The 57380-nt window shown below is 63.0% G+C and carries 55 protein-coding genes and 2 pseudogenes (1 of these 57 running past the window's edge); 18 read left to right on the top strand and 39 right to left on the bottom strand.

Annotated features, from left to right (window positions below; genetic code table 11):
* A protein-coding gene (locus DK926_RS22820; protein WP_048320469.1) for an Lsr2 family protein crosses the window boundary here: on the top strand, window positions 1-364 show its 3' portion. It extends 5 nt beyond the left edge of the window; only the last 364 of its 369 coding nucleotides appear in the window; its start codon lies beyond the left edge, outside the window; the stop codon is at window positions 362-364.
* A gap of 187 nt (window positions 365-551) precedes the next feature.
* Here the strand turns inward: DK926_RS22820 and DK926_RS22815 are convergent, their stop codons facing one another.
* Both DK926_RS22815 and DK926_RS22810 read right to left on the bottom strand, forming a co-directional pair.
* Window positions 552-2276 (bottom strand): ParB N-terminal domain-containing protein, encoded by a 1725-nt coding sequence (locus tag DK926_RS22815; RefSeq protein WP_053068872.1) that lies wholly within the window; start codon window positions 2274-2276, stop codon window positions 552-554.
* A gap of 117 nt (window positions 2277-2393) precedes the next feature.
* On the bottom strand, window positions 2394-2663 hold the full coding sequence (locus DK926_RS22810) for a hypothetical protein (protein WP_048320470.1): 270 nt from the start codon (window positions 2661-2663) through the stop codon (window positions 2394-2396).
* Window positions 2664-3195: 532 nt separating this feature from the next.
* On the opposite strand from DK926_RS22810, the gene DK926_RS22805 reads away from it, so the two are divergent.
* Window positions 3196-3975, top strand: a complete 780-nt coding sequence (locus DK926_RS22805) for a hypothetical protein (RefSeq protein WP_125833447.1) — start codon at window positions 3196-3198, stop codon at window positions 3973-3975.
* Window positions 3976-4364: 389 nt separating this feature from the next.
* Here DK926_RS22805 and DK926_RS26790 read toward each other — a convergent pair whose 3' ends face one another.
* The 7 genes and pseudogenes from DK926_RS26790 to DK926_RS26500 all read right to left on the bottom strand — a co-directional run bounded on the left by DK926_RS26790 (window position 4365) and on the right by DK926_RS26500 (window position 7728).
* Window positions 4365-4529 carry a hypothetical protein gene (locus tag DK926_RS26790; RefSeq protein WP_155288773.1) on the bottom strand — a complete coding sequence of 55 codons (165 nt, stop codon included), beginning with the start codon at window positions 4527-4529 and terminating at the stop codon, window positions 4365-4367.
* Window positions 4526-4855: a hypothetical protein gene (locus tag DK926_RS22800; protein WP_094739366.1), complete on the bottom strand. Its 330-nt coding sequence runs from the start codon at window positions 4853-4855 to the stop codon at window positions 4526-4528. Before DK926_RS22800 ends, DK926_RS26790 begins: the two co-directional genes overlap by 4 nt.
* 67 nt (window positions 4856-4922) lie before the next feature.
* Window positions 4923-5222, bottom strand: coding sequence for a hypothetical protein (locus DK926_RS22795; protein ID WP_048320401.1), 300 nt, complete (start codon window positions 5220-5222; stop codon window positions 4923-4925).
* Window positions 5223-5274: 52 nt separating this feature from the next.
* A complete protein-coding gene (locus tag DK926_RS22790; protein WP_053068851.1) occupies window positions 5275-5511 on the bottom strand; it encodes a hypothetical protein in 237 nt (78 codons plus the stop codon).
* A 369-nt stretch (window positions 5512-5880) separates the two neighbouring features.
* Window positions 5881-6324 carry an ImmA/IrrE family metallo-endopeptidase gene (locus tag DK926_RS27270; protein WP_347812652.1) on the bottom strand — a complete coding sequence of 148 codons (444 nt, stop codon included), beginning with the start codon at window positions 6322-6324 and terminating at the stop codon, window positions 5881-5883.
* A gap of 166 nt (window positions 6325-6490) precedes the next feature.
* Window positions 6491-6805: pseudogene (locus DK926_RS27265) on the bottom strand (ArdC family protein); the annotation flags it as partial.
* Window positions 6806-7389: 584 nt separating this feature from the next.
* Window positions 7390-7728, bottom strand: coding sequence for a hypothetical protein (locus DK926_RS26500; RefSeq protein WP_037154356.1), 339 nt, complete (start codon window positions 7726-7728; stop codon window positions 7390-7392).
* A gap of 248 nt (window positions 7729-7976) precedes the next feature.
* Between DK926_RS26500 and DK926_RS22775 the strand changes: the two genes are divergently transcribed.
* Together DK926_RS22775 and DK926_RS22770 are read left to right on the top strand one after the other, a co-directional pair.
* Window positions 7977-8315, top strand: coding sequence for a hypothetical protein (locus tag DK926_RS22775; RefSeq protein WP_037154359.1), 339 nt, complete (start codon window positions 7977-7979; stop codon window positions 8313-8315).
* 206 nt (window positions 8316-8521) lie between these two features.
* Window positions 8522-9742, top strand: a complete 1221-nt coding sequence (locus tag DK926_RS22770; RefSeq protein WP_114332301.1) for a cold shock domain-containing protein — start codon at window positions 8522-8524, stop codon at window positions 9740-9742.
* 305 nt (window positions 9743-10047) lie between these two features.
* Here DK926_RS22770 and DK926_RS22765 read toward each other — a convergent pair whose 3' ends face one another.
* The 6 genes from DK926_RS22765 to DK926_RS22745 all read right to left on the bottom strand — a co-directional run bounded on the left by DK926_RS22765 (window position 10048) and on the right by DK926_RS22745 (window position 12697).
* Window positions 10048-10353, bottom strand: a complete 306-nt coding sequence (locus DK926_RS22765; RefSeq protein WP_037154365.1) for a hypothetical protein — start codon at window positions 10351-10353, stop codon at window positions 10048-10050.
* Between the two features lie 198 nt (window positions 10354-10551).
* Window positions 10552-11160 carry a hypothetical protein gene (locus tag DK926_RS22760; protein WP_052058739.1) on the bottom strand — a complete coding sequence of 203 codons (609 nt, stop codon included), beginning with the start codon at window positions 11158-11160 and terminating at the stop codon, window positions 10552-10554.
* A gap of 396 nt (window positions 11161-11556) precedes the next feature.
* Window positions 11557-11727: a hypothetical protein gene (locus tag DK926_RS26785; protein WP_165839653.1), complete on the bottom strand. Its 171-nt coding sequence runs from the start codon at window positions 11725-11727 to the stop codon at window positions 11557-11559.
* Window positions 11727-12056: a hypothetical protein gene (locus tag DK926_RS22755; RefSeq protein WP_037146804.1), complete on the bottom strand. Its 330-nt coding sequence runs from the start codon at window positions 12054-12056 to the stop codon at window positions 11727-11729. Before DK926_RS22755 ends, DK926_RS26785 begins: the two co-directional genes overlap by 1 nt.
* Before the next feature lie 56 nt (window positions 12057-12112).
* Complete coding sequence (locus DK926_RS22750) at window positions 12113-12412, bottom strand: hypothetical protein (RefSeq protein ID WP_037146805.1); 300 nt, start codon at window positions 12410-12412, stop codon at window positions 12113-12115.
* A 48-nt stretch (window positions 12413-12460) separates the two neighbouring features.
* Window positions 12461-12697: a hypothetical protein gene (locus tag DK926_RS22745; RefSeq protein WP_037146810.1), complete on the bottom strand. Its 237-nt coding sequence runs from the start codon at window positions 12695-12697 to the stop codon at window positions 12461-12463.
* Window positions 12698-13251: 554 nt separating this feature from the next.
* Between DK926_RS22745 and DK926_RS22740 the strand changes: the two genes are divergently transcribed.
* From DK926_RS22740 to DK926_RS22720, 5 genes are all read left to right on the top strand, one after another.
* Window positions 13252-13761, top strand: a complete 510-nt coding sequence (locus tag DK926_RS22740; protein WP_052057729.1) for a hypothetical protein — start codon at window positions 13252-13254, stop codon at window positions 13759-13761.
* A 163-nt stretch (window positions 13762-13924) separates the two neighbouring features.
* Window positions 13925-14566, top strand: a complete 642-nt coding sequence (locus tag DK926_RS22735) for a hypothetical protein (protein WP_052057730.1) — start codon at window positions 13925-13927, stop codon at window positions 14564-14566.
* A gap of 81 nt (window positions 14567-14647) precedes the next feature.
* On the top strand, window positions 14648-15316 hold the full coding sequence (locus DK926_RS22730) for a hypothetical protein (RefSeq protein WP_080734182.1): 669 nt from the start codon (window positions 14648-14650) through the stop codon (window positions 15314-15316).
* Between the two features lie 216 nt (window positions 15317-15532).
* Complete coding sequence (locus tag DK926_RS22725; RefSeq protein WP_094634730.1) at window positions 15533-20458, top strand: DEAD/DEAH box helicase; 4926 nt, start codon at window positions 15533-15535, stop codon at window positions 20456-20458.
* Entirely contained in the window at window positions 20458-21390 is a 933-nt protein-coding gene (locus tag DK926_RS22720) for a GIY-YIG nuclease family protein (RefSeq protein ID WP_037146812.1), read from the top strand. Before DK926_RS22725 ends, DK926_RS22720 begins: the two co-directional genes overlap by 1 nt.
* Before the next feature lie 14 nt (window positions 21391-21404).
* On the opposite strand, the gene DK926_RS22715 is transcribed toward DK926_RS22720, so the two are convergent.
* Both DK926_RS22715 and DK926_RS22710 read right to left on the bottom strand, forming a co-directional pair.
* A complete protein-coding gene (locus DK926_RS22715; RefSeq protein WP_037190569.1) occupies window positions 21405-21959 on the bottom strand; it encodes a recombinase family protein in 555 nt (184 codons plus the stop codon).
* Window positions 21960-22206: 247 nt separating this feature from the next.
* Window positions 22207-22911 (bottom strand): TetR/AcrR family transcriptional regulator, encoded by a 705-nt coding sequence (locus DK926_RS22710; protein WP_037147412.1) that lies wholly within the window; start codon window positions 22909-22911, stop codon window positions 22207-22209.
* A 186-nt stretch (window positions 22912-23097) separates the two neighbouring features.
* Here DK926_RS22710 and DK926_RS22705 point away from each other — a divergent pair, with 186 nt between their 5' ends.
* Window positions 23098-24591: an MFS transporter gene (locus DK926_RS22705; protein WP_080734183.1), complete on the top strand. Its 1494-nt coding sequence runs from the start codon at window positions 23098-23100 to the stop codon at window positions 24589-24591.
* 16 nt (window positions 24592-24607) lie between these two features.
* On the opposite strand, the gene DK926_RS22700 is transcribed toward DK926_RS22705, so the two are convergent.
* The 7 genes from DK926_RS22700 to DK926_RS22665 form a co-directional block, all read right to left on the bottom strand.
* Window positions 24608-25162 (bottom strand): PaaI family thioesterase, encoded by a 555-nt coding sequence (locus DK926_RS22700; RefSeq protein WP_008720413.1) that lies wholly within the window; start codon window positions 25160-25162, stop codon window positions 24608-24610.
* Window positions 25163-25607: 445 nt separating this feature from the next.
* Window positions 25608-26672 carry a BtrH N-terminal domain-containing protein gene (locus tag DK926_RS22690; RefSeq protein WP_037146824.1) on the bottom strand — a complete coding sequence of 355 codons (1065 nt, stop codon included), beginning with the start codon at window positions 26670-26672 and terminating at the stop codon, window positions 25608-25610.
* A 46-nt stretch (window positions 26673-26718) separates the two neighbouring features.
* On the bottom strand, window positions 26719-27555 hold the full coding sequence (locus DK926_RS22685; RefSeq protein ID WP_037146825.1) for an SDR family oxidoreductase: 837 nt from the start codon (window positions 27553-27555) through the stop codon (window positions 26719-26721).
* Between the two features lie 394 nt (window positions 27556-27949).
* Entirely contained in the window at window positions 27950-28690 is a 741-nt protein-coding gene (locus DK926_RS22680) for a transglutaminase domain-containing protein (protein WP_037147416.1), read from the bottom strand.
* 69 nt (window positions 28691-28759) lie between these two features.
* Window positions 28760-29968 carry an FAD-dependent oxidoreductase gene (locus DK926_RS22675; protein WP_037146826.1) on the bottom strand — a complete coding sequence of 403 codons (1209 nt, stop codon included), beginning with the start codon at window positions 29966-29968 and terminating at the stop codon, window positions 28760-28762.
* Complete coding sequence (locus tag DK926_RS22670; protein ID WP_037146827.1) at window positions 29965-31353, bottom strand: cytochrome P450; 1389 nt, start codon at window positions 31351-31353, stop codon at window positions 29965-29967. The genes DK926_RS22675 and DK926_RS22670 overlap by 4 nt, the downstream gene beginning before the upstream one ends.
* Window positions 31354-31377: 24 nt before the next feature.
* Window positions 31378-31698 carry a 2Fe-2S iron-sulfur cluster-binding protein gene (locus DK926_RS22665; protein ID WP_037146828.1) on the bottom strand — a complete coding sequence of 107 codons (321 nt, stop codon included), beginning with the start codon at window positions 31696-31698 and terminating at the stop codon, window positions 31378-31380.
* Between the two features lie 109 nt (window positions 31699-31807).
* Here DK926_RS22665 and DK926_RS22660 point away from each other — a divergent pair, with 109 nt between their 5' ends.
* Entirely contained in the window at window positions 31808-32833 is a 1026-nt protein-coding gene (locus DK926_RS22660; RefSeq protein WP_037146831.1) for an AraC family transcriptional regulator, read from the top strand.
* Between the two features lie 135 nt (window positions 32834-32968).
* Here the strand turns inward: DK926_RS22660 and DK926_RS22655 are convergent, their stop codons facing one another.
* From DK926_RS22655 to DK926_RS22630, 6 genes are all read right to left on the bottom strand, one after another.
* Window positions 32969-33823 (bottom strand): recombinase, encoded by an 855-nt coding sequence (locus DK926_RS22655; RefSeq protein WP_243636976.1) that lies wholly within the window; start codon window positions 33821-33823, stop codon window positions 32969-32971.
* A 257-nt stretch (window positions 33824-34080) separates the two neighbouring features.
* The gene (locus DK926_RS22650; protein WP_037146834.1) at window positions 34081-35247 is read right to left on the bottom strand and encodes a site-specific integrase; all 1167 of its coding nucleotides are present in this window, start codon (window positions 35245-35247) and stop codon (window positions 34081-34083) included.
* A 535-nt stretch (window positions 35248-35782) separates the two neighbouring features.
* Window positions 35783-36994 carry a TniQ family protein gene (locus DK926_RS22645; protein ID WP_114332315.1) on the bottom strand — a complete coding sequence of 404 codons (1212 nt, stop codon included), beginning with the start codon at window positions 36992-36994 and terminating at the stop codon, window positions 35783-35785.
* Between the two features lie 17 nt (window positions 36995-37011).
* Window positions 37012-37950, bottom strand: a complete 939-nt coding sequence (locus DK926_RS22640; protein WP_114332300.1) for a TniB family NTP-binding protein — start codon at window positions 37948-37950, stop codon at window positions 37012-37014.
* Between the two features lie 4 nt (window positions 37951-37954).
* The gene (locus tag DK926_RS22635; protein WP_114332299.1) at window positions 37955-39637 is read right to left on the bottom strand and encodes a Mu transposase C-terminal domain-containing protein; all 1683 of its coding nucleotides are present in this window, start codon (window positions 39635-39637) and stop codon (window positions 37955-37957) included.
* Window positions 39638-40045: 408 nt separating this feature from the next.
* Window positions 40046-41071 (bottom strand): Ldh family oxidoreductase, encoded by a 1026-nt coding sequence (locus DK926_RS22630; protein WP_207890895.1) that lies wholly within the window; start codon window positions 41069-41071, stop codon window positions 40046-40048.
* Between the two features lie 697 nt (window positions 41072-41768).
* Here DK926_RS22630 and DK926_RS22620 point away from each other — a divergent pair.
* Entirely contained in the window at window positions 41769-42125 is a 357-nt protein-coding gene (locus DK926_RS22620; RefSeq protein WP_165839651.1) for a YciI family protein, read from the top strand.
* Window positions 42126-42773: 648 nt separating this feature from the next.
* Here the strand turns inward: DK926_RS22620 and DK926_RS22610 are convergent.
* Window positions 42774-44099: an ISL3-like element ISPfr2 family transposase gene (locus DK926_RS22610; protein ID WP_114332295.1), complete on the bottom strand. Its 1326-nt coding sequence runs from the start codon at window positions 44097-44099 to the stop codon at window positions 42774-42776.
* 633 nt (window positions 44100-44732) lie between these two features.
* On the bottom strand, window positions 44733-45044 hold the full coding sequence (locus DK926_RS22605) for an antibiotic biosynthesis monooxygenase (protein WP_114332294.1): 312 nt from the start codon (window positions 45042-45044) through the stop codon (window positions 44733-44735).
* A gap of 108 nt (window positions 45045-45152) precedes the next feature.
* Here DK926_RS22605 and DK926_RS22600 point away from each other — a divergent pair, with 108 nt between their 5' ends.
* Entirely contained in the window at window positions 45153-46094 is a 942-nt protein-coding gene (locus tag DK926_RS22600; RefSeq protein WP_003941078.1) for a helix-turn-helix domain-containing protein, read from the top strand.
* A 901-nt stretch (window positions 46095-46995) separates the two neighbouring features.
* Here the strand turns inward: DK926_RS22600 and DK926_RS22585 are convergent.
* The 4 genes from DK926_RS22585 to DK926_RS22575 form a co-directional block, all read right to left on the bottom strand.
* Window positions 46996-48024, bottom strand: coding sequence for a D-glycerate dehydrogenase (locus tag DK926_RS22585; protein ID WP_114332292.1), 1029 nt, complete (start codon window positions 48022-48024; stop codon window positions 46996-46998).
* Window positions 48025-48178: 154 nt separating this feature from the next.
* A complete protein-coding gene (locus DK926_RS26775) occupies window positions 48179-48319 on the bottom strand; it encodes a hypothetical protein (RefSeq protein WP_165839650.1) in 141 nt (46 codons plus the stop codon).
* Window positions 48316-49659, bottom strand: a complete 1344-nt coding sequence (locus DK926_RS22580) for an MFS transporter (protein WP_114332291.1) — start codon at window positions 49657-49659, stop codon at window positions 48316-48318. The genes DK926_RS26775 and DK926_RS22580 overlap by 4 nt, the downstream gene beginning before the upstream one ends.
* A 364-nt stretch (window positions 49660-50023) precedes the next feature.
* Window positions 50024-50542, bottom strand: a complete 519-nt coding sequence (locus DK926_RS22575; protein WP_243636975.1) for a MarR family transcriptional regulator — start codon at window positions 50540-50542, stop codon at window positions 50024-50026.
* A 393-nt stretch (window positions 50543-50935) separates the two neighbouring features.
* Between DK926_RS22575 and DK926_RS22570 the strand changes: the two genes are divergently transcribed.
* From DK926_RS22570 to DK926_RS22550, 5 genes are all read left to right on the top strand, one after another.
* A complete protein-coding gene (locus tag DK926_RS22570) occupies window positions 50936-51433 on the top strand; it encodes a flavin reductase family protein (RefSeq protein WP_114332289.1) in 498 nt (165 codons plus the stop codon).
* A gap of 58 nt (window positions 51434-51491) precedes the next feature.
* Window positions 51492-52517: an LLM class flavin-dependent oxidoreductase gene (locus tag DK926_RS22565; protein ID WP_114332288.1), complete on the top strand. Its 1026-nt coding sequence runs from the start codon at window positions 51492-51494 to the stop codon at window positions 52515-52517.
* Window positions 52518-52625: 108 nt separating this feature from the next.
* Complete coding sequence (locus DK926_RS22560) at window positions 52626-54239, top strand: AMP-binding protein (RefSeq protein WP_114332287.1); 1614 nt, start codon at window positions 52626-52628, stop codon at window positions 54237-54239.
* A gap of 29 nt (window positions 54240-54268) precedes the next feature.
* Complete coding sequence (locus DK926_RS22555; protein WP_114332286.1) at window positions 54269-55210, top strand: pyruvate carboxyltransferase; 942 nt, start codon at window positions 54269-54271, stop codon at window positions 55208-55210.
* Window positions 55207-55842, top strand: a complete 636-nt coding sequence (locus DK926_RS22550; protein ID WP_114332285.1) for a 3,4-dihydroxy-2-butanone-4-phosphate synthase — start codon at window positions 55207-55209, stop codon at window positions 55840-55842. The genes DK926_RS22555 and DK926_RS22550 overlap by 4 nt, the downstream gene beginning before the upstream one ends.
* A gap of 135 nt (window positions 55843-55977) precedes the next feature.
* Here the strand turns inward: DK926_RS22550 and DK926_RS22545 are convergent, their stop codons facing one another.
* The 3 genes and pseudogenes from DK926_RS22545 to DK926_RS22535 all read right to left on the bottom strand — a co-directional run.
* Complete coding sequence (locus DK926_RS22545) at window positions 55978-56703, bottom strand: hypothetical protein (protein ID WP_243636974.1); 726 nt, start codon at window positions 56701-56703, stop codon at window positions 55978-55980.
* Between the two features lie 296 nt (window positions 56704-56999).
* Window positions 57000-57155 (bottom strand): annotated as a pseudogene (locus DK926_RS22540) (integrase); the annotation flags it as partial.
* A 17-nt stretch (window positions 57156-57172) separates the two neighbouring features.
* Window positions 57173-57380, bottom strand: a 208-nt coding sequence (locus tag DK926_RS22535) for an IS3 family transposase (protein ID WP_243636906.1), incomplete at its 5' end; no start/stop codon positions are given.

Genomic DNA, 57380 nt, shown 5'->3' with positions numbered 1-57380 from the left:
CAAACGAGTGACAACCCAATTGGTGGACGATATCGACGGGTCAGTCATCGACGACGAATCCGGCGAGACCATCGAATTCGCGGTCAACGGCGTCGAGTACGTGATCGACCTGAAAGCAAAGAACGCCAACGATTTTCACAGAAAGCTCGACTACTACATCGAGCATTCCACTCGGGTCGGTGGCCGCAAGCGTAAGCCCTCCCCCGCCGGCGCGACGACGCCCGCTAAAACCGGGACACCGGCCACCCGTGACCCGGCGCAGACACGCGCGATCCGGCAGTGGGCCGCCGACGAAGGCTACGAGATCAACGATCGCGGCCGCATCCCCGCCGCCATCGAAGAGGCCTACAACGCCGCGCACTGACCTCTCGTGAGCCGCCTGCCCGTCGTGAGCAGTCCGGTGGTGGGGCGTCGAGCGGGGGAGCTCGAGGGCGGCGGCAGCCCCCTCGACCCGGGCCGGGGACGCTTCCCCACCTGCGCTGTGGGGCCGATACTGTCCGGCGATGGATGAGGGGTGGCGGGCACCGAATGTGCCCGCCACCCCTACTCCGTTACTGGTCGGCGGCGTTGTCCTCACTGGGCGCGGTGAGGGCGTCGTACGCCTGCTCGGGGGTGAGCATTCCGGCTGCGGCCTGCTCGACCACGGTCAGCACGTGGCCGTGCTGGTCGAGGAAGCCCAGGTAATTGTCCTGGTTACCCCAGGACGTACGACGCCACGAGTCGTTGCCCTTGCCGCTCACTCGTGCTTCGTAAGCGGCGAGGATCTGCGCGAGCAGGATCACCTGCGCGCGGGTCTCGCTGGGCGTCTTGTCGATCGTGGCGGCGAGCGCTCGACGCGCGGCCTTGTCCGCGACACCGGGGTACCCGGCGCTGGGGCTGGTGTCGACAGGCACGGTGACACCGAGCAGCTCCGTGAGGTACTGCGGCGCTTTGTTCTCGGTCAACAGTCCCGGCTCGTCGACGAGGGATTCGGTGATCCACTTCCCTGCCCCCTTCGGCAGGGTCTTGCGGGTGAGGAACTTCGTCAGCCATTCCTTGCGGACGATCGTCGCGGCGGCGCTGGCCTTGTTCAGTGCGACGGTGCGCCGCCGAGTGGCCTTCTCGGCTTCCTTGGCCGCGAGCGCTGCCTGCGCTGCCTTCTTCTCGCGTGCCTTCCTCTCGACTACGGCCTGGTCGTCGGACGCGTCGGGTTCACTCGACGCTGCGGCGAGGATCGGCCCCAGTTTCACACCGGCCGCGTCGGGGTCGGCGGTGAAGTACTCCGGAATCCACACCTGGGCGACGGTGACGTCCTTGTGGTGGTGGTAGCCCTCTGCGGCGGCGGCTTTCGGGGCTCCTTCGGTCGCCCAGTCGATCGACTCGGACTCGATCACCTCGCCGCTGGCGGTGAGGGTGATCTGCTCATCGGCAGTCAGCCACACCGCCCAGTGCTCGGCTGCGCCGTCGATGACGGCGTCGGTGATCGGGTCTCCGCCTGCGGTCACCAAGTCCTCAGCAGCGACGTAGGGGCTGTCGTAGAACGGCTCGTCTGCCAGGACGGTCAGGCCCTTGTCCGCGTACGGGGTACCGGCTTCGGCGCGGGCCTTGCGCTCGGCGCGGTCCGCGATCAACTCCTGCGCGACGGAGCGGAACCGTGATCCGGCGTCGAGCAGTTCCTCGACCGCCTCGGTGTCGCCGTCGGCGTCGAACACCGCGACCACTGCCGCCTGCTCGAGGTCGAGCTGCCCGGTGTCGAGCGCCTCGCGAGCTGTCTGCGAGCGACCCGCTGTCCCTGCGGCTTTGGCGGTCTCCCGATTGTCGTACTGCATCGTCTTGGCGATCTTGGTAGCCGACAGACCCAGCTCGAACATCGCGGTCACGGCCTTCGCGCGTTGACCGTCGGTGAGCGCGATGCGGCGATCGTTGGTGCTCACCTGCTGCGTGAGGCGTTCGATTTCGCGGTCCTTGGCCTTGCTAGCAGTCGGCCGGATAACCACCGGCACACTGTCGACCCCGGCTTCGATCGCAGCCAGGGTGCGGACCTGGCCGTCGATGACCACGATGCGGTCCTCGTCGCGGCGCGCCAGGATCGGCAGCAGCACACCGTGTTCGGTGATGGAAGCGACGACGGCGCGGAACTCGTCCGAATCGGTGTCGACCTCGTCGCGGACGTTGGGGCCGACCTCGAGGGCGGTGGGGTGCAGGCGGGCGAACTCCTCGCCCGCCCCCACGACCGGCATGGTGCCGGTCGTGGGGGCTTCGGTTGCGGCGGTGGCGATTTCGATGCTTGCGGTCATGGTGGTGTCTCTCCCTGGTAGATTCTTCGGTTGGAGACACCGGGCAGGTAGGCACTGTCCGGTGTTTTCTTGTTTTCCGGGCCCTGTACGGGCCTGGGGGTTACTGCTGAGCGGTGGCTACCTGGTGGTGGCCTGCGAGCCGTGCGGCGTGGATTTCGGCCTCACTGGCTCCGTTTTCGCGGGCGGTGCATGCCCAGAACGCGGCCCGCTCGAGGTGCGCATCGGGGTGGTCGAGTTCGCGTCCGCTGCGGCTCGGTTGACCTGCTCGGTGTAGGCGGTGACCTGCGCGAGTGCGTGGGCCTTGACCTGCGCCGGTACCTGACCGATCGCGGCCATGATCGCCGTGTGCAGTCCCACCGTCCTCGGTCCTGTGATGGTGTCGTGCATGTCGCTACGTCCCTTCTCAACTGGTGGCCGGACCCTGTTGCCCTGCCACGTTTTTTCGCCGTTTCTGGCGTGAGGAGAGAAACCAGCGCACGGGAACGACGGGGCAACCCCTCGGCCGGACAGTTTTCGTGGGAGCGCAGCGACTACGGGACGAAAAGTGTTCGGAGCCTTGGCCGTAGCGCAGCGGAGCGAGGGGTTGAGCCGGTGGGCACGGGTGATGGATGCTCGCCGGTAGCCAGAACCGGAGTGAAAAAACGTCTTCGCTCTTCCACGGTGCGGAGCGAAGCGGAGCTCGATTCAGGGGACGCCCGCAGGGTGGCCGGCACCGCCGACAGGCGGAATGCACGACTACCGGTCGACGCCGGCGGCGTGGCCACCTCCACCTGTGGAAATCGCGGCGTGATTGTGCGGGAGCGACGGAGGCCGGCCCCGCTCGGTGTCGCGGCAGCACTGGGCTGAATTCGGTGGTCAGCGGCGCGGAATGTTGACAGACCAACATGGGCGATGTCGGGGCAAGGCATGATGCCGAGTCATGAAGTGGGTTCGTGGTGTGGCGCTGATGTTCGGTGGCCCTGTTGTGTTGATCGTGGGAGGAACTGTGTGGGGTCCGTTGATGGAGTGGGATTTGACTCAGCCGCAGGCGACGTTGATCGCGGGGTTGGTCGCTGGGCCGTTTCTGATCACTGCGGCCTATATCGCGTTTCATGGTCAGCGGGAGAACATGAGGACCGAGCGGGCGAAGTTCAACGAGCAGATTAAGGTTCAGAAGGAGCAGGCGCGGGATGAGTTGCAGCTCAAGCGTGATCAGTGGGTGGCGGAGCAGCGTCTGGTAAATGCACGGAACGTGCGCGATCGGGACAGTGCATTGTTTGCCCGGATGCTGGCGTTCTATGCGGAGTTCGCCCGTGCTGTGGGGCGGACCAAGAGAGCAATACCGCGACCCGCGGTTGTCGATCCGGAGGGTAGTTGGGCTTTGGTCGACTCGTATCTGGTCGATGTCATAGCGGCGAGCAACAGCGAGAACAACTTCTTGTCTGAGTTGCGTCTTGCTGGCTACGACCCGACTCGAATGCCGCTGAGCCCAGTCCACGGGGCGATGAGACTGGCTCGGGAAAAGCTTGAGCAGGCAGTTCGAATGCGGCTGCAGGGCGCGGCACTACGTAATTTTGCGGATTCTGCGATCAGCGAATTCGATACCGCATTCAACGATCTGACGGCGAGGGCTGTCGCGGCTCTCGACGATCGCGATAGGGCCGTCGAGGTTCTCGCGGACGCATTGGAGTCAGTGGACCGGCCTACAGGTGGTGCTTGATCGACCCCGATCGGCTGGCTCATTGCGTGCTTGGTCGATTGTTTGCAGGGCGGTGAGGACGATTGCTCGGGCCGCCTGTTCGGCGATTTCGGCGGGTAGTGGTGGTCCGTCGATGGTTCGGATTCGCATGGCTTCGAGTGTGGCATCGGGTACCGACAGATTGTGTTGCGCTGCAACGGGTTGAAGTCCGAACCGCACGTGCACGGGCGGCCTGTCTGCGCTGCGGGTCGGGGTGTAGCAGTGCGGAGCGCAGCGGAGTTCGATTCGGTTGGACGCCCGCAGGGTGGCCCGATCCTGCTCCCTCACGTTTTCCTGATCCCAGGCAATGGAGAAGGCCCGCACCCGGTGTCGGGGTGCGGGCCTTTCGGTCTGCAGGCTGTGGGCCTGTGTCAGGGCTGTTCGGCTGGTGGGGTGGTCGGGCGCCCTTCGGCGGCGTCGCGGATCCACTGGGGTACCTCGAGGCCGTCGCGTTCGTACAGTGCGACCGATGCCCGTGCTGCGGCCCGTGCGACCTGTGGTCGGGCTGCGGTGGTGCGCTTCTCGGTGGTGGTCATCGTGGGTCCTCCTGCTCGTTCTGGTTGTCAGTGTCCTCGGTTTGTGCCGGTGACGCCAGTGCTCGCCACAATGCCCGGGTCGCGACGGCGCGCAGGACGTCTCGTTCGGTTCGGGTGATGAGCGGCGAGTCGGTCACCGGTGTGTAGATGTCCCAGCCCAGTGCGGCTTCGGCTTCGTTGTCGCTGGTGGTGCGTTCGAGGCACCAGGTGATCCGTTGCCAGGCTTGGGCGCGTTTGTCGGCGACGGTGCGTTGGCGGACGGTCAGGGCGACGCCGACGACGGCGAGGACGCCGACGAACAGGGTGACCCAGGCTTGAGCGGGCATCAGGGGCGTTCCTTCCAGGTGGTGCGAGGTTGGTTGCCCCGGTGCCGTCAGACACCGGGGCGGGTGGTCACAATCGTGAGGTTCCGCGGACGATGTCGCCTTCGATGTAGGTGAACCCGTCTCCGCGGCCGTCACGGAGCGCGAAGTGGTAGTCCGCGTGGACCCAGACGGTATCGAAGTGTCCGGCGTCGGTGAGTGTGCCGAGTAGGTCTCGGTCGGCTCCGTTGGGGAAGAACGCGACTCCGGACGAGGGCGGGTAGTAGCGGTTCAGGGTGTCGATCAGCGTTTCGACGCTTCGGCATTCTGCGGCCGCGTCGAGGGCCTTGTCGTAGGTGGTCCAGTAGTCGTCGTGGTTGCTGGCGGTCATGGCTTGTGCTCCTCGGTTGGTCGATCGGTTGGGGTGTGGTGAGCGGGCCTGGTCAGTAGTCCTCGTCCCAGTGCTCGCCTGCGTAGGTGGGGTCGAAGTCGGCGGGTGCGTGGGCCGGGTAGCGGCGTCGGAGGTCGTCCTCGAGGCCGAGCCGGTCTTGCCAGTGCTTGTCGCATCTCGGGTGCGCTACTCCGGTTCCGGACAGTGCGTCCCGGTATTCGACGTCGCCGGTGCAGTCGGGTCCGTCCGCGATGCAGGTAACGGTCTCGGTGTTCGTGGTCTCGGTCATAACTGTTGCTGCCCTTCGGAACGGTGCCGGGTCGGTCTTGCGTCCTCCCCCACGTTTTTTCGCCGTTTCTGGCGTGAGGAGAGAAGGCAGCGCACGGGAACGACGGGGCAACCCCTCGGCCGGACAGTTTTCGTGGGAGCGCAGCGAGCACGGGACGAAAAGTGTTCGGAACCTTCGGTCGTAGCGCAGCGGAGCGAGGGGTTGAGGCGGCGGGCACGGGTGATGAATGCTCGCCGGGAGCCAGAACCGCTGTGAAAAAACGTCTGTGCTCTTTCGAGTGCGGAGCGCAGCGGAGCTCGATTCGGTGGACACCGCAGGTGGCCTGATCCGCCGGCCGGAACATTTCGGCCGGCGAACCTCCCTGTGCACCTATGCGGCTTGCCCGGTCCCGGTGTCCTCGCCGTCGTCCGACTCGGCGGCGGCCGGGTCGAGGGCGTCGGCCAGCTCGTGGACGGCGGTCAGTACTGCTTTCGCGGTGGCGGTGACCTGCTCGAGGTCTCCTGCGGCCCATCCGGCGATGTAGCCGACGCTGTAGGCGCTGGTGTCGAGTCCGAGCATCCCGGCCAGGACGTAGGCGACGGATTCGGCTTCGACTTCCATCCGGCCCCGGTGCAGGTCCTTTCGGGCTTCGGGGCCGATGAGGTCGGGTGCGTGCATGATCGCGTGCGCGGCCTCGTGGATCATCGTTTTTGCGGCTGCTGCGGGTTCGAGGGCGGCGTCGACGACGATCCGGTGGGAGCCGTCGGTGGTGGTGTAGCCGTTCGCGCTGCTGGTGATCGCTTCGCGGGTGACGGTCCATCCTCGGCCGGTCATGACCGCCGCTACGCGGTCGTAGATCGCGTCCGGATCGGCGCCGGTGAGGAGCCGGGTGATTTCCTCGGGCTGGGTGTCCCTCGATCGGGTCGGTTTGGGAGTGGTCGAACACCGACAGAATCGGGAAGGTGGGCACCTTGCGGGTTTCTTCGTCGCCGGTGTCGGGGTCGGTCTCGGTGATGGTGCGGGAGCTGTAGCCGTAGATCCGGATCGCCTTCTCGCCCTTGCGAACCTGCCGCCCGCGCTGCTGCCAGGCACGGAATCCGGCGACCTGTGTCGCCTCCGGCTTCTGGGCGAGGATCAGCAGGACGTTATTGAAGCTGTAGGAGTGGAACGAGGCCACGTGATCGAGGTACGCGCGCCACGTGTCGGAGCTGGTCAGCTCGGCTACCTTGTCGGTGATCGAGGCGTGCAGTGATGCCGCCAGCTCGCGGCGTGCTTCGGCCTTGTCCGCTGCGCTGGTCTTGGTCCGTGATGCCATGACTGGCCCCTCTCCCTCGTGACCGGTCCCCCGGCCTGCTGTGCCAATTTCTTGTCGCCGTCATCTGGCGTGAGGAGAGACAGCAGCGCACGGGAACGACGGGGCAACCCCGCGGCCGGACAGTTTTCGTGGGAGCGCAGCGAGTACGGGACGAAAAGTGTTCGGAGCCTTCGGCCGTAGCGCAGCGGAGCGAGGGGTTGAGGCGGCGGGCACGGGTGATGCAGTATCGCCGGGAGCCAGATGTGCGACAAGAAATCGATGTCTTTCGACGGTGCGGAGCGCAGCGGAGTTCGGTTCGGGGGACGCCCGCAGGGCGGCCGGCACCGCCGGGCAGGCGAGAACGCTCGCTCGTCGGTGTCGGCGGGGTGGCCACCTCCCACCTGTGGAGCTGGCGCGGTGACTGTGCGGGAGCGACGGAGGCCGGCCACACTCGGTGCCGCGGTAGCACCTGCCTTCTCAGGGGCTTCGGCACGGGGCGGCCACTCGTGGGGATGCAAAACAAGCGGCCCCCGGTATGTACCGGGGGCCGTAGACGGAAGCTGCTGCTATGAGTCAATAAGTGCTGTTCAGTGGGAGGACGTTGGCTACGGAACTGGGTCTCTGCCGATCAGAGGGTCATCGTCGTCGTCTCGGAATTGAAGGAGAATGTCGAGACTCTCGCGTTGATCAGGCATCACATCCACCACTTCGAGTTTCCGGTCTGCGCCATCGGCGAACTGGGACATTTTGTCGATGGTGTCGACGGTGTCGATGGTGTCGGCGGTGGCACGGACCGCCCCGAGGAACATCTCGTTGACTATCTCGAACAGTGCTATCTCTTTGATCAGTTTCCTGCTGCAGAGGACCTTTCCATCGATCCGGGGCGCGTTGGCACCGTAGAGCTCTACTACATGACGTGATCGGGGCTCTTGCTCATCGCTCATAGCGAGTACCTTTCAGAATCAGTTCCTCAACAATACCACCGAGAATCTTTAGTATTCCTAAGAACGTGAGCAGTCGAGATGCTGATAGCATCTAGGCATCTACACGCGAGCGGCTGGTGCGATTGCACCTGCCATCATCGAATCAATAGGAGAGAACCGTGGACACTGCATTCTCGACATCGCCGCCGTCGATCGCCTACCACTCAGGAGCGGTTCGGCTTCGCGACGAGAGATTCTAGGGAGAGGGGATGGCAACTACAACGACTGCATTCTCGGTCCGGTTAGAACCTGCCGACCACGAGGTTCTGGCGGGAATGGCGAAGTTGCACAACACGACCGCCGCAGAGATGGCGAGGAAGCTCATCATCGACGGCCTTGAGCTGATGCTCGACCCGGCCGAAATCACCGCCGCGATCGAGAAAGAGAAGGAGCGGTTGCTCAACGCTGCAAAGCAGATGAGTAGCAAACGCATGGCATCGCCGCCGAAAAGTGACGCGGTCGAAACCGTGGACACCACGGAAGCATCCGCAACCAGCTCCGTCACCGAGAAGACACCGGGCCAAACAGCAAAGAAGACCAAGACCTAACCCCACCGATTCGACTACAGCAAGAAGGGGAACGGCCGACGTCGGCCGTTCCCCTTCTTGCTGTCCAGCACATAGTTGGCCTTCTCAGCCAAAACGCAGATACTCAGCATCTCAGCATTGCCAACTCCGTGGTTCTGCGATACTTTCGTCTCACGCCAGTGAACCCCGCATCCAGCGAGGTAGGGGCGCGACACAGGGAGACGGCTATGAATTCCAATTACGTCGCTATCGACGGCCCCGACATCCCGGGGCCGCGAGATGCCGCTAGTACCGGGACCAACTGCTCCATCACCACGTTGTCGATGGACATGATCGATTCGACTTCGCAGCGATACTCGAAATCGATCATGTCCTCGAACACCGAGTTCATGAAGATGTACGACGTCTGGTCGAAGCACCTCGACGCAGCGCCGTTCAAGTTCGTCGAGAAGTTCTCCGGCGATGGTCTTCACATCACGGCCGACAGCATGCATGCCGGCGAGGTCATCAACCTGGCAATGGCAATGCTTCACGAATTCGAGAAGCTGGGGGCCACTGCCGGTGGCCAACCGATGGGCGAGATCGATTTTCAGGTCCGAGCCGGCATCGCGACCGGACCTGCATTCCGGTTTCGGCCGAAGCATGGCGGGAACGTCGACCATCTATCGTCGGTGTGCGACCGTTCGGCACGACTGTGCTCCGCCGCCTCCGCGCAAGCACTGTTCGTGGATCCTCACACCGTCAACGCTGCCAACATGACTCTGGTGACCTCACCGCTCGGAGACATGCTGAGCCGCACTCCTGACGACTACCTGGGCGACAAGCAGAGTGTGCAGCTCAAGGGGATCCCCGAACCAGTGCCCTACTTCGAGCTGCTCTGGTCGAAGGGCCGTTTCGGCGTCCGCTCGTCCGTCGTCACCGAGATCTCGTCCGCGCCGACGCCGCCGCCTCCAGGATCACCGAGCCCGGCGGCGGCCCGATCCTCTACAGGGAGCGATCAGTTGATCGGGACGACGAAGGTGTGGATGTCGGACCGTGGGTACGGATTCGTCACCGGCCACGACGGGGAGGACTTCCACGTCTCGAGTCGAGCACTTCTCTACGGCGAGGATGCCGAGCATCTGAGAACCGGAACTCGAGTTGTGTTCCTTCCCGCCGATGCCGCCGAGGCGGGGAAGTCCCGGCGAGCCTTCAGCGTGGTCTTGGTCGGGCAAGAGGCCGAAGGCCGAGTGTCGTTCGTTCATGCCGAGAAGCCGTTCGGCTTCATCGCGGTCGCGGACGACCACGGGCGAGAGCTTCGGTTTCACATGGTGGTCGACGCGGCACTCCGTACGGCCCTCAAGGCCGGCGACGAAGTAGGGTTCCAGGTCGCTCTCGACGCCAGCGGCACTCGTGCGCGGGCCATCAACGTCGGCAAGCTCGGCGAAGGTGACCTTGCCGTTGCATAGATTGCTTCACATGGAGATGCGGTCCGTTTCGCCCACCGGCGAAGCGGACCGCATCTCTGTGTCGGTCTTGAGATAGCCACGAACCATGTTCGCCGTCCCGTGGTCCTGCTTCCGGTGTCTGTCTTGAACATTGACGGTTGTACACAGGTCCACAAGGGCAAGGATTCGCGCAGTATGTGCTGCGACTTCCGCTGGAAGCGGAGGGCCGTCGACGGTTCTGATTCGCATGCCACAAGCATGGCAGCGGGTACCGACAGAAATGGTTCTCTTGCAACGACTTTAGCGGGGTCCGCGGCCGCACGGTTCTAGAGGTAGAGCAGGTGGGTGGCGGTGCCGTCGAAGTGTTCGAGGTTGTCGAGGACGCCGGTGTAGTTGGCGGGTCGGCAGGCTCCGAGGCTGACGATGAGGGCGCAGGCTCCGTCGATGGTGACGAGGTAGGTCGGTGGGGTGTTGGTGGGGCTGGCATCGGCGTGGGCCTGGGCGTCGAGGAGGGCGTAGCGGACGGCGTCGGCGGCAGCTCGTTTCGCCGCGTCGAGGCTGGGTTCTGCTCCTGCGGCGGTGATGGTTTCGGGTCGTCGGTCGGGGCGGGTGGTGACGGTCCAGGTGATCATCGGTGTCGTGTTCCTTCGGTGGGTGAGCCGGGCGACCTGCGGGTGCGGGGGTTCTTCCAGCATCGCGTACCGAGCGCCAGCGAGGTCCGCGATGCGCAGGCATTTTCCGGAATCTGGGGATAGAGAGTTTCCCTGTGGATGGATACGACTCGGCCCCGGAGCCCGTGTCGGGTCCGGGGCCGCGTCCGTGCGCCGGGGTCAGAGGCGTCGTCGCCAGGGTGCGGCCATGTCTTCCTGGTGTTCGCGTTCGGCGTCGTCGAATGCGTCGGTGAGGGTGGTGGGGTCGCTGAGGTACTGGTCGCCGTCGGTGAAGATCGCGACGGCCATGCGGTGGACGTTTCGGAGCTCGTCGAGCATGGTGACGTAGCCGAGGCGGTCGATGATGCGCCAGGTGACCGGTCCCATGTGGACCTCGACCCAGTGCATGGTGCGTCGACGTGCGGGTACGTACTGCTCGCGTGGGGTGACGGCGGTTTCCGGTGGCGCGATCCAGACGACGGACATGGCGGCGCGGGCGTAGTCGTCGCCCGGTCCCCCGGGCTGGGGTGCCTGGTTGTCGATGCGGCCGATGAGGGTGCGGGCGTCGGCCAGTCCGGCGATGAACGCGTGGACGGCGGCGGCGGAGCGGAAGGTCATCATCAGGCGGCCCATGGTGACGATCATCTGGGCGTCGTCGGTGGCGGCGGCGTGGACGTTGACCACGGCGTTCTGGCGTCCGACGATGGTGGCGGTCGTGTGGGTGACCACTGCGCCGTAGTTGTCGGTGTCGGTGCTGCTGTGGGCTTTCTGGGCGGTAGTCTTCGGCATCTCGCGCTCCCCTACTCAACGTGGCGACCTCGCGGCCCGCCAATTTTTTTGCCGTTCTGGCAGAGGAGAGTTGGACCGGCATGAGGGGGCCGGAGTGCAATGGTCGGGCCGGAAAGTTTTCAGCCGGAGGCGTCTGTGAAAAGTTTCCGGAGCCCTTCGGGCCGGGAGCGCAGCGGACGCCGGCGGTTGCGCGGAGGTCACCGCCGGTCAAAATCGGAAGGCCAGAAGGGAAAACAAGAATTCTTTTCACAGGACGGAGCGCAGCGGAGTTCGATGCGGTGGACGCCCGCAGGGTGGCCCGGCCCCACGCGAGCCGCTGAGCCCTTATTGCGCAACGGATAAGGCCCGCACCCTGTGTCGGGTGCGGGCCTTATCGGTCTGCGGCTGGTGCCTGTGTCAGGTCAGCTCGGCGGGTGGGGTGGTCGGGCGCCCTTCGGCGGTGTCACGGAGCCACTGCGGCACCTCTCGGCCGGTGCGTTCGCGGAGCGCGATCGAGGCGCGGGCTGCTGCGGCGGCGACTCGGGGACGCTCGGCGGGGCGGTCGGTGCGCTTTTCGGTGGTGGTCATCATGGGTCCTCCTGATCGTTCTGGTTGTCAGTGTCCTCGGTTTGGTCCTGGTCCGCCAGTGCACGTCGGGCTGCAGCTCGATCGGAGACCGCGACCAGGACGTCCTGCTCGGTTCGGGTGATCAGTGCGGAGTCGGTGACGGTGGCGTAGATGTCCCATCCGAGTTCGGCTTCGGTGTCGTTGTCGCTGGTGGTGCGCTCGAGGCACCAGGTGATCCGTTGCCAGGCTTGGGCGCGTTTGTCGGCCACGGTGCGTTGGCGGACGGTCAGGGCGACGCCGACGACGGCGAGGACGCCGACGATCAGGGTGACCCATGCTTGAGCGGGCATCAGGGGCGTTCCTTCCAGGTGGTGCCCCGGTGCCGTCTGGCACCGGGGCGGGTGTTCTACCGGCGTGAGGTTCCGCGGACGATGTCGCCTTCGATGTAGGTGAATCCATCTCCGCGGCCGTCACGGAGCGCGAAGTGGTAGTCCGCGTGAATCCAGACGGTAGCGAAGTGTCCGGCGTCGGTGAGTGTGCCGAGTAGGTCTCGGTCGGCCCCGTTCGGGAAGAACGCCACTCCGGACGAGGGCGGGTAGTAGCGGTTGAGGGTGTCGATCAGCGATTCGACGCTCCGACATTCGGCGGCCGCGTCGAGGGCCTTGTCGTAGGTGGTCCAGTAGTCGTCGATGTCGTTGGCGGTCATGGCTTCTGCTCCTCGGTCGGTGCGGTTCGGATGGGTGAGCGGGCAGGGTCAGTAGTCCTCGTCCCAGTGCTCGCCTGCGTAGGTGGGGTCGAAGTCGGCGGGTGCGTGGGCCGGGTAACGGCGGCGGAGGTCGTCCTCGAGGTCGAGACGGCCTTGCCAGTGCTTGTCGCACCTCGGATGCGATACCCCGGTCCCGGACAGTGCGTCCCGGTATTCGACGTCACCGGTGCAGTCGGGGCCGTCCGCGATGCAGGTGACGGCGTCGGTGTTCGTGGTCTCGGTCATAACTGTTGCTGCCCTTCGGAACTCGTGCCGGGTCGGTGTTGCGTCCTCCCCTGCGTTCTTTCGCCGTCATCTGGCGTGGGGAGAGTAGGCGGCGCACGGGAACGGCGTCCTGCCCCTGGGCCGGGAAGTTTTCAGCCGGAGGCGTTCGTGAAAAGTTCTCGGCGCCCGCAGGGCCGGAGCATCGCGGAGTCAGGGGTGGGTAAGGCGGGCACGGGTGACGCAGACTCGATGGCAGCCAGATGCCCGAAAGAACGATGCTCTTCTACGGTGCGGAGCGCAGCGGAGCTCCACTCAGGGGACACCGCAGGTGGCCGGCACCGCCGGCAGGCGGAATGCGCGACCGCTCGTCGATGTCGTCAGATGGCAACCTTCCACCTGTGGAGCACTTCGGGTAACTGTGCGGGAGCGACGGGGACCGACCACGCTCGGTAGCGCCGCGAGGCTCGCTGGTGAGGCATACTTCTGCGTGCTCCAACAGGCATGATGCTTCAGACTATTAATAAAACTAGCTATAGTTCGTGCCACGAAGCTGGATAGTTTGCTACGTTCTCGGCATGACAACCAACGAAGACACAGTGGCAGTGTTCACCGGCAAGAGCCTCGACTCGATTCTGGGTGAGGGTGGGTCGCAGTCGTGGAAACTGGATGCAGCGCGAGCCAGGAAGTGCCAGTACGTGGTGTGCACGCAGAATGCACACAACGTCGAGGCGTATGCGGACGGCACCGAGGATCATGGGAGCGCTTTTTTGGTGGGGCGGATTTCTCGGCTGGTTCCCGCGACGGACGATAGGCCCGACCGGTGGAAGATTCAGTTCAGCGAGTACGCCCACATCAGCGTCCCTGATGTCTGGACGGGTGACCGAAATCCGGTGCGGTACACCACGTTGGACGATCTGGGAATCGACCTGGCGGATGCGAATTTCGAGAAATTCGACGATCAGTCCACGAGTACGCAAGCACCGACGACGGAGGTCGCCGCGTTGACGATCCGGCAGGCGAAGGCCGGTCTGGCGAAGACGTACGACGTCGATGTCGACGCCATCGAGATCGTCATCCGCGGATAGCCGAACGTCCGCCTGACTGTCGCAGGCGGCACCGGAACGTGTGTCGACTGCCTTACCCTCGCCCGTACGACGGACTGTGGGCGTCGATGACGAGATCTGTGTAAATAGGTCGGCGCTGGCCGGTAACGTCCGCTCTCATCGACCCAGAAGGGATCCACCGTAAATGGCGACGACGGACGCAGGCGATGTCGAGGTGCTCGTCGGTTACCTCACGGCTGAGATCACTGAGATGCACGCTGCCCCGGACGGATGGCCGGGGCATGTGGAATTGGCGTTGATCGATGCGGTCCTGTCGATCAGAGCGGTCTACGGAGTCTCTGCCGACACGGGCGTACGCGGCGCGATCAAGCGGTACAAGGCCGAGTCCGGCAGGCAAAGTTGGGACGACCTCGGTGTACTGGGCGAGGCCGACCCGCAGTGGCTTCAGACGGTGCTCGGCAATAAGCAGAAGACCGGGGGTGTGCCGAAGGCTGAGGCGATCGTCTCTGCTGCCGGCCGGCTCGCAGCGTCGGGCGCGCGCCACGCATCCGACATCGATCGGGACTCGGCAGCGCAGCGAGCCGCGTACTGCGGAACTCGCGGCTTGGGCCCGGTGACGTGGGACTACTTCCTCATGCTGGTCGGCCACGACGGCGTCAAAGCCGACACTCTCGTCACTCGATTCGTGGTGGAGGCGTTGGGTCGCAGACTCGGGAGCGAAGAAGTCTCACGGCTGGTGACCGACGCTGCGAGGCGAATGGACATGCCGGTGTCGGCACTCGACCACTCGATCTGGCGGCACATGAGTAGACCTCGGAAGAGCTAGTTCCGTTCACCTGTCCGATCGAGGGAGAATTTTCATGGCCATCGATTTCGAGTTCATCGGCATGTCGACCCATCGAGTGCGATGCTGCACGACCACCACGGGACCCGGTATGCGGCCGACGTGGCCGAATGCTCGTCGATCGAGCTCACGAACCGCTTCGACTCACTCGTGACAGCACCGAAGAGTGGCGACGAGCCCTTCACGCAGCAGGGGCAGTCGATCGGATCGGATCTTCACCAGTTCTGGCGTTGGGCGTGCTCGGATCTCATCGGGAACGCCCAACGCGGTGTTCTCGCCGAATACATCGTCGGACTCGCACTCGGATGCGTAGCCGATGGAGTCCGAGTGGAGTGGGATGCTTCTGATCTACTGACCGAAGGGGGAATTCGCGTCGAGGTGAAATCGTCTGCGTACCTGCAAAGTTGGAAGCAGGAGAGGTTGTCGACGATCAGCTTCGGGATCCAGCCAACGAACGGCTGGGACGCGACGACGAACACAATTGCCGCGCAACGGAAGCGGCAGGCCGACGTCTACGTCTTTTGCGTCTTCAAACAGACTGATCGGGCCACCGCTGACCCGCTCGACCTAGACCAGTGGGACTTCTACGTGATGTCCACCCAGCGCCTCAACTCCACGTTCGGGGAGCAGAAGTCGATTGTGTTGAGCAGTCTGCTCTCGCACGATCCCGTCGAATGTTCGTTCTCCGGACTCGCCAGTGCTGTCCAGGCCGCCGCGCGCGAACAATCCTGACTCCGACCGAGCAGGCTTCGTGGCGGCACGCCCCTTCGCACTCGAGGATTCGACACCGGAGCGTCCTGCGTCTGCGGCTCGACCAGGAAGACTCCGCTGGGCCACGACCTCTTCAGTGACCGAAACGCCGAAGAGTCCCCGTGGATGGCGGTTGTCGTCGATGTAAGCGGCATACTCGGTCTGATCGTCCCCGACGTTGAGGTGGTTTCGGTAGTCATGGCGAGTGTGCACGAGGTTATCGAAGCGTTCCGCGGTGAGCCGTCGAATTCGGAGCGGGGCACCAAGTTCGAGCAGCTGATGGTTCGATACTTCGAGCTCGATCCGACGCTGGCGCAGCAGTACGAGCAGGTGTGGCGGTGGATCGACTGGCCCGACCGTCAAGGTAAGGCCGACACCGGCATCGACCTGGTCGCCCGCGAACGCGACACCGGCGACTACACCGCGATCCAGTGCAAGTTCTACGAACCGACCACCACGTTGAGCAAAGGCGATCTCGACTCGTTCTTCACCGCCTCCGGACAAACATTTCCCACCGCCGATGGGGATCGGTCGTTCACCAACCGCGTGATCATCTCCACCACCGACCGGTGGGGAAAGAACGCCGAAGACGCCATCAACCACCAGACCATCCCCGTCCAACGGATCGGTCTGGCCGAGATCGCCGAAGCCCCGATCGACTGGGACATCGCATGGCCGCAGGGCGAACTGACGGTCGAGTTGAGTGAAGCGATCCGCAACGAACCCCGCCCACACCAGGTCGAGGCGATCGACGCTGTCTTCGCCGGATTCTCCGCCGGCAACGACCGCGGGAAACTGATCATGGCCTGCGGAACCGGAAAGACGTTCACCGCACTCAAGATCGCCGAACGCACGGCAGCCGAAGCCGGCGGCAGTGCACGCATCCTGTTCGCCGTCCCCTCCATCTCCCTGCTCTCGCAGACACTCCGAGAGTGGACCGCACAAACCCAGCTCGACATTCGCGCGTTCGCCGTGTGCTCGGACTCGAAAGTCTCCCGCTCCGCCGAGGACTACAGCACCGTCGACGTCGCGATCCCGGTGACCACCGACCCCGACAACCTCGCATCGCACATGGCGCACCGCAAACGCTCCAAAGGACTGACCGTGGTGTTCACCACCTACCAGTCCCTGCCGACGGTCGCTGCGGCGCAAGGACTGGGGGTGGATGCGTTCGATCTGGTGATCTGCGACGAAGCGCATCGCACCACCGGTGTCACCGTCGCCGGCGCGGACGAATCGAACTTCGTCCGCGTCCACGACGCCAAGTTCCTCAAAGCATCACGGCGGCTGTACATGACGGCCACGCCCCGGATCTTCGACGACGCCGTCAAGGAAAAAGCCGCCGACCACTCCGCCGAGTTGTCGTCGATGGACGACATCGACATCTTCGGCCCCGAGATGCACCGATTGTCCTTCGGTGACGCCGTCGAGCGCGGGTTGCTCACCGACTATAAAGTCATCGTGCTCACCGTCGACGAGGACCTCGTCGCAGCCCCTATGCAGAAACAGCTCGCCGGCAACTTCGCCGAACTCCAACTCGACGATGCCTCCAAGATCGTCGGCTGCTGGAACGGTCTCGCTAAGCGCGCCGGCCGCTCCCCTGACGGCGACGGGTTCGCGATCGGCGCACCCCCGATGAAACGGGCCGTGGCGTTCGCCAAGGACATCGCCGCCTCCAAGCAGGTCGCCGAAGTGTTCCCCGACGTAGTCGACGCCTACCGCGCCCTCCTCGAGGAAAACGAGAACGACGGCGAACAGGTCGACGCCACCAACCGAGACCTCGTCGTCTCCGCCCGCCACGTCGACGGCACTTTCAACGCTCTCAAGCGCAACGAGCAACTGTCCTGGCTCAAAGCGCCAGTCCCCGAGGGTGAATGCCGCATCCTGTCCAACGCACGCTGCCTGTCCGAGGGCGTCGACGTCCCGGCCCTCGACGCCGTGTTGTTCCTGCACCCCCGCAACTCCGTCGTCGACGTCGTCCAGTCCGTAGGGCGCGTCATGCGCCTTTCCCCCGGAAAGGACTACGGGTACATCATCCTGCCCGTCGCCGTGCCCGCCGGAGTGTCACCGTCGCAGGCCCTCGCTGACAACCGCCGCTTCAAGGTGGTGTGGCAGGTCCTCAACGCCCTTCGAGCGCATGATGATCGGTTCAACGCGATGGTCAACTCCATCGCCCTCAACGCCACCACAAAACAAGCAAAAGCCGGCCAGGGGAACGATCGCCTCCTCGGCGGACACATCGGCCCGACCACCGACTCCGACGAAACGATCGGCGACGGACACCCCACCCCGGACACGGATCCGAAGCAGGACAACGGCGAAGGTGGCGGTGGTGGGGTGGCGTCGCAGATGGCGTTGTTCGCACTCTCGGAGTGGCAGGAAGCTATCTATGCCCGCATCGTCGACAAGGTCGGCACACGCGTCTACTGGGAACAATGGGCCGCCGACGTCGCCGACATCGCCGCCGCCCAGATCGCCCGCATAAACGCGCTTCTCAGCGGTGCATCCTCCCAAGTGACGGAGCAGTTCGAGAGGTTCCTCACCGGACTACGTGACAACCTCAACGACTCCATCAGCCGCGACGACGCAATCAGCATGCTCAGCCAACACCTGATCACCAAGCCGGTGTTCGATGCCCTGTTCGCCGGCCACGACTTCGCCGCGCACAACCCCGTCTCGATCGTCATGCAGCAGATGCTCGACACTCTCGGCGACGCCAACCTCGAATCGGAGACCAACGGTCTCGACTCGTTCTACGACTCGGTGCGCATCCGGGCCTCCGAAGTGACCAGCGCTGAAGGCAAACAGCAGGTCATCGCCGAGCTGTACGAGCGATTCTTCCGTGTTGCGTTCAAGAAGCAATCCGACGCTCTCGGCATCGTCTACACCCCCGTCGAGATCGTCGACTTCATCCTCCGCGCCGCAGACCACGTCTCGAAGGAGCATTTCGGGAAGGGCCTCACCGACACCGGCGTACATGTCCTCGACCCGTTCACCGGGACCGGCACTTTCCTCACCCGACTCCTGCAATCCGGGCTCATTCTCCCCGACGACCTTGCACGCAAGTACCGGGAAGAGTTGCACGCCAACGAGATCATGCTTCTCGCGTACTACATTGCGGCAGTCAACATCGAGACCACCTATCACGCTCTGGCTACCCCAAATGGCGAGGACGGGCAGTACGAGTCGTTCGAGGGAATCGTACTCACCGACACGTTCCAGATCTCCGAAGACGGCGACAGTATGGACGCGATCATGTTCCCGCAGAACAACGACCGCATCGTCAAACAGGTCGAAGCCCCGATCAATGTCATCGTAGGTAACCCGCCGTACTCGGTCGGGCAGGACAGCGCCAACGACAACAACGCCAACCTCAGCTACCCCACTCTCGACGCCCGTATCGCCGCGACCTACGCCGGCCGCTCGACGGCGCAGCTCAAGAACAGCCTCTACGACTCCTACTACCGCGCCTACCGATGGGCCACCGACCGCGTCGGCGACCACGGAATAGTCGCATTCGTCTCCAACGGAGGATGGATCGACGGCAACACGGCCGACGGAGTGCGGCTGAGCATGGCCGACGAGTTCGCCCACCTGTGGATTTACAATCTACGCGGTAACCAACGCACAGCCGGCGAACTTTCCCGACGAGAAGGCGGCAAGGTGTTCGGCTCCGGAAGCCGTTCCACCATCGTCATTTTCGTCGGTGTTAAGAACGAAAAGCACACAGGACCCGTACAGATCCACTACCGAGATATCGGCGACTATCTCGACCGCGCCGAAAAACTCCGTCTCGTTGACACGAGCACTATCGAGAACCTCGAATGGCAGAGTGTGCAGCCGAACGCGCATGGCGACTGGATCAGCCAGCGAGACAGTGCTTTCAGCTCATGGCCGGCGATCGCGAGCCGCGGTGCTACGGGAGCCGTCGTCTTCCGAACTTTCTCGGGCGGACTTAAGACCAACCGAGATAGCTGGGTTTACAGCTTCTCCTTGAACTCGCTCCACGAACAGGTCGGCAGGACGCTCACCTTCTATCAAGCGGAACTTCATCGCGCAGAGGCTCAACGGGGGAACGAACGCCTTCAGGACGTGGTGAACCGCGATCCCCAAAGTATCTCGTGGAGCAGCTCGCTGTTGTCATCTATCGACGCGCGCAGGGTCATTCGCGAAGAGACTTCTGCATACCGCGAAAGCGCTTACCGGCCATTCCAAGGAAGCCATGTCTACTTCGACAAGTCCCTGAATGACCGCCCTGGCAGGCTCCCTTCGATGTTCCCAACGCCCCACCACCGGAACTACGGCATCGTTCTGACTGGACCGGCATCACACTTCGACTTCACTCCATTTGCGACCAATCTGATTCCCAACCTGCACCTCCTGGACACTGGTCAGTTCTTCCCTCGCTACACCTACGAACGCATCGACGGTGCTGCGGGCGGCGGGTTCGACTTCGGATCGACGGCCGATACTTTTGGGGTCGATGAGTGGGGTTACCGGCGGGTGGACAACATCACCGATGAGATCCTCGAGGTCTACCGGACCGCGCTTGACGCTTCGGTGACCAAGGATCAGGTTTTCTGGTCGGTGTATGGGCAGCTGCATGTCCCCGGCTACCGGGAGACGTACGCGGCGGATCTGAAGAAAATGCTCCCCCACATCCCCACCCCTGAAAGCTTGGAGCGCTTCACCCAGCTCGCTAACGCCGGCGAGCAGCTCGGCACCCTTCATATGCAGTACGAGGACGTCGATCCCTACCCACTCGATGTCGAGATAAAGGCCGGTGTCGACGAACACGATCGTGAGACATGGCGAGTACAGAAACTGAAGTGGCGCAACAAGTCCGACCACACCGCAATCGTCTACAACTCGAAGGTCAGCCTCACCGGCATTCCACCCGAAGCCGAGGAGTACATGCTCGGTTCGCGGTCAGCGCTGGCATGGATCATCGACCGCTACCAGGTCAAGACCGACAAGCCATCGGGCATCGTGAACGATCCGAACCTATGGTGCGACGAGCACGACAACCCCACCTACATAGTCGAACTGATCAAGAAAGTCACCACCGTCGCCGTCGAGACCATGCGCATCGTTCGCGAACTCGACATCGAGAAGGCTGCCTGATGGTCCGGGCTCAGACAATCCAGATCTATCTACCCGGTGGGGATCCCGCCGGTATTCGGGTCGCGAGCCTGACCACTAGGACTGTCCGGGTCTTCGACATCCCGCGATCGCTGCTGAGCGAATTTGCAAAGCTACCGGCATCGACGCAGGTCGGGGTGTACTACCTGTTCGGAGGTAGCGATGACGAGCGGACCGCGTACATCGGCCAGACCGGGAACGTCGGTAAACGCTTAGGTGAGCATGGCGAGAAGAACTGGACCCGCGCGATGGTTGCAGTGTCGTTGACCAATGAATGGACGTCCACGCACGTCTCCTATCTGGAGTGGTTGTCGATCCGAACCGCCCAACGCGCAGACCGGTACACGCTGACCAATGGCAACGATGCGAGCAACCCGTTCACACCAGCACCGCTCGAGGCGGATTGCCACGAGTTTCTGGACACGATCTCCGTCCTGCTGACCACCCTTGGTGCACCGATCCTCGATTCGATTCGTCCAACGAAGGGTGAATCCAGAGCAGGTGAAGAATCGCCAAACCAGCCTCTGTTCTTCCGTGAGTCCGGATGCGACGCGCAGGGATACTTGACTTCCGAAGGCATTGTTGTGCAACGAGGTTCCCGTGGCCGACCGGATCTACGTGGCGCAGCTACCGAGCGCGTCAGGACTACCCGCGAGTCTCTTATCGCCAGCGGCCGCGCGACGATCGAAGATGACGCTTTCATTTTTCGCGACGACGAGCTCTTCGACAGTCCATCCGCTGCCGGCGCAGTGCTCGTAGGTGGAAGCAACAATGGACGCATCAGCTGGAAGAACGAAGCCGGCGAAGATCTGAACGTGTTAGAGGCCCGTGAGCTGGCCAGCGCTCAGGCGCAGCGTGAGGCGTCACCGGCGAGTGATTCCGTCGAGGTCGGAGCGGGAGTGCCAACCGCGTAGTTCTCCCCTCAGCTCTAGGATTGCGCAAAATGGCGGTACAGGGTTCGCCGACTCACTCCGAGGATTTCAGCTATGTCGCCGATAGTGCTGCCCTGGTTACGCATTCGGGTGGCTTCACGCTTCTTGGCGGTCGACAGTGCGGGTGGCCGGCCACCGATCTTGCCGCGTTCGCGCGCGGCGGCGAGGCCAGCGTTCGTGCGTTCGCGGAGCAGCTGCCGCTCGAACGAGGCGAGGGCACCGAAAATGTGAAAGATGAGTTCACCCCCGGCGGTGGCAGTGTCGATCTGTTCGGTGACCGATGCGAACCCCACTCCCCTGGATTTCAGCTCGGTCACGAGTTCGATCAAGTGCGGGAGGTTACGGCCGAGCCGGTCGAGCCGCCACACGCACAAGGTGTCTCCGGGCAACAGGGTGGCCAGGAGCTCGTCGAGCGCGGGCCTCGTGGTCGTGGACCCACTCGCAGTGTCGACGAAGAGCCGTTCACACCCGAACGCAGTCAGAGCGTCGCTCTGTAGCGCGGGTGTCTGATCAGTGGTCGAAACCCTGGCGTATCCGTATTTGTGCCCCACAGGGCTAGAGACTGCCACAACTCACTGACACGGCAGGTTCTGACACGATCGGTTTAGCTCACGTTTTTGGCACGACATTCGGGCTGGTCGCTTCCGCACCGGATGTCAGTTTCAGAAGACGGCTGCACGATGTCCGAAGTGCACTGCAGTGCAACTCCAAGTTCTCGAGCACACGTCCGGCCGTATCCAGTGAGCGCTGCGATCCCTGACTGGATAGCGCATCGATGGTGAAATTTCGCATCAAGTTTTATTGGCCGTCGGTGAGCTGCGGGTCTAGCGTCGCGGCCGGCCGTGGACGGCTGTTGTCGCGCGAAGTGCTCGATCGGACACTTGCGGCATGGGCGGCGAGAAAGTTGTCGACGATTTGGATGCAGTCGTCGGCGTGGATGTGGCGCAGTCCTGTGAGGCGAGCGAAAACTATCGGTCCGAGGAGCTGAATGAGGGCGAAGGTGGTGTCGATCTCGCCGAGCACAGTGCGGGCGTCAGGGGCCGTCAGGATCTGATCCAGGGACCTGCGGTATTGCTCTATGACACGGGCCCGAAGCGAGACCACCGCGCCAGGATCGAGATCGCGCCGGCTGGCGTCGCCGCTGTTGACGGGTCCCATTGCCAGCCACGCCAGCGTGGTCATTTGCACCGGAGCTTGGTCGATGAGGTCGGCTTGGGTGGTGAGCACCGAAATCAGACGTTCGCGTAGCGGACCGGTATCGATATCGGTGTCGACTGGGGGTAGTAGTCGCTCGAAGGTTGCAGCGAGCAGGTCAGTGGTACTTCCGAAGTGGCGGTACAGAGTGGCACGTGCAACCTTCGACATGCGGGTGACCGCCTCCACGGTGACCGCCTCGACACCGCCGGTGGACAGCAGCTGGCCCGCCGCTTCGAGTAACCGGTTACGTGAGCGCGCCAGCCGGGGGTCGGCCGGGCCCTCGGCTGCAACGAGAGGGTCGACCATGAACGGGCTCCGCTCCATTTTGACTGACAAAACATGTCCTCGCTTGACCATTCTGTCACACCCGCAAAGTTATGATACTAATAGTCTCGTACCGAGACGATCAGTCTCGAACTGGGAGGCTGGCCGTTGAACGAACGTAGATCCGACTCTGCCAGCGTCGCTCGATGGAGCGGTGCCCAGTGGTGGATGTTGATTGTGTCGTGCATGGCGGTCGCGTTGGTGGTGGCCGCAATGGCGGCATTGTATTCAGCGTTGCCACAGATCGCGGTCGCGACAGAGGCGACGCAAGCTCAACTGACCTGGATAGTCGACGGTTATACGCTGGTATTGGCGTGCTTCGTTCTGCCTGCCGGTGCGATCGGTGACCGGTACGGTCGCCGCGGGGTGCTCGTGGCGGGGTTGGCGTTGTTCGCTTTCGCGTCGGCATTGCCCTTGTTTCTCGCCGACCCGGCGTGGCTGATCGCTGCTCGCGCGTTGGCTGGGGCGGGTGCGGCGCTGGTCATGCCCTCGACGCTGTCGATACTGACCGCGGGATTTCCACCGGCGCATCGCGGTCGCGCTGTAGGTGTGTGGGCCGGGGTTGCTGGATCCGGGGCTGTCCTGGGCATCCTCGGGGCTGGTGTGCTGCTCGAGCAGTGGTCGTGGACCTCGGTGTTCGTCGGGTTGACCGTCGCCGGAGCGGTTCTGGCCGGGTTGGCATGCAGTATCGCGGAGTCCCGCCAACAGGAGCATCCACCGGTCGATTGGGTGGGCGCGGTGACCGTAGTGGTCGCGGTCGGGGCGATCGTCTTCGCTGTGATCGAGGTTCCGGCCCGTGGCTGGTCGGATTCGCTCGTCGCCATCAGCACTGCGGTGGGCTTGTTCGCGGTTGTGGTGTTCGTCGTCGTAGAACTACGTTCCTCGGCACCCCTACTCGATGTCCGGTTGTTCGCCCGCCGTGGTTTCGGTGCCGGCGCACTGTCGGTCTGTATCCAATTTCTGGTGACCTTCGGGGTGTTCTTGCTGTTGGTGCAGTATCTGCAGTTGATTCTCGGTTATGGACCGCTCACCGCCGCGTTGGCGTTGACCCCTATGGTCGTGCCGCTCATCGTGATCTCGGTGATTGCACCCTGGCTGTCGAACATTGTTGGGCTGCGGGTGATGACCACTGTAGGTCTGCTCACCATCGCGGCGGGACTGGTGATGGTGAGCAGACTGACCGTCGCGGCGACTTACCCTGACCTGCTGTGGCCCTTGCTCATCATGAGCGCGGGTTTGGGGTTGTGTACCGCCCCTGCGACTTTCGCCATCGTCTCGGACACTCCTGAGGCCAAGCACGGGGTGGCTGCCGCGGTCAACGACGCAGCTCGCGAAATCGGTGCCGCGATTGGGATTGCGGTAGCCGGTAGCGTGCTCGCGGCCGGTTACGTTCAGCACATTCAGCCGGCTCTGCCCCAGCTACCCGAGCCTGCCCGTGGTCCGGTGGCCGATTCTCTGGCCGCCGCGTTACAGGTCGCCGACCGCGCAGGACCAGCTGGTCAGCCGCTGGCCGAGTTCGCCAGAGCCGCATTCGTACACGGAAGTGGTCAGGCGACGCTGTCGTTGGCGGCGCTGACCGCCGCTGGGGCACTCGTCCTCGCCGTCTTTGCGCCAGGTAGACGCAGCCGTACGACAGCCACCGCGGGTGATGGACGTCGGTGAAGGTCGGCCAGGGTGTCTATTCTTCGGTGTGATTCGTGTCTGTGGCCCGGAGTTGGGCTCGGGCTTGGGACTGCATGAAGTGTTCGACCTCGACCACCACGAACAGGGCAGTAGCGGTGGCTACGGAGCGGCCCTGCGCATCGTCCATCGTGGCCGTGAGATCCAGTTTGCGCCCATCACGAGACCGAACGGCAGCACGCAATACGTATGGAGTGCCGAGCAGAACCGGCGCTAGGTAGTCGAGCTCGAGACGCCGCGTCACGGCGAGCTCACCCACTGTGTAGAGCAAAAAGCCGAACAGATCGTCGAGAACGGTCGCCACCGCGCCGCCGTGTGCTATCCCGGGTGCCCCGACATGACGTTGATCGAACACATGGTGAGCCACCACGCCGTTCTCGTCACGCTGGACCGACAAGGCGTGGCCGTGCGGGTTCTCCGGCCCACAACCAAGACAGTCGGGGTGGTGGGGCGGTAGATCAGGCGACTCGGAAGTCGTGCTCCAGAACGAGCGCGCCCAGTTCTCGATAGCGGGGCCGGCCGACCCGCTGACCTCGTCCGGAATTCTTTTCATGGTCGGACCTCTCTGTCGTGAAACCGTGCCGAGTCTGTCGCGTCTTCGCGCGCTCGGCCTGCACCGCAGCGTCCGGTCGGGCGTTCGTCCGACCGGTCGGCGCACTCGCCCCCGCCATGATTACCACGAGCGGGAGTGTTCTCACTCAACGCACCGCTCGGCCCGATAGCGCACACGACGCGGCCGCCGAGCCGAAAACGGTGACCGCGAAACATCGACAGCTCCCGTCGGCGGCTGAATTGCTGTCGGCGTGAGGCAGGGATCAGGGTCTGTTGCCGAGCAACGACACGGCATCGATACAGCGTCCACCGAGAGGCGTCCGACTGTTCCGTCCGGCAACTCTTCGGTCGTTCGGTGCCTCCGCACGCCTGGGGCGATCCGACACGAGCGGCTGCAGCACAGTGCGATGCGCCGTTCACCGCGCGCCGTCGAACGACGATGGGCATCATCTCGTGATGGCGGACAGCGAGCGTGAAGCAGACTCCAGGGACTCCACCAGGATCAGCTCGAGTGCAGGCAGACCGGCAGCCGACACGGCCACCGCAGCTGCGCGTGTTCGTACATCGAGACCGCGTTGTGTTCCGGCGCGGGCAGTTTCGGTCCAGGCCTGGGCGCAGTGATCGGCGGCCGCCGCGAGGTCTGCGGTAGCGGGATCACCGGTCAGACGTGCAATCTCGGTACAGCCGTCGGCGAGAAGCCGACGAAAGAGCCCGCCTCCGGTTCCGGCCTTTTCGATGAAGATACCGAGACTGAACAGCAGCGTCTCGAGGTCATCGGGCGGAAGGTCGACCCAGCTCTTGACGTCGGTTGCCAGCTGGTCGACCGCGGCCAATCCTTCGGCACCGGCTGCTGGTACGTGGTCGGCTATTCCCGGTGTCGATGGGGCGCGCATGCTGGCGGCGGATCGGGCGAAGGCCGCGGCCGCGGCAGTCGACACGGGCGGCAGTGTCTGCGGCCATGCGATTCGGTACGTGCAGTGACGTGTCGGTTGCGGGAACGAGGTGGAAGATCGCGCCCGAGCGAGCGCGTCGAGCGGGATCTCCTGCACGTCGGCCCGATCGTTGTCGACGACCGAGGCAGTCCCCCCGATCTCGTCGTAGCCGATCACCACGATGTCGTGGCGACTCATCTGCAGTTTCACCCGTAAGTAGGGCAGCTCAGCGATATCGGCCCAGACCAGACTGGGTCGTCCCGCATCGATGTCGTCGCGAACCCATGACCATCCCTCACCGGGATCGTCGGTCGTGAGAACCTCGACTTGTCCGCCGAGCCTGCGCGGCAAGTCGATCTCGAAGTCGGCACCGCGGCCGACCAGGTACATCGGTGGGACCAGGTCGTCCGATCGCAGGTAGGACAAACCCAGATCACCACCCAGTGCGAACACCAACCCCTCGTCGGGTGGTCCGTCCCATCCCAGACCGTGCCACTGGAGAAGGTCTCGCATTGCACCTGACCCGCAGTGCCCTCCCATCCGGTGGGGATAGTTCTCGATCAGAGTCGTGGGGGTCACTGTGACTGCCTTTCGGGTGGTTGGTCGAGCGCGCGTGTCGGCACGCTCAGCTGTTCCGGATTCTGTCGAGATACGTTCGGCGAGCAGCCATGTCCACGTCCGCGAGGAACACCGAATCTGTGTTCAGGGCCGCACCCAGTCCGGTCGCCAGACGCCCAGGGACGAATTTCACCGCCGCGACCATTGCGCCTGCGAGACGGGTGACGCGGACGAAGGGGCGTGGATTCTCGATCAGATCTGCTGTCGCGCGGGCGATCTCCTCCGGCTCGGCGTTGCGTAATCCCTTTGCGCCGGCGGTTCCGGCGACGAGTTCGGTGTTGGTGAACGTCGGGCGGACTGTGGACAGTCGAACCCCTGACTTGCGGTACTCCAGTCGTGCGGCCTCTGTGAATCCGATGACTGCGAACTTGGTAGCGCAGTAGGTCGCCAAACCAGGTACCGCGAGCTCGCCGGCCAATGACGCAGTGTTGATGATGTGTCCGGTGCGGCGCGGCAGCATGCGCTGAAGAGCCAGTTTGGTCCCGAAGATGACACCCAGGACGTTGATCTCGACTTGCCGCCGGGTTACTGCATCGTCCTCTTCGTGGGCGTGGCCGGTAGGCATGATGCCCGCGTTGTTGATCAGGATGTCGAGGGGTCCGAGTTCACGTTCGACCAGGTCCAGAAACGTTGTGAACGAGTCAGGTTCGGTGACGTCGAGTCGGGTGACGACCTTCACCCCGAGTTCGGCGGCGGCCTCCTTCGCACGTGCCTCGTCGATGTCGCCGATGGCGACCCGGTGGCCTCGTCGAATCAACTCCTTCGCTGTCTGATAGCCGATGCCGCGAGCTCCACCTGTGATCGCCACCGTCCTGGCGGGGGTGTGAGGTGCGTTGTTCGTCATGCTGCGCTCCTTGCATAGATGAGAGACATCGGTAGACGCCTGTCGGCCCGCTCTCGCGGTAGCGGCTGCGCACACGGGAGAGGGATATGGGTATCGCACGTCGTCTCGTGCCCGGGGAGGCGTTCGGATCGGTCGTTCATCGCCCGCAGCCGCAACCCCAGCGGCAGAACGGGTCTCGTCTGTTCGGTGCAACTTCCGGTGTCGGCCTTACCACGGCCGCGGCGACGAGACAGTCATGTGGCACAGCTCTGCCAGCAGGTATCGGCTCACCCGATTCGAAGGTGTCCGAGGCGGTCCGAGTGTTCACGATCGCGATTGTTCGCGGAGAGAGCTCCGACCGATCGGCAGTCGGCCGCGATACGGGGTTCGGCGCGTATGTTCTCACCGCTTGTGTTCATCGAGACTCCCGCGGCGAGTTTCGATCCCCGGGAGTTTCGTCCGGCCGGGTGCGGCCGGTGAAAACATCATCGAGTGGGTGAGCGCCCGTGAAGATCGTGGGGCCGTAGGCGTGCCGAAGCACCGTCAAGATCGCGTTCAAGGGTAGGTCGTCGAAGACTCCTCGCTCGCGGACATACTCCATGTGCTGAGCTCCGTCTGCGGTGAAGGCATGCATGAGAGCATCGCGATCGCCGTCGAATTCCACTGGCGGCACGCCGAAACGAGCGCACAACTCGACATTGAATGCCGGCGTGGCCTTCAACCACCGGCCCTCGATGTAGAGGCGACTGTAGCCGTGGTAGACGAACAGGTCGGTGCCGCCCATCAGCGCGCGCAACGTCTCGGTCTGCAGGTGATTTCGGACGTCGGCGAAGCCGAGCAGTGCCGGGATACCCGCCGCCCGGCACACTGCGGTCAACAGCACCGCCTTCGGGACGCAGTAAGCGCGCCCGGTCTCGAGGACGAAGCTCGCTCGATAGTGGGCCGGATCATCCGACACGGTGTACGGGTCGTACCAGATCTGGTCGCGGACGGCGGCGAAGAGGCGTCTGGCCTTGTCACGGTCGCTGCTCGCATCTCCGATTGCCGCGGCGGTGAACGCCCGCACGGATTCGTGCTCGATGTCGAGGAAGTCCGTTGCTCCCAGGTACGCGTGTGGTGGCTGCGTAGTATGTGCTCCGGGCGGGCGGTCTGTCATGGTCATCGCTGATGTTCCCTTTTCTGAGCAAACCGGTTGCTGTTGTGTGCACAACGACCGAAGGATCGGTCAGTTGCGCGCGAGTCCGCCGAGCATCAGGTCTTCGCGTTGGACGGGGAGTCGCTGGGCGATCACCCGTTTGCTGTACATGAACTCGCGCGGGCGACCTATGCAGTCGGCGGCAATGAGCTCACCGGCCTGGAGATAGAAGCAACTGAAATCACTGTCGCGGGTGGGGTCACCGCTGAGAACCACTTCGTCGTATCCAGTGTTGAGGCCGGCGATCTGCAGCTTGAAGTGATACTGATCTGACCAGAACCACGGCAACGCTTCGATTTTTCTGGACTTCCCGCAGGCGGTCGAGGCAGCGACTTTGGCCTGCTCTCCTGCGCTCGAGACGGACTCCAACCGTAGTCGACGGCCGTAACGGGCCATGTCGTGGCTCGCGCAGTCCCCCGCCGCCATGATGTCGGGGTCGTTGGTCCGAGTGTGATCGTCGATCACGATGCCGTTGTCGATGACAAGACCCGCATCGGCGGCGAGGTCGGTGTTCGGCTCGACGCCGACACCGACGATGACCAGATCTGCGGGGATCGATTCCCCGCTGGCCAAACTGACTTCACGAACCTCACGGTCACCGGACAGGCCTTCGACCATCGCGTTCGTTCTGATGTCGACTCCCTGCTCGCGATGTATCCGCTCGAAGAACGTCGATACCTCGGGAGCAGTGACCCGCTCGAGCACACGCCCAGTTGCCTCGAGGACTGTGACCTGTACGCCCAGTGCGCGCAGTGATGCCGCTGTCTCGAGTCCGATGTAGCCGCCTCCGACGATCACCACCCGCCGGCCAGGGCCGGTGGCCATACGGATCCTCTCGACGTCCGCTGCGGTGCGCAGGTAGTAGACCCCGTGGAGATCGGCCCCGGGAACGGTGAGCCGACGAGGGCGGGCTCCCGTGCACAGCGCGAGCTTGTCGTAGGCCAGCTTCTCCCCGGTGTCGAGAACGACGTCGCCCTCCGACCGAACGATGGCCTCCACCTGCGCGTTCAGGAGCTGAATACCTTGCTTGGAGTAGAAGTCCGTGCTGCGAATGGCGATATCGTCGAGTACGCATTTGCCCGCCAGGTATGCCTTCGACAGCGGGGGGCGTTGATAGGGAGTGGCGGACTCGTTACCGATGAGGACGATCTCGCCTGTCCAACCTTCTTGGCGCAAACTAGCTGCCAGTTGTGCCCCAGCATGGCTTGCGCCGACGATGATCGCCCGTTGCGATGTCATGCGCTGGAAGTAGGCGTCAGGCGCACCATCATCTTGCTGATGCCCCGCACGAAATTCGACTGAACATACTCGGGGTCGCCGACGACCTCGATGTTCTCGAAGCGGGGAAGCAACTCCTCCCACAGAATCCGCAGCTGCATTTCGGCCAGCCGATTGCCCATACACCGGTGTACACCGAATCCGAACGCGATGTGATTGCGCGCATTGGCACGATCGATGATGAAATCATCAGGATTCTCGAAAATGCGTTCGTCGCGGTTACCCGAGGCGTACCACATCACCAATTTGTCACCCTTGCGGATGAATTGTCCGTTCAGAACGGTGTCGGCTTTGGCGATTCGGCGCATGTACGCCAAGGGTGTTTGCCATCGGATAATTTCCGAGTTCATGTTGGGGATCAAATCGGGATTGGCCTTCAATTTCTCGAACTGGTCGGGGAATTGGTTCAACGCAAGAACGCCACCGCTCATCGAGTTTCGCGTCGTGTCGTTCCCACCGACGATCAGCAGGACGAGGTTGCCCAGAAATTCCATCGGACGATCGATCAGATCCTTGGTGTCCTCGTTGCTCTGCAACATGGTGATCAGATCGAAACCGGACTCTTCCCCTGCAGACCTCCTGGCTGCTTTGTCATGCCAGAGAGCGCTGAGGCCACGGGCCATGTCACGCATGCCCTCGAACACCTCGTCGTTGTCCGAGGGCCCACCGTTGGCTTGCTCCATCGAGGTTGCCAAATCGGACCAGTAGACGAGTTTGCGGCGTTGTTCGTAGGGGAAATCCAAAAGAGTTGCGAGCATCCGAGCTGTCAACTCGATCGAGACATTCTGCACCCAGTCGAACGGCTCGTTCAAGGGGAGGTCGTCCAGCACCTCCCGTACCCGCGATCGGATCAGTCCCTCCATCTCCCGGAGGTTTTTCGGTGCGACAACCCCCTGGACGGCAGCGCGCTGCTTGTCGTGGCGTGGCGGGTCCATCGCGATGAACATCTCGATATCGAGAAACCGGGGCGGGACGCCGATGACGATGAACGGTTCGGCCGAGAACACAGCGTGGTTCTTGTCGACGGCCACGATATCGGCATGGCGCGTGACCGACCAGAACGGGCCGAACGGACTGTTGGGTTGGTAGTGAACCGGTGCCTCGTTCCGCACGCGCTCGAAGTACGACTGCCACCGCCCTTGTCTGTAAAGAAAGGGGTTACTGAGGTCGATGTCGGCGAGCTCGACATCCTCGACCGGTGGAATGGGACTTTCGACGAAGATCTTCTTGCCATTCGTGCCAGTCACCCACCGTCGGGTCTTGTCGTACAGATGAGCGCCCTGGATCTGCAGCCCTATAGGGATGGTCGACTGGACCTTGTCGGTGATCGACTCAGAAACTTTCATGCTGTCGTGCCTGCCTTTCGCACATCACAGTTGGAATTCAGGTGTTCGAACGATCAGGCCATCCCACGCTTCCGAGGCCACCATCTGGCACGACAACCGAGACGTGGGTTCACGCTCGGGGTTCATCGCCAGCATCTCTTCCTCGTCGGCGCCGGACAGACCCACCTCTCCTGACCACTGCGGGTCGACGATCACATGGCAGGTGCCACAGGCCGTTTCGCCCCCACAGTCTCCATCGATCCCCGGCACAGCATTGTCGGTTGCAATCTGCATCAGCGATCGACCTTCGACCAGAGCCGCCTCGTGCTTCTCACCATCGTGGGCGACGAAAGTTACAGCTGCCATGTCAACTCCTCGTTTTCCGGCGTGATTGACGAAAGTGTCGTCGCAAACGCGGGTGACGGCTATGTTCGGTGGAGTCATAAACTTGTGAATTCGGGTCAAAGGAATCACCGTGAAGCTGAGCGATGAGGGCGTGCCACCGCTTGCGTTCGTGCAGCTGCTCGAACGCCGCGCACTCGACCCTGACGCCGCCGCGCGCCTTCGCGCGATCATGCACCGCGAAGGAACCAGTGAAGCGACGCTCATTCAGCATGACGTCCAGGCGCCGATACGGTGGTTTCGGGAGGTCTATCCCGAACTCGATATCGCCCAGGCCACTCGACTCGGATTTGCGTTTGCCGAGCAGGCCCAGTTGACATCGTTCGGGCCCCTGAGTTCACCTTTGATCAGCGCTGGTTCGGTCGCCGAGATCGTCGATCTCCTGACATACCTGCCATTGATCTCCACGGCGTTGAAATCGCAGTTCCACACTGGCGACTACGGTCTGATCGTCGGGCTCACTGCGCACACAGGCGATTCCGCACTGGACTGCTTGGTCATCACCTACGGCGGGTCGGCGTTATTACGACTGCTGGACATGCTCGCCGGTGACATATCGCCGGTGACACTCCATCTGAGCTGGCCGGAGCCGACCGAGGTGAGCCACGACAAAGGTCCGGCGAATCGCCGGTTCTTCGACGCTCCGATTTCCTTCGTCCACGTACCCGAGGACACACTAAACAAGGCTTGTCGGTTCTCGGACCCTCTCGCATATCGTCTCGCTATCACTGATCTGCAGCGGACACTCGCCCATCGGAGTGGGTCCATGTCATCCGCCGAGAAGGTGAGGCAACTGTTGGAAAAGGACCTCGGACAGCGAACCAACCATGATGTTGCACAAGCATTGTCAATGTCCAGCAGCACGTTGAAACGGCGGCTTGCCGAAGAAGGAACCACCTATAGCAAGGTGCGCCAATCGCTGCTGTACGAACGCGCGATGCTACGGCTCCTTGATCGCTCGGTTTCGGTCAGCGAGATCGCTTCTGAACTCGGATACAGCGACCTCGCCAACTTCTCTCATGCCTTCAAACGCTGGACCGGGCGCTCTCCGAGAGATTTCCGAAACCCACGACTCTCGGACGACCCGGATTCGACGTAGACCACACAGACGGGGTCAGATCGATGCATCGTTCGTTCGCGGCCTGGTCGATCTTCATCTCGGAGATTTCGGAGACGTCACCGCCTCCCTGCCGTGAGAAGAAGAGTGTGTGCAGACCCGAGTACGAACCACTTGTCACTCGACGGTGTCGGCCGGTACGCGTGCGGTCTCCGATTCGAGAAAGTCGACGAGTGCTTCCAACAGGCTGTCCGCGCGGGTTTCGACATCGGCGAGGACGGAGTCCACGTCGTCGAGAAGACCGTGGGCGTGTCTACGCGCAAGCGTTCCGCGTTCGTAGTAGCCGGGGTCAAGTAGGACCCGCGGTACTGGATCCGGTGCCGCGATCTGCTCCGGATGTTGTGACCGCGCAGTGGACTGCAGGTGGGTGGATGCCCGTCCGTCCAGGTGCATTCGCACGATGCCCGCGACCGCACGGGCGGTCAGCGGGGTCGCAGCCAACGGGGTGTGGCCCCACCGGTCGATAGGAGTCGACAGCGGCTGTTTCCCGGCCGGGTCGAAATACCGGTCGTATCCGCCGAGCCCGGTGCCGTCCACGGCATCGAGAGCGTCGGCGAGCATTCGGGTGCTCGGATACTGGGTCTGATGGCCGAGTACCTCACACCAGCGCTGATACACCGTGCGCGGAGAAATGCCCGTCCCCGCCAGCGCGAGGGAAGTGACAGTGCGGACGCCGCGGCCTGTGTCGATACGAAGGGCGTCGATCCTCGGATCGGCGGTGACGTCGCAGTGCCGCAGGGCCGCGATCTGGGTGTACGGCAGACCGGTCGAAGCGAAGATCAGGACGAGGGCGTCTCGCCGCGCGAACTGTTCTGACGGCCAACCGGATTCGGGGAGGCGGGCGACGATACCGCCGATCACGGCTGCCAGCTCGTGCAGGCGCGCCGTACGCGCCACGTCCAGCGCAGCCCGAACGATCTCCGCACACCCCGGAGGAGGTAATAGATGCCGATGATGAGCGATGTCGATCACCGCGATCCGACGGCGTTGGGTCGTCGGCGCGGCGGGGTGCGCGTGGAGAAACCGAGCAAGCGACTCCGGAGAGGCCGCCAGTGAGGGTTCGCCATGGGCGGTGCACCAGTCCTCGAACAGGGACCACGTGTGCCGATCCCGCCTCGGTATCGACGTGTTCGTGATGTCCGCTGGTCGTATCGGACAAGGGCGGTCGTCGTGGTCAGCATCTGCCCCGGTCGTCCCGTCGCCGGTCACTGGCTCGGTCGGGTGCCTGGTCATAAGCCGAGCTCGGTGACGGCGTTGCCGATCAGTGGCGCATTCTCGTGAGCGTATGTTTCGACCATTGCGGGTGTGGTGTGCCCGGTTTGGCGCATGATCGCATGCGCGTCAGCTCCGTTGCGGAAGGCTTGCGTGACGAAGCCGGAACGGAGGGAATGCCCGCCGAGCTGAGCGACGGTGACGGGGTCGTATCCAGCTCGAGTAGCGCGGCGGCGGATCGCCGCGTGCACCGCGGCTCCGGACAGGGCTGTGTCGGAGAGGTTGCCGTTCTTGCGGACGGACCGAAACAGAGGGGACCGTTTCTCGACCACAGGAAGGGTGCCGCGACAGATATGGGAGTCGAATTCCACTGCGCGGGACAGTATTCGGATGACAGCAACTCTGCCGCCGGTGTCGAACGCTGCGACGATCTGCAGCCATCGCACCCACGCGCAGACCGGGCATGACTCGTGGCGGGCGGTGAACGGGAGTGCTTTCACGGTTCCGGTGCCGTCCTGGTCGGTCTTCGACTTCCGGATACGTACATGCGCACCATCGAGGCGGTCGCGGTGGACATCGCGGCATTCGAGCGCTACGAGTTCGCTGCGGCGGAATGCGCCGGTGTAGCCCATCAGCAATAGCGCGGTGTCGCGGCGTTCGAGGACCTCCGACGCCCAGCCCGCTGCAGTGCGTCGGGCGTGGTCGACGATCGTAGTGATGTCAGCGGTGAGGAGCGGGGCACGGGGTCTGCGGGGCCGCTCCCCCGCAGACGCGTAATCCCGCCGGATACCCGAGAGGGTGGCGCGGACCATCTCGTGCCCGCACGGGTTGTCGTGTCCAGTAGCGCGGTGGCGGTCCGCGACCGCCGCGATCCATTTGTCGAACGTCGACGGCGCATACGCCCGCGTCCCGTCGACGGTGAGCGTGTCGGCCGCGCCGACGAGGTACGCCGCCACCGTTGCGGGATGCGCCGGCAAAGCCTGGTGCCCGAGGACGATGCACCAGTTCTCGAATCGCCTCCACGCCGAGGCATAGGCACGGCGTGTTCCGGCCGAACGAGAAGCTGCGATCGACTGTTCTATCCGAGCAGCGACCTCGACCGGTAGGTCCGGGAACACTGCCACACCACTCACCGAGACGAGTGAATCCGCGTCCCCGACCTCACCGAGCTGCCGATCTGCCATGACAAGCACTGTAGCGAGCACCTCCGACAGACTTCTCAAGCCGAAAACACGCTGAGCAGGCCTTTTCGCGATGATGGTGCGGGAAGGAAAATTCTCGTCGGTCACCGCACAAATAACGTTGGTGACTATGACCCCGGCGCGAAAACGGGCTCCTCTGCTATCGCCGCGTGTGCGTCGCGTGTGAAGTGACACGCTGGTTGTCCAATTGACAGCCTTTCTGTCCAATCGTGACCAGGGCATGTCCACTCCTGAAGACCGCCCGCATGAAAGCTCCCCACGGCCGCGCTAGCTTCCTTGTCATCGCCGCAGGTCCAGACCCCCTCATCGCCAACACGAGGACGGGCTCCGGCTGGTCTTCACGTTGGACAACTTCACTGACAACACGCGCAGAGACCGAAGATTTTCGATCATTGGACAGGTTATTTGGCACCCGAGCAGGCATTCCCCCAGCAACGCGGTGGACAACTACCTGGTCCGATTGGACAACTTCGGTGTCACTTCACATCGCGGACGACCCCGCTCCATCGGGCGATAGTTATGTCGGCGGATGTTGCAGCGGGATCCCGTGGTCAAGGAACAGTTGCACCGTCTCATCCAGCTCCGCTGCAGTGCGGCACCCCATGCGCAGGAAGTTGTACAACGAACTGGCGGATGCGGGATCGACACGCGCCGCCGCGATGGCGGCCTCGGCCGCAGCGTGCGCGTCAGCCCACAGATCGCGCTCGGGTGCGGGATAAGACGAGCGCGTCGGAGCTGTCCCGGGATCGACCGGCTCATAGGGTCGTGGGCTCAGCAGAGATGCGTGCGCACCGCCGGCATCGATCTCACCGCTCTCGACCAACGCAATGGCGATCGCCGCGGCCTTGAGGACTTTCGCCTGCTCGTCCCAGTGCAGGTCCTCGAACGGAACCCACGCGGTCCGCAACGGGCGAGAACGACCGGCGGCCTTCCAGATCGCAACGAGCCTCGTCGCCCACCGTCCGGTGCGAACCAGTGGCGAGGACACTTCGTCGACGACGGTGCGCAGAAGCCGGAACCACACTGCGGCATGTACCCGGCCTGGGCCGAGTTCCACCCATCCCGTCGTCAGAGCCTCGGTGCTGCGCCGATCGAGGTCCGTGACCGCCGAGGGAACCGGAACGGGCGAGACCCGTTCGTCCGAACCGAACCGGACCTGATCCCAGAAGATTGCATGACCAGGGAAAACAGAGCAGGGTTCGAGTCGACAACGGTGGTCGAGGCAGCTGCTCAGCACCGGATATTGGTGCAGCAGAGTCATGTTGATATCAGCAGTGGATTCGAGGCTGTCGATACATGCCGGGCATGCCCGACTGCGCGGAGTGCTCGCCCACGGCAACCATGCTTCGCTCGTGGGTGTGCGGCGTCGTCGATCCTCCCTCGCGAGGTCGGCCGGTAGCAGGATCGAGAATTGGTGGACGTAGGTGTCGAAGTCGCAGTCGGCGGGGTCGGTGCTGTCGAGCAGCCACGGTGTCCACCCCGCCAACGTCATCATCCGCACCCTCTCTACCGGGACTGCGCCGCGACCGGCCAGCTCGGCAAGTATCGGCTCCGGTGTGTAGCGGTCGAGATCCTCGACAGCACAATCGATATCGATGCCGGCAAGCAAGTCAGAAGGCTTGATGTGCGGATACAGCTCGCATATCCGGGCCAACCAGGACGAGAGGGCCTCACCTGGCAGTGGCTGCGGATGCAGCGGCCACGGGCGAACGTACGCATCATCAGGCATCGCCGCGAGCCGTGCGTTCACGCGAGGTGGCGTTCGAACTGGCGGCGTCGCTCCGTGGGGCCGAGATACGGAGTGCGCGTGAGCACCGATGAGGTGATCGCTTCCTCTCCACTGTCGACGGCGGTCACTGCTGCGGCTGTGAGCAGCGTTGTCAGTTCACCGATGGTGCCCTCGCAGCGAGTGAGGAGGTAGTCGGTCATCTCCGGTGATGTCAGGTGCGAGGGTTTGCGGAGGGGGAAGCTCGTGGTGAAGCTGGCCAGCAGTGATCTGGTGTCGGCAGTGTTGGTCCAGACCGGCAAAGTCATGGGGTGGAATCGGTTCTCCAGCTGGGGATCGGTCCGGATGGCGAGGTAGGCGTCGCGGGTTCCGACAGCGACAAGAGGAATGCGTAGTTCGTTGCCCAGGAACCGCAGCACGTTCAAGAATTCGCGGCGGACGTTGTCGCGGCCGGCGAGAACATTGTGGAGCTCGTCGATGATCAACATCCGTACGCCGGTGGCGCGGAGAAGCATCAATGCTTGCTGTTCGAGTTCGTGGACCCGATTGCGTGGTCGGGTCGGTGTTCCCAACGCTGTGAGCAGTACGAGGTAGAACCGGCCGGGTGACGGGTCCGGGGGCATCTGCATGCACAACACCGGTATCTGCTCGCGGTCGGACAAGCTGATCGGCGGATGAGTGCGCCGAAACTTTTCGATGATCATCGACTTGCCGTTGTTCGTCGGACCGAGCAACAGTAAGTTCGGCATACGCTGTCGGTCCGGCCACGACAGCAACGACTCCAGATGGTCGATGACCGTACGGGCCTGCGGATACCCGATCCACCTCTCCGACCGGATCGACCGGATCCGCTCCGCGTCGTCGAGTGCGGTGAGCGGTCGAACCGACTCCCGCAGGTGCCCCAAATCCTCGATGGACGACTCGGTGGGTTCGTCGCTGCTTCCTGTCGATGCGGTCATTGCCTCACCATTCCTCGATGTCGCTGAAGACAGGCGTTGCGGTGCCGCCGTCCGCTCGAGGCTCCACCGGCGGGTGGATCGCCGGGATCGGTGCACACGCGGCGTCGCCGGTGAGATGCGTGCGGCGGGCACGGTTGCGCCGGGCTTTGCGGGTGGCTTTCTGCGAGCGGTCGGTGACCTCGCGCATCTGCTCGATCATCGAAAACAGTGCGCTCTCATCGACGTTCGACCGACCTTGTTCGCGGAGACGGGCGATAGCAGCTCTGTGCTCCCACAGTGTCACCGCGGGATGTGACATCGTCCGGTACGGCACCTCGACATAGCCGGCACCGTCTGGTTCGAGGACCCAGATTCTGCTCAAATCGCGTGGGTCACGTCGTATCACGAACCGCCCCAAGTCCTCTCGCCGCGCAACCCACGGTTTGAGCGCGTTCGAGAAGTAGTGCACGTGATCGAGAACGAAGCCCGTGCGCGTCAGACGTCGCCGGATGACGGGAAGAAAGTCCACCAGGAACGCGGTTTCGCCGAGCACCACACGAGGGGCGTGACCAACTGCGGCGACCTCGCCGGCCCACACGGCGGCCGGAGTGTTCCCGATCCCTGTGTGAACGCTTCCGTGATACGAGGCTATGGCCAGGATCAGCCAGCGCTCCAACTCACGCAATGTCAACGCCGCGTGCTTGTCCGAGTCGTAACTTCCTCGGTCCGCTGGGTTCGAGAAGGTGGTCCCAGGCAGCTCGTGCACCGCCGTCATCGCCGTTCCGATGATGCGTTCGACGATCCCGCCGTAGTGCGGTCGGCCCGGAGGACGGTATTCGAGTGTGATGGCGTGCTGGGCGCATCCGCGGCGCAGCGCTTCGCTTTTGAACTCGGAGGCGTTGTCGAGATACAACTGTTTCGGCTTCCCTGCCATCGGCCACTGCACCTGCTCCGCGAGCTCGCATGCCTCCAGCCATGTCTGCTTCTCGCAGCACACGCGGCCCAGGCACAACCCGACCGATATCGACGACGGCGGCTCCAGAGTGACGACGAACCCGAGTACGGAACGGCTGAAGACATCAATGGCGATCGTCAGGTAGGGGCGGCCGATCGGTTGCCGCTCGTACTCGTCGACGACCATCAGATCGACGACGGTGTGGTCGATCTGGACCTGATCGAGAATCCCCGAAACCGTCGGTGGACTGTCGCCGGCGGACTGACGTGGGCGGGCGGCATCGGGTCCTCCGCGTGACCTGGCCACCGATGCCGGATGGAGCGCGGCGATACGCGCGGTGACGGTATTTCTGGCCGGCACTGGCAGACCCGCGCGGTGACACGCCAACGCGATGCGTCGGTGCAGCGCAGCGACACTCAGCTTCTGGCGGTGAAGAAAATAGCGGGTGAGATGATCGCCGATCACTTCCTCGACCTCAGCCGTCACTCGGCTGCGGCCACGCCCTCCCGACGAGACCTTCGCCAGAAGATCGGTGACCGTGCCCGTACCGTCCCTAAGCCTGCCAAGCAACGTGTAGACCCGCCGCCTGGATAGTCCCAAGCGCTGCGCTGCAGCGTCGACCGCTTCCGAACGCACCGGATGCATCTCCAGCAAGGGAGCCAGGACACCGAAACGGGCCTCGGCCTGGGACCACCGCTCCCCCGACGCTGTCAGCACACCGGTCTCCACGATGGCGAGCTTGTCGGGGTCCATCACAAGCCTCCCCTATCACCGAGAGCCGAACGCGACCGTGCACCGCACTTCTGACATCAGAATGTCAGAAGACACGTGCACTCACCCTCGAAACGCCTGCAAAGAGTGCAGCCGTCTTCTGAAACTGACAGTGATGTCAGTTTCAGAAGATGACTGCACTGTTTCAGAAGCGGAGTGCACTACTCACCCTCTCGCGCCCGCCAAAGCGTCGCGGTCTCTGCGTGCGCGGGTGAGGTTGTTGTGGAGGGTCGATCTCTTAAACCGATGTTCTTGCACAGTGTTCATCTCGATCTTCGGTATCTCGAATGCTTGGAGCGTGTGAACGGACATCTACCCGAATTAATAATGCGCGCCAGTCGCAGGTCATGGCATCGTGCCGACGGCGGTCCGCTCGTTCGGCGGGTGGTGTCAGGACGTGGCATCCTGCTCTTGCTGGGTGGAGATAATCGCTGTGAGAGCATCGAACACGCGGGTATCAATATCGATGTGGCCGATTTTCATCGTCTGTTCACGCCGTTGCTGCGAGCGGTCGAAGGGTACTCGAACCGGTTGCGATGGATCGACCGGTCGTGTTTCGCGCACGCTCTGTGCATAGTTGCTCACACTGGCGAGGTTCGCCGGGGCGTCGGTGAGGACGGCGGGGTCTACGACGAGGATGAACAATCCGCAGTCGGTGAGACCGTCAGGCTCGGCTTGCGCACCGGCTAGCATGCCGAGTAGCTGCACTACGAGTGCGAGTCCGGATCCTTTGTGTCCACCCCACACGGTGAACGCGCCGGCCAGCGCTTGAGCCGGGTCCTGGGTGGGGGTTCCATCCGGTGCGTACGCGAGACCCTCCGGTAGCGCTTCGCCAAGGCGGTTCTTGAGCATTACTTCGCCGAGCATGACTGCCGCTGTCCCGATGTCCCAGATGACAGGGTGTGTTTCGGTCGGAAATCCGAACGCGATGGGATTGGTTCCAAAACGAGCGCGAGTGCCACCGTGCGGGGCAACGAGGTGGTTTCCGCTACCGGCGATCATACCGACATAGCCTGCAGCGGTGATCATTTCGAGATAGTACGAGAACATACCTGTGTACCAGGTCTTGTGTGCTCCGACAACTGCTATTCCTGTGCGCCGTGCTTTGTCGATGGCGATGTCGGTTGCCCGCTTGGCGACGAGGTACCCGACTTGGTCGCCTCCGTGCAGGGTTGCCGAAACGGGGGTGTCCTTAATGACTTTGATGGATTGCGGCGATTGTGGGCTCTTGGCGCGTCGCTCGATAACCGACAGTGCGCGTGCGAGACCGCCGAAGGACAGGCCTCGCAATTCGCAGTCCAGGAGGTGGTCGGCGATGATGGTCGCCTCGTCGCTCGAGTGTCCGCAGGACTGCATTGCGTGTTGTGCCAGGTTACGGGCTTCATCGATAGTCAGTTTCATGTCTGTCGTTTCCATTGTTTCGGCAGTGGGATAGGGCGGCGTGATTCTTATACAGCTGGCATCGCAGCCTGATTCAAGCTCAGGGTGTAGAATAACAGCATGCTGATAATGCCGTTAGGGTTCGACTACGAGTTCGCACCCTCTTCGTATTCGACAGCGGACGACGTCTGTGATCAGCGGCACCGGTGACGATGTCGACGGTTTTTCGATAGACCCCGTTGACGGTTGTCACGTTTGTGTTCAGGGTGCAGAACAGCAGGTTCGTGCCGCCTGGGCTTGGGTCGACCCGAATATGACGAGTCGGGGTTCGTCGCAGTTCGTGTGGTGTGCGATCCAACGGATAGGGGTGGGCCGATCACAGCGCATGGCGGTTGGATCGCGGCAGTGTTCGACGATGCGCTTGCTTACGCAGTACTGCAACACAATCCCCGTATTGTGACGGCTGATCTGAGTGTCCGGTACCGACGACCAGTTCCAGTCTCGACGCCGTTGACGGTGACAGCGCGCGCTACGCGAACCGAGCAGCGCCGATGGATCAGCACCGGCGAGCTGGCACTTGCCGATACTCCATCGGCTGTGCTTGCAACCGCGTACGCCACGTTCGCGACGCGGCCACATCGCTATTACAAGTACATGCAAAACGATGCGAGCAACAGACCATGACACCTACTCGACTCGAACTACAACACAAGCTCCCGGAAGGAGCAGCTCGATGGCAGTATTCGTAGTTACATATCTACATTCCGATCTCGATGGCTGGAACAACTATTTGGCCCCCCATCTGGATTGGATAGCGCAGCACCTCGAAACGAATAAGCTGCTGGCTTCTGGCCCCTCCACGTCGGATTCGGGCACGAACCGGACGGCGCTGTTGGTCGTGGAGGCCGAGAACAGGGCAGTCTTGGACGACTTTCTAGCAACCGATCCATATGCGGAGCATGGTCAAGTCAATGCGATGACGGTGACCGAGTGGGATCCGATCTTCGGCACGCTCAACGCCCACTCGTCGCGTAGCGGCGAGAACGCTGCATCTACGATCGCTTCCACATTGGCGAGTTTCGGCAAATGAACGTGCTCCCACCGGTCACACTTGCCGATTCGCTTTCCGAACTTGGGCGGACCAGTTATGCAGCCGAACTTACCGCACCACTGACCACGTATCGGGCTGAGCTCGTGGCCGTGGCCCGATCACAATGAGCCCTGGCACTGGTGCGCGGGGGAACATAAAGTTGTTGTCCGAACAGTACGTATGGCAGCTCGAGGCTCGGTGTCGCGGCTTTCCGGTCTCATTTTTCTTTCCCCTTCCGCGCTCGGCCAGCTCAGCTGATCCCAAGACGGTGTGCGGGCAGTGCCAGGTCAGAAGCCAATGCTTGGACTTTGCGCTGACAATGGATGAACCGTACGGCATTTGGGGCGGGCTCGATCGCGCGGAGCGAGTGAAAGTTGCCGAGACTCTCCGGAAGTGACTACGGAGGCGGGGCAGTTGTTTCGTACAGTGTGAGCCAGTTTTACGTTCCTCCGTCCGGTTAACCGGTCAGAATGTCTTCGGGATCGTGCGGGGTTGGTGCGATCGTTGCCCCCGCCTCGACCATGGCGTTGCGACCGTCGACAGTGAATCGAGTTCTGTATTGGGATGTCGTCCAGATCGACCCGGCCACGGCGTGAACCAAAATATCGGATACGTACTCGGAATATGGCGGAGTTGATCTTTCCTGGCTCATCCCAATCGGGGGTGTAGGAGTTGGGGTCTGAAGCCGCCGGTCTCGAGCAGGCTTCGGGCGATGTAGTTGGTCAGGTTGCGGAACCCGAGTGCGGAGCCGCGCAGGTGTTCGAGCCGTCCGTTGAGCGCCTCGGTCGGCCCGTTGCTGGTGCCGGGTCGTTCGAAGTAGGCGAGCACGTCAGCGGCTCGCTTCTTCAGGGTCCGGCCCAGGGTGGTGAGCTCGGTGAGCACCTTGGGGACGCCGGCGCTGAGGTCGGTGATCAGCTTCTCCATGAGCTCGCTGCCACGTTGCCGGTCCTCGTGGCGATAGGCGGCGATCATGCGCTGGTAGACATCCCAGGTCGCCTCGACCTCGACGTGAGCGTCATCAACGAACAGCGCGCGTAGCCTGTCGCTCTGCTTGTCGGTGAGCAGGTCCGCGCCGGTGTGCAGCGTGCGCCGCGACTTGTAGAGCGGGTCGTCCCTGAACCCACGGTGCCCGTGGATCGCGAGTTGGACCCGGCGCCGACACCTGTCGAGGGCGTCACCGGCCAGGCGCACGACGTGAAAGGGATCCATCACCGTGACCGCGTCCGGGATCTCCTCCGCAGCGGCGGTCTTGAACCCGGTGAAGCCGTCCATCGCGACCACCTCGACCGCGTCACGGAAGGCGTCGTCGCGGTCGGCGAGCCAGGTCTTGAACGCCGCCTTCGATCGGCCCTCGACCATGTCCAGCAGCCTTGCTGGGCCGGCGCCATCGCGGACCGGGGTGAGGTCGATGATCACGGTGACGTACTTGTCGCCACGCCTGGTGTGGCGCCAGACGTGCTCATCGACACCAATGACCTTCACGCCCTCGAACCGCGTGGGGTCGTTGATCAGCAGCCGCTTGCCTTCAGCCAGGACCGCGTTGTTGGCGGTGTCCCACGCGACCCCGAGTCCCTCGGCGACACGGGCGACGGTGAGGTGTGCGACCACGATCCCTTCCAGCGCCCACCGCAGCCCGGTGCGCGAGAGCTTCGCGCGTGGCTCCGCCGCGGCGCTGGTGTCTTGGCGCCACACGTGTCCGCAGTCGGCACAGCGGTAGCGGCGCACTACAACTTCCAGCACGGTCGGTCGCCAGCCCAGCGGCTCGTGGGCCAACCGCCGGATCACGGTGTCACGAGCAGCGCCTTCGCTGCCGCACCGTCGGCACCACTGATCTGGTTCCACCACGCGGCACGCGAGGACCGCACGATCCGGTTCAAGTCGTTGTCCGGTCACGCTCAGACCGAGGCCGTCGAGTCGAGCGAAGGCGGTCAGGTCAGGGCGGCCGAAGCCGGCCGGCGGGGTAGCGTCGGACACGTCGAGGTCTTTCGGATGGATGGCGTAGGAACCTCCGTCGTCGGGAGACCTCGACGTCTATCTGCGGACCGACGCGCCCGGCCGACCTACACCGTTATCTGAGAAGACCCCTGAAACGTCTTCGACGACGACGGGACCGGCGAGGAGGAGGGCGCGGTGAGAGCTAAAGGAATGGAGCTTGCTCGGCTTCGACGCCGCCGCAAGCTCCGGTGAAACGGTCGGTACTGGTCGGTCGTCGTCGGTCACCACCGGATGGCGGCGTCCCCACGCTCGGCGTTTGCGCAGGTCAGTGGCTCGTTCGCCCAGTGGGCGCATCAAGCGATAGACGCAAAGCCGACGTGATTAGGTCGTCGGTTCGATTCCGACAGGCGGCTCCGGCGAACAGCCCCTGACCTGCGGAAACGCAGGGCAGGGGCGGTTCGGTTCTGGTGGTCGCGCGATGCGCTGGCCTCACGGCTCTGCTCGACACCGACGTCGCTCTCCTCTGCGACGGACCCCTCGCCGGTTGAGCGCTCGCGGCCGGCATCCTGTCCGTGTGCCGATAGGCCTCGTACCGCTCGGCAACGCAGCGTGGCGTTGCGTCGCGACCTGGCGACGGCTCGGCGGGGCGCGATCGTCTCGTGCGTTGGCGGACTACGGGAGCTTGGACGCGAGGACGTCGGCCGCCAGGATCTCGGGTGCTGCGCCGAGGAGGTGCTGGTTGGCCGTCAGGGCTGCGACGATGGCGCCGTTGGCGTGGGCGTCGCGAGCGGCCTCGTCGGGGAATGCATCGAAGATCCAGAAGGTGTCGGCGTGGGTCCTGACCGCGAACCAGACAATCGTTCCTACTTCTTCGTTGGCGAGCGCGACGGCGCCGGCGAGCAGATCGGCGAGCGCGTCGTGCTGTCCATCGGCCGCGACGATCTTGGCGACGAAGGCATACGGAAGTGATGCGGGTGTGGACATGAGGGGTTCTCCTAGGTGTCGAGGTTTCTTGGTGAAGCGAGTTCAGCGTATGACGAGCAAGGGCATGTGAGAAGTGGCGTATACGGCAGTATTGCTATTGTTCGCGCCATGCGTATCGGACTGATCGCGATCGACGGTTGCTTCGGTTCGGCTGTCGCGTCGGTCATCGACATCGTGCGGGTGGCCGACGGAGCCCGCGGCGATGTCGACCCGCGGATCGACCCGATCGAACTCGCCATCCTCGGACCGAAACGGAGAGTGACCACGACGGCATCGATGACCCTGTCGGTGGACCACCCGCTGTCGGAGTCCGCAGAGTTCGACGTGGTCGTCGTCCCTGCGCTTGGAACCCTCACGGCCGCCGCTACCAACGACGCCCTCCAGAGCCGAGATGCTCGTTCGGTCATCGCCTCGCTCGGGCGCCTCGACGACGCGACCACCCGGATCGCCGCGGCGTGCACCGGCGTGTTCGCTGTCGCCGAGACCGGACGGATGCATCATCGGCGGGCGACGACCAGCTGGTTCCTGGGGCCGGAGTTCCTGAAGCGCTATCCGACCGTCGCCCTCGATCTCGACACCATGGTCGTGGTCGACGGGAACCTCGTCACCGCCGGCGCCGCGTTCGCCCACATCGACCTCGCGCTCTCACTCGTGCGATCGATCAGCCCCGACCTGGCCCAACATGTCGCCAAGCTCCTCATCATCGACGAGCGTCCGTCGCAGGCGGCCTTCGTCGCCTACGAACATCTCCGGCACGAGGACCCGATCGTCGTCGAGTTCGAACGCTTCGTGCGCGCCCGCCTGGACGAACCGTTCAACGTCGCCTTCGTCGCGCAGTCGCTCGGCACCAGCCGGCGCACCCTCGAACGACGAGTCCGTGCGGCGCTCAACCTCACTCCGCTCGGCTTCGTCCAACGGCTTCGCATCGAACGAGCTCGGCACCTCTCAGCCACCACGGACCTCACCTCCGCCGAGATCGCGCTACGGGTCGGCTACGCGAACGCCGAGACTCTGCGCTCCCTCCTGCGTAGGGAGCGACGCCGTTCCTGACCTATTGCCATGCCTGTAGCCGGTGTCCTAGTGCTCGACTGGAACCACCTCTCAGCACGTCGCGTCGACGCTCCTGCGTCGCCCCTGGACGACCCACTCGACACGCCCGCAGCACAGGCCATGTGACGTGTCCCGGCTTCCCGGACGGTCGGGGTTGGGTGGCTGTGATGTCGCTGCGTTCTCGTCGAGGGGGTCAGCAGACTCGATCAGGGTCGATTGGGATGAGCCGCGAAGGCGGTCGGGTCAGGGCGGCCGAAGCCGGCCGGCGGGGTAGCGTCGGACACGTCGAGGTCTTTCGGATGGATGGCGTAGGAACCTCCATCGTCGGGAGACCTCGACGTCTACCTGCGGACCGACGCGCCCGGCCGACCTACACCCTCATCTGGGAAGAGCCTGTTTGCTGGTCGAACGCGCCCCTCGCCGACGATGATCGCGTCGGCGCTGTGTGCGTGCCGATCGAAACCGATGGTGTCTAGTACGTAGTCGACACCGGGAACGAGTTCGGCGTTGTAGTAGGCCCACGTACTTCGGCGAACCCTCCTGCCGCGTCGGCGGAGTAGACGTTGGTCGAGTCACGCGGTAGCCGAGCAGAAGATGAAGCAAGTCTGTCTGTCTGTTCCCTGACCTGGCTTGTGGTATTCCCTTTCTGGGGTGCGAAACCTGCCGGCGTCGACGAAGCGGGTTACGACGTCGGTCCGTATCAGCATCGAGGTGCCATCCAGCTTCGCCGTCTTCTATGGCCGCTCGGGCGCCGACTCTGCCATCTGTGATCGGCCGATCCTCCGGCCGCCACAGTGATGCGCTGTACGCCGCGGCGGGCGGCGGCGATCAGCATTCCCATACCGTAGGTATTTGCGAGAGTCGGGTCCCGTGCTCCATCGTGTGGGCACCACCACGATGTTCATAGGTCCCATGCCTGCGGATTGACAGCGTGAGGTGGAATGGTGCCAGCGGCAATGGCGATCGCGTTGAGCGCGCACAATCGAGCCATTTCTGCCCTCACGGACACCGTGGCGCTACCGATGTGCGGAAGCAACACCGTGTTGGGGAGCTGGGCCAAGCCCGTAGCCATCCGCGGTTCATCCTCGTATACGTCCAAGCCTGCTGCTGCGATGGCCTTGCTCTCGAGTGCGGACACCAAGGCTGTTTCATCGACGATCGGTCCCCTCGCGGTGTTGATCAGAATCGATGATGGCTTCATCGCGTTCAGCACTGCAGCATTCACCAGATGATGGGTCTGCTCGTTCAGCGGGACATGAACGGAGAGAAAGTCACTGGTGGTGACGAGCTCGTCCCATCCGACGGAGCGAACGGATCCAGCAAGATCCGCCAAATCCCTTGTATCGGTGGGACGCTCTGTTGATGGTCGGGCACAGAAGATAACATTCATTCCAAATGCCACTGCTCGTCGCGCGGTGGCGCGTGCGATGCGTCCAAATCCGACCAGGCCGAGAGTACGATCCGTGATGTCGTGGCCGAGTAGCAGATTTGGCTTCCATCCATCGAACTGTCCGGAGCGCATGAACGTGTCGGCTTCTACTGCTCGGCGCGCTGTTGCCAAGATCAACAGCATGGCGATGTCTGCGGTTGCGTCGGTCAAGACTTCGGGGGTGTTTGCAACCATGACGCCGTTAGCTGTGGCGTGCTCCACATCGATGTTGTTGTATCCCACTGCGAAGTTCGATATACCGCGAATGCGAGCGGCGTCGAGCACATCGCGGTCGAACCGGTCGTTCAATTGCGCGACGATGACGTCGTACCGACCGGACGCGCACGCACATTCGAGATCGGTGTCGCTGAGCGCGCCGGAGGGTAGGTCGACGTGCCCACTGCGACGAAGCATTGTCATTGCCGGCTCCGGGATCGGCGTGGTCACGAAAAATTTTCGTTGCGCACTACGGTCGGGGGCCGGCGAGGCGTAACTTGCCATTACACACCCGCGCTTCGACCGACCGGGCACACCTCGAGCAGCCGAAGCCCTTGTGTGAGAGGCCTCATGGGTATCTCGCGCTGCGAGCTCCACGTTGTACGCGGGTTTTTCGTCATGGAGTTTGTTCTTCCTACGATGGATGGAGGCACGTTGATCAGTACGTCCGATAGCGCGCGGCACGGTGGGTCTCGACGACGGGGCCCTCGAAGAAGTTGATGAAGATTCTTGCCTGGGGCGTTGCACTGATCGACGCCTGGCGCGCTCGACGGATTGCGTCGCCGCCCGGGTGTGTCACTTGACGGTGTCCGCGACGTGAGCTTGCGGGGTGGCTTCGGTGTCGAGGCGTGTCTGCACCGCAGGACCCGATGTCTTTTTGATGAACAGTGTCGCTACCAGGCTGATCGCCGCAGCTGTCATGAGGAGGTAGGCCGGTGAACGACTGTCTCCGGTGGTGTCGACCAACCATTGACTGACATAGAGCGCGGAACCGCCGAGTATTGCGACCACGATGTTGTACGCGACGCCGATGACGGTTCCGCGTACGGCCGTGGGTACGAGTTCGACGTAGGTCACCGGCGCCACAGCGGCGTAGATGGCCGGGCCGATGGAAAGGAAAATGATCAAAGCTGCGATGACGGTGAGGTTGGTGGCTGTCGCCAAACCGTGAAAGAGCGGAATAGCGGCGACGGCTACTACGCCCGAGGTGGTGCGAAGGACTACACGGCGACCGAAGCGATCCGAGAGATACCCTCCTAGTGCAGTCAACGCCAGTCCAACGATCAGAGCGAGAACTATTACCAGCGTGGCGCTGGTGCGCGAGTAACCCAGCTGGATGACGAAACTTTGGCTGTAGGTGTACACCATGTAGAAGCCGATGGTATGGAACGCGCCGACACCGATGATCAACAACATCGTCGTCCAGTGCTGCGCAAATGCAGCACGGGCAGGCGTACTCACCGTTTTCTCGGCACTTTCGAGAGTCTCGAACTCCGGTGTCTCGCCGAGCTTGGAACGCAACCACAACCCCACAGCGCCCATGGGCAGAGACAACAGAAACGGTATCCGCCATCCCCAGCTGGTCATCTGCTCCGTAGTCAGTAGCGCGTTGAGAGCGAGAACAGCAACTGCAGCGAGCAAAAGTCCTGCGACACTACCGATCTGGACTCGAGACGTCATACGTCCACGTTGATCGGCGGGTGCGAATTCCGCAGCATAGATGATGGCGGAGCTGTATTCCCCGCCGACCGCCAATCCCTGAACGAGGCGAAAAACAACGAGAAGAACGGGTGCCCAGATTCCGATCGTCGCCGACACCGGGAGCACACCGATACACGTTGTCGCCACCGCCATGACAAGCAGAGTGATGACCAGCGTTGGTTTACGTCCGATGCGGTCCGAGAGCGGGCCGAAAACGAGCGAGCCGAGGGGACGCGCGAAGAACGCGGCCCCGAAGACGGCGAACGAGGACAACAGGGCTGCACCCGGCTGAGCGTTGGGAAAGAACAGAGGTGCCAGAATCGTGGCCAGAAAAGCGTAGGACGCGAAATCGTACGACTCGACAGTATTGCCGATGGAGGCAGCGAGAGCTACCTGTTTGCGTGTCGCGGGCGATGCAACGCCAGGGTGTGAGGACATCTGATACTCCGCAATCGAAGGGATTCAAGCGAGATGCGCCGAGTGCATGCCTGGCAGTCTCGGTTACTACGCTCGTCGAGGGAACTGTGTTTCGGATGCGGATGAGGCGCATCGATCCGACTTGGCGATCAGTCGCACCGATCCGTAGATCATTCGCATGCTGTCAATTTATCAGCATGCGAACAAAATGGGTGCGAAACCCGATTTTTTCGCCACTGCTCGACCCGTGAGCTACTTCGACGGGGCCACACCGGCCGTATATCTGCGGTTTCAGCCCGCCCCAGCATGGGTTACCCAATCAACTCGGTCGATCGGCCGGAGGCAGCGATTTGGAGTGCGCACTCTCGACGGAGCGCAACGGTTGTCACATGTCGCGGAGTTCGGCCTCCACAGCCAGCGCGCATCGCCGCAAACTCAACTCCAAACGAGCCGCCTCGTCACCGTCGAGTTCTCGGGCGAGGGTTTCGTTGATGCGCAGAACTTCCGCATCCATGTCGTCGATGGTCGCCCGTCCAGCGTCGGTCAGCGCCAGCGCTATCGCGCGATCGCTCTCAGGATGTGGACGACGCCGCACGTACCCGCGTTCCTCGAGCTGGGTGACAATACGCGTCATGGTCTGTGGTCGAACGAAGCATCGCCTGGACAGCTGTGCAAGCGATAAGTCCGACCTGGTCTGCAGAATTTTCAACGCCGCGTAGCCGGACAGTGACAGATTCCACCGAGCCAACCTTTTGTTACCGATACGCCCGATCGCCCGCTCGAGCCGAAAGACGGCATCGGTCAACAATGCTGCCTCGCCTACGGCGGTCGCACCGACTGGAGATTGCCAGCCCACGGGCGACGAACTTTCGTCCCGACGGCCGGGTGCGTCATCGACGGGCATCGGGTCTCCTCTTGATCTACTCGGAAGAGGCAACATTATCAGCAGGCTGTGGCGCTGTCGTTCTCCGCATCGACCCTACCGACACCGGCTTTTTCTGCCACCTCGGGACACCGCACCCTGGTTCATCGAACACCATGCGCACCTGTCCGCTTTCGCTCGAACAACAGTCGAGCGCCGCCCCATCCGCCGGAGCAGCACTCGTCCAGGGGTTCTCGATGCACTTTCGAAGCAGGGACCGACAGGCTTATTTACCGCAAACCATCTGGTAGGACAGCGCAGTTGGCGTTCGCTTCGCGCGAGGGCAGTTGATGTGTACCTGGTCGGCGCGTTCCGGTCACATACGCCTCCGGCGCTTCGTTGACACCGATCGTGTGCACATGCTGGAATGTAAGCATGCTTACAAACTCGGGTGGTGTTCTACACACGGATTACCGCGCACTGTTTCGCAACGTTCCCGGACCGGTGACAGTGGTGACCGGCGTCGAGAACGGGGTCGCGCACGCTACGACAGTAAGCTCATTCAGCAGCCTGTCGCTGACCCCTGCTTACGCCTTGGTCGTACTGGACCTCACCTCTCGGATGCTGGGTGTGATCGAACGAACCGGCCGACTCGGTATCAATTTGCTTGCCGACGATCAAAGCGATGTCGGCAGGCAGTGCTCGAGTAAAGCGGACGACAAGATGGACACCGTCGACTGGACTTTCACCGACGAGCTCCCACAGATCACGGACAGCGCCGGCTGGTTGGCATGCGAGGCTGCACAGATCATCGAAGTCGGCGACCACAAAATCGTTGTCGCGCAACCTTATCGGATCCAGCCATCGGATCGATCACCGTTGTTGTATCACCGAGCAGCTTTTCATCTGGTGGGCAAAACGCCGACTCCCTGATCGCCGTCGAGTCCCTCGACACATCGAATTTTACCCGCCCATCGACGAAGGACATTTCATGGTCGACATCTTCACAGGTCTGCAGCCGCTGGAAATCGGCGAAACAGACCCCGCACTTCTCATCGAGCGTGCATACCAACTGAACGCCTCCGAGGCCATCGATCGCGTCTTGGTCGGATACTCTTCCATCTGGCCTCACAATCACGCCACAGCACCGTTTCTGGCGGCGCTGACCGACAAACTTTCGCTCATCGTCGCGCATCGCCCTGGAGTCATCGACCCCGCAGCCGCCGCCCGATACTTTGCGACCCTCGACGTCCTGTCCGGCGGCAGACTGGCCATCAACCTGGTCACCGGCGGGTCGGACAAAGACCTCCATCGCGAAGGCGACTATCTACCCAAATCCGAGCGCTACGCCCGAGCCAGCGAATATCTGGACGTCATGAAAGCGGCCTGGAGCACCACTGCGGCATTCGACCACAACAGCCGCTACTACAAAGCCGAACGCATCCATCCCCTCATTCAACCCCTGAACAAACACGTTCCGATCTTCATGGGCGGCGAAAGCGACGACGCCGTCGACTTCGGCGCCAGCCACGCCGATCTGTACATGCTGTGGGGCGAGCCCCTCGACGGAACTGCACAACGCATCGAACGTGTACGCGAGGCAGCCACCAAATACAGTCGGCCGATCGAGTTTTCGCTGAGCTTGCGATTGTTCGTCGGCGACACCGACGAGGCCGCGTGGGACGCCGCGCGAGCAGTGGAAAACACCATCCTCGGTGCCCAAGGAACCACCAAATTTCTCCGATCCTCGAGCACCGATGTCTCCGTGGGGCGCAACCGCCAGCTCGCGCTGACCGAAGAAGAACTACACGACGATTGCTTCTGGACCGGCCTGGTCAAGCTTCTGGGGGGGTTCGCCAACTCTGCCGCTCTCGTCGGTACCGAAGATCGGATACTCGAATCGCTGGCCAAGTACCGAGACCTGGGGATCTCGGCATTCTTGATTACTACCGGAGCTGAGGCGGCGTGGGACCCCTCATTGGAAAACATTGCGCGCCGCATGAAGAAAGAACTCTGACCGCCGCATCTCCGGGTAGCGCCGCAGACTCATCCTGCTCGCGGCACCCGGTGTCCGCCCGCAACAGCCTCGCCCGGTAACCACAACGACGTCGAACTGGAGAAAACAATGAGCACGCGTGCGTTTCCCGATCTTGGTGGGGGAACAATTGGAGGACTGCTCGCGAGCCGGGCGGCCGCGAACCCGAACAAGGTCGCGGTGATTTGCAATGAGGTGTCCCGAACATACCGCGCGCTCGATGCTGCGGCTCGGGTCATCGGCTCGGCTTTGCTCGAACTCGGTTGTCAGAAATCCGAATCGGTCGCTATCTACCTGTCGAACACAATCGAGTTCCTCGAAACGTGGATGGGCACCGCAACGGCAGGGCTGGTCCAGGTTCCGATCAACACTGCCTACAAACAGTCTTTCCTCGAGCATGCTCTCGCCCACCCGGACGTGCGCGTACTGATTACCGAATCCAGCCTCGTCGAGGCACTTCTCGAGCTGCCCGCTCTACCGGAGTGTGTGGAAACCATCGTCTTCATCGACCGCATCCCACCCTCGATCCGCGATTGCGGACGCCGAGTCATCGGCTGGGGCGACCTTGTCGCCATGGGTGATCCGGACTACTCATTCCCGCCGGTGCGACCATCCGACATCACCGCCATCCAGCTGACTTCCGGAACGACCGGCAAGAGCAAGGGCGTCGAACTCCCCCATCTGCACAATCTCGTCGGCGCGCGCGAAGGAGCCGAAGCGATGGGTAACAGCCAAGGCGACCGAATCTACACCTGCCTACCGCTGTTCCACGGCGCCGCGCAGATCAACATCTTCCTCCGCGCGCTGTACCTCGGAGCCACCTCCGTCATCGCGCCCAAATTCAGCGCACGCAAATTCTGGAACGACATTCGCAGCTACGAAGTCACCGAGTTCAACGCCCTCGGCTCCATGCTGCCGGTGCTGCTCGCTCAGCCGCCATCCGAACAAGACCGAGAGCACGCGGTGAGGCGCATCTTCGCCGCACCCGCGCCAGCGGACGTGCTCTACCGCTTCGAAGATCGTTTCGGAGTACACATCGTCGAGGGATACGGCTCGACCGAGATGAAGAACGTCTTGCACAACCCGCTCGACAACCGACGGGTGGGATCACTGGGAAAGCCCACTGCCTCGACCATCTTGGAAATCCACGACGAGAACGGCAACCGCGCCCCGGCCGGATCCGTCGGCGAAATCGTCTACCGACCGAAACAACCGCACGTGATGTTCACCCGGTACTACCGCGACCCCGAAGCAACTCTGGCCGTCTTCCACGACTTGTGGTTCCACACCGGAGACCTCGGATTCATGGACCAAGACGGATTCTTCTACTTCGTCGACCGTAAGAAAGACGCACTGCGGCGCCGCGGCGAGAACATTTCCTCTCAAGAAATCGAGTCGATCCTTACCGCATTTCCGTCGGTTCTCGACGCAGCGGTGGTAGCCGTCCCATCCGAACTCGGAGAAGACGAAATACTTGCCGTCATACACGTCGAGGATCCTGGAAACTTCGATATGTCAGCCCTGTTCGCACACAACGACGCACTCATGCCGCACTTCATGGTTCCCCGGTTCTACAGAGCTGTCGACTCGCTCCCTCGCACCCCTACCGGAAAGATCCGCAAAGTCGAGCTACGCGAAACCAGCCAGCACACCGACATCTGGGACGCACACCACCACGGCCATCGTCCCACCCGCCGCAGCTGAAGCACGCCTCCAAGAACCTAGGACCCCAAGTGAACAACATCGTCATCCGCGACATCGCACCCCGTCTCACCGGTCAAGCTCACCCCCTGTCCAGCGCCGACAAGATTCACTTGATCGACTCGCTCACCAGCGCTGGTGTTCCAGCAATCGAAGTCTCCTCGTTCGTCCGGCCAGACCTCATCCCAGGATTGGCCGACGCAGAGAAAGTGTTCGCAGGCATCCGCCGCCGCCCGAACGTATCCCTCGGCTGCTGCGTCGGCAACGAACGAGGACTGCGGCGCGCGATCGACGCAGGAGCAGACTCAGCCTACTTTCTGCTCTCCGCCGACGAAACATTCGCTCACAACAACATCGGCAAATCCACCAACGAGTCCCTGCGTGAACTCGAACGCATGAACGAGCTAGCCAGCACGTCGTCGATCACCGTGGGCACTTACATCATTTTCGCCTGGGGCGGGCCATCGGGGCCACCTCGCCGCCCCGCGGACCTACTGCACCTGACCCGCCGTCTCCTCGACATCGGAGTCGAACATTGGATTCTCGCCGATTCCTGTGGCTACGCATCCCCACGCGCAATACGCGAAACCACGACGTTCGCACTCGAACAGCTGAAAGACCCGAACAGCCTGACCGTACAAATACACGATGGACGCGGCATGGGTCTGGCGAACATCGCGGAACTGATCAAAGCAGGCGTTACACACATCGACACCTCGCTAGCCGGCAGTGGCGGCCACCCCGCCATGCCCACAACACCGGGAGCGGGAGTGTGCACCGAAGACGTAGTTCAGTTGCTGCACCTCGAAGGAGTGTCCACCGGTATAAATCTCTCTGCTCTTGTCGAGCTCTCCAACTGGTTCGTCGACTCCCATCGCATACCGTCCAACGGCTTCGTCAGAATTCCCGGCCCCGTACCCACCGCCGACCTCGAAACGAACCCGCCATCTGACTTCGCCTGGCGCACAGCATGAAAACGGCATCTACCGGCCGTCGCGACTACCTCTGCGGGTGGGCGGAAGCGGCGGGACTGTTGCAGCGGGGTGAACCCCTCATCATCGCAGCGGGAGTCAACATCGTGCTCGCCTACGCTGGCGCGACCATCGACACTGCATCAATGGCGCAGCTGATCGCACGTACATCCGGTTTCGTACAGGTGGCGCTCCCCACTGCACGATGCGACGCTCTGCATCTGCCCGAAGCAGCACCGACGATCCGAGACACCACACGACCCAGCTACGGGCAATGCGTGACCGTTGACGCCGCAGAATCCATCACCACCGGCATCTCCGCCGCAGACCGGGCACGCACAGTCCGCGTACTGTGCGACCCCACAACCGTTCCCACCGACCTGACCAGGCCTGGGCACGTCGTGCCGATGCGAGCCGTCGACGCACAGCAGCATCGCAAGACGACTGCGGTATCTGCTCTGGTCTCGCTCACCGACAGCATTGGTGCAGCGTTCGCCGACCTGACTTCTCTCGAAAATCCTCTTCAACCGGTCTCGCTCCGCGAAGCCCACCGACTAGCAGCTACATCGCGCACCGCGTTTCTCGCTGAATGGCTACACCCGCACAAACTCGAGACGACTTCGAACTCATATTAGGCAAACGTGTTACGCACGACCATCTGATCTGCAACGAAACACACCGCACCTCACCGCCCCGAAACGCTTCCCACTTAACCTGGCCGGATCGGAGATCGACCGCGAATCGGCCATCTCACCACACCCCATGCCGCACTATTGCTCGTCCTCCCCGACCAGGTCGAGCAGACCGGCCAGCAGCTGCTCGACGCGTTCTTCGATATCACCGAGAAGCACCTCGACGTCGGCGAACACCGAAACGGCGTTCTTGCGAGCTGCGATGCCGCGATCGTAGTAACCCGGATCGAGGTCAACGTTTACCGACGACCCTGCGTTCACTGTTTCGGCTGCGTCGTTTTCACGCCGCGCCCATCCCGGAGGAACAACGTGTGGCGGGGCCTGGCCGAGGAGATGTGCCCGTACGATCTCCGCGACCGCCCGCGCGGTCAGCGCGGCCGTATCCAATGGCAGGTATCCCCAACGGTCGATCGGTGTCAACAGCGGCCGCACATCTATCGATTGCACGTACCTGTCGTAGCCCGACAATTCGGTTCCATCACCGCTTGCCATTGTCTCGGCGAGCATTCGCGCGCTCGGATGTACCTCGTTGTGCCCAAGCACCTGTAACCATCGTAACAACACCTGCGGCGGCTCGACATTCGAGGCTGTGACGGCCTCAAAGGTGACAATGTCGGCACCTGCTGCATTTCGAAAGCGAAGGCTACCAGCGCCCGCGTCACCAGCGACATCGCAGATTCGCATGTCGGCGATCCGGCTGTACGGTAAGCCCGTCGAGGCAAGGACAAGAATGAGTGCGTCGCGACGCGCGAACAATGCCGCGGGCCAACCTGATGAAGGGAGCTCAGAGATGATGGCGCCCAATCTTGTTGCTAGCCTTTGTAACCGCTCTGCTCGGACAGCATCGATCGCAGAGCGCACCGTCTCACTGCGTCCGGGAGGCGGAAAACCGGCTCGGTGGTGCACGCCGTCGATGGTGGCAATTCGGCGCCGCTGCGTCGCACCCGCGGCCGGATGAGCGCTGAGGAACCGAGCCAAAGTGTGCGGTGTAGTCGGTAATGCGGTGCAGTTCATTGCCGCGCACCAGTCCTCGAACAGCGACCACGTGTGCCGATCGCTCTGCGAGGCAACCACATTCATTGATCAGATCGCCGCATTCGTTACAGACCGAGATCGGTGACGGCGTTGCCGAGCATGGGGGCGTGTTCGCGGGCATAGATGTCGACCATGCCGGGTGTGGTGTGGCCGGTTTGGCGCATGATCGCGTGCGCGTCAGCGCCGCTGCGGAAGGCTTGGGTGACGAACCCTGCCTGAAGTACCCCAGGTTTTGTTCCTATGCGGTTACGAGGGCCGGGGTGGCCGACTCGCTGGGTTGTGAGATGTCGATCAGGGTGGTCTCGTATTCAGCCGGGGGCATGTAACCGAGCGCTTCGTGCAGACGCTGATGGTTGTACCACCACACGTATTCGAGCGTCGCGAACTCGACGTCGTCGACCGTTCGCCACGGTCCACGCCGGCGGATCAGCTCGGTCTTGTAGCTC

Origin of the sequence: Rhodococcus sp. Eu-32 (genome assembly GCF_003336925.1) — a bacterium.
Lineage (GTDB): Bacteria > Actinomycetota > Actinomycetes > Mycobacteriales > Mycobacteriaceae > Rhodococcoides > Rhodococcoides kyotonensis_B.
Note: the sequence above shows the minus strand (reverse complement) of the source record. Positions and strands in the feature narration are given on the sequence as shown.

Bases quoted from the DNA above. Each gene is read 5' to 3' on its own strand.
- DK926_RS22815 (WP_053068872.1), bottom strand. From the start codon at position 2,276: ATGACCGCAAGCATCGAAATCGCCACCGCCGCAACCGAAGCCCCCACG.
- DK926_RS22810 (WP_048320470.1), bottom strand. From the start codon at position 2,663: ATGCACGACACCATCACAGGACCGAGGACGGTGGGACTGCACACGGCG.
- DK926_RS22805 (WP_125833447.1), top strand. From the start codon at position 3,196: ATGAAGTGGGTTCGTGGTGTGGCGCTGATGTTCGGTGGCCCTGTTGTG.
- DK926_RS26790 (WP_155288773.1), bottom strand. From the start codon at position 4,529: ATGACCACCACCGAGAAGCGCACCACCGCAGCCCGACCACAGGTCGCA.
- DK926_RS22800 (WP_094739366.1), bottom strand. From the start codon at position 4,855: ATGCCCGCTCAAGCCTGGGTCACCCTGTTCGTCGGCGTCCTCGCCGTC.
- DK926_RS22795 (WP_048320401.1), bottom strand. From the start codon at position 5,222: ATGACCGCCAGCAACCACGACGACTACTGGACCACCTACGACAAGGCC.
- DK926_RS22790 (WP_053068851.1), bottom strand. From the start codon at position 5,511: ATGACCGAGACCACGAACACCGAGACCGTTACCTGCATCGCGGACGGA.
- DK926_RS27270 (WP_347812652.1), bottom strand. From the start codon at position 6,324: ATGACCGGCCGAGGATGGACCGTCACCCGCGAAGCGATCACCAGCAGC.
- DK926_RS26500 (WP_037154356.1), bottom strand. From the start codon at position 7,728: ATGAGCGATGAGCAAGAGCCCCGATCACGTCATGTAGTAGAGCTCTAC.
- DK926_RS22775 (WP_037154359.1), top strand. From the start codon at position 7,977: ATGGCAACTACAACGACTGCATTCTCGGTCCGGTTAGAACCTGCCGAC.
- DK926_RS22770 (WP_114332301.1), top strand. From the start codon at position 8,522: ATGAATTCCAATTACGTCGCTATCGACGGCCCCGACATCCCGGGGCCG.
- DK926_RS22765 (WP_037154365.1), bottom strand. From the start codon at position 10,353: ATGATCACCTGGACCGTCACCACCCGCCCCGACCGACGACCCGAAACC.
- DK926_RS22760 (WP_052058739.1), bottom strand. From the start codon at position 11,160: ATGCCGAAGACTACCGCCCAGAAAGCCCACAGCAGCACCGACACCGAC.
- DK926_RS26785 (WP_165839653.1), bottom strand. From the start codon at position 11,727: ATGACCACCACCGAAAAGCGCACCGACCGCCCCGCCGAGCGTCCCCGA.
- DK926_RS22755 (WP_037146804.1), bottom strand. From the start codon at position 12,056: ATGCCCGCTCAAGCATGGGTCACCCTGATCGTCGGCGTCCTCGCCGTC.
- DK926_RS22750 (WP_037146805.1), bottom strand. From the start codon at position 12,412: ATGACCGCCAACGACATCGACGACTACTGGACCACCTACGACAAGGCC.
- DK926_RS22745 (WP_037146810.1), bottom strand. From the start codon at position 12,697: ATGACCGAGACCACGAACACCGACGCCGTCACCTGCATCGCGGACGGC.
- DK926_RS22740 (WP_052057729.1), top strand. From the start codon at position 13,252: ATGACAACCAACGAAGACACAGTGGCAGTGTTCACCGGCAAGAGCCTC.
- DK926_RS22735 (WP_052057730.1), top strand. From the start codon at position 13,925: ATGGCGACGACGGACGCAGGCGATGTCGAGGTGCTCGTCGGTTACCTC.
- DK926_RS22730 (WP_080734182.1), top strand. From the start codon at position 14,648: ATGCTGCACGACCACCACGGGACCCGGTATGCGGCCGACGTGGCCGAA.
- DK926_RS22725 (WP_094634730.1), top strand. From the start codon at position 15,533: ATGGCGAGTGTGCACGAGGTTATCGAAGCGTTCCGCGGTGAGCCGTCG.
- DK926_RS22720 (WP_037146812.1), top strand. From the start codon at position 20,458: ATGGTCCGGGCTCAGACAATCCAGATCTATCTACCCGGTGGGGATCCC.
- DK926_RS22710 (WP_037147412.1), bottom strand. From the start codon at position 22,911: ATGGTCGACCCTCTCGTTGCAGCCGAGGGCCCGGCCGACCCCCGGCTG.
- DK926_RS22705 (WP_080734183.1), top strand. From the start codon at position 23,098: ATGTTGATTGTGTCGTGCATGGCGGTCGCGTTGGTGGTGGCCGCAATG.
- DK926_RS22700 (WP_008720413.1), bottom strand. From the start codon at position 25,162: ATGAAAAGAATTCCGGACGAGGTCAGCGGGTCGGCCGGCCCCGCTATC.
- DK926_RS22685 (WP_037146825.1), bottom strand. From the start codon at position 27,555: ATGACGAACAACGCACCTCACACCCCCGCCAGGACGGTGGCGATCACA.
- DK926_RS22680 (WP_037147416.1), bottom strand. From the start codon at position 28,690: ATGACAGACCGCCCGCCCGGAGCACATACTACGCAGCCACCACACGCG.
- DK926_RS22675 (WP_037146826.1), bottom strand. From the start codon at position 29,968: ATGACATCGCAACGGGCGATCATCGTCGGCGCAAGCCATGCTGGGGCA.
- DK926_RS22670 (WP_037146827.1), bottom strand. From the start codon at position 31,353: ATGAAAGTTTCTGAGTCGATCACCGACAAGGTCCAGTCGACCATCCCT.
- DK926_RS22665 (WP_037146828.1), bottom strand. From the start codon at position 31,698: ATGGCAGCTGTAACTTTCGTCGCCCACGATGGTGAGAAGCACGAGGCG.
- DK926_RS22650 (WP_037146834.1), bottom strand. From the start codon at position 35,247: ATGGCAGATCGGCAGCTCGGTGAGGTCGGGGACGCGGATTCACTCGTC.
- DK926_RS22645 (WP_114332315.1), bottom strand. From the start codon at position 36,994: ATGCCTGATGATGCGTACGTTCGCCCGTGGCCGCTGCATCCGCAGCCA.
- DK926_RS22640 (WP_114332300.1), bottom strand. From the start codon at position 37,950: ATGACCGCATCGACAGGAAGCAGCGACGAACCCACCGAGTCGTCCATC.
- DK926_RS22635 (WP_114332299.1), bottom strand. From the start codon at position 39,637: ATGGACCCCGACAAGCTCGCCATCGTGGAGACCGGTGTGCTGACAGCG.
- DK926_RS22630 (WP_207890895.1), bottom strand. From the start codon at position 41,071: ATGGAAACGACAGACATGAAACTGACTATCGATGAAGCCCGTAACCTG.
- DK926_RS22620 (WP_165839651.1), top strand. From the start codon at position 41,769: ATGGCAGTATTCGTAGTTACATATCTACATTCCGATCTCGATGGCTGG.
- DK926_RS22605 (WP_114332294.1), bottom strand. From the start codon at position 45,044: ATGTCCACACCCGCATCACTTCCGTATGCCTTCGTCGCCAAGATCGTC.
- DK926_RS22600 (WP_003941078.1), top strand. From the start codon at position 45,153: ATGCGTATCGGACTGATCGCGATCGACGGTTGCTTCGGTTCGGCTGTC.
- DK926_RS22585 (WP_114332292.1), bottom strand. From the start codon at position 48,024: ATGGCAAGTTACGCCTCGCCGGCCCCCGACCGTAGTGCGCAACGAAAA.
- DK926_RS22580 (WP_114332291.1), bottom strand. From the start codon at position 49,659: ATGTCCTCACACCCTGGCGTTGCATCGCCCGCGACACGCAAACAGGTA.
- DK926_RS22575 (WP_243636975.1), bottom strand. From the start codon at position 50,542: ATGCCCGTCGATGACGCACCCGGCCGTCGGGACGAAAGTTCGTCGCCC.
- DK926_RS22570 (WP_114332289.1), top strand. From the start codon at position 50,936: ATGCTTACAAACTCGGGTGGTGTTCTACACACGGATTACCGCGCACTG.
- DK926_RS22565 (WP_114332288.1), top strand. From the start codon at position 51,492: ATGGTCGACATCTTCACAGGTCTGCAGCCGCTGGAAATCGGCGAAACA.
- DK926_RS22560 (WP_114332287.1), top strand. From the start codon at position 52,626: ATGAGCACGCGTGCGTTTCCCGATCTTGGTGGGGGAACAATTGGAGGA.
- DK926_RS22550 (WP_114332285.1), top strand. From the start codon at position 55,207: ATGAAAACGGCATCTACCGGCCGTCGCGACTACCTCTGCGGGTGGGCG.